Source organism: Pseudomonas sp. P9_31 (genome assembly GCF_034008235.1).
In the GTDB taxonomy this organism is placed as follows: domain Bacteria; phylum Pseudomonadota; class Gammaproteobacteria; order Pseudomonadales; family Pseudomonadaceae; genus Aquipseudomonas.
Window position 1 is genome coordinate 6,018,979 of the sequence record NZ_CP125375.1, and the last position, 56,200, is coordinate 6,075,178.

Annotated in this window: 53 protein-coding genes, 1 tRNA gene and 1 pseudogene (2 of these 55 running past the window's edge); 22 read left to right on the forward strand and 33 right to left on the reverse strand. The window is 60.1% G+C overall.

Translation table 11 applies throughout. The annotated features are described in order from the left end of the window. The 12 genes from tcyJ to QMK51_RS27210 all read left to right on the forward strand — a co-directional run. On the forward strand, positions 1–660 hold the 3' portion of the coding sequence (gene tcyJ / locus QMK51_RS27155) for a cystine ABC transporter substrate-binding protein (RefSeq protein ID WP_258698064.1). The gene continues 135 nt to the left of window position 1, outside the view; 660 of the gene's 795 nt are visible here — the last part of the coding sequence; the start codon falls outside the window, past its left edge; it ends in the stop codon at positions 658–660. Further along, positions 660–1,325, forward strand: coding sequence for a cystine ABC transporter permease (tcyL, locus tag QMK51_RS27160; protein ID WP_258698065.1), 666 nt, complete (start codon positions 660–662; stop codon positions 1,323–1,325). The genes tcyJ and tcyL overlap by 1 nt, the downstream gene beginning before the upstream one ends. Before the next feature lie 4 nt (positions 1,326–1,329). After that, complete coding sequence (gene tcyN / locus QMK51_RS27165) at positions 1,330–2,079, forward strand: L-cystine ABC transporter ATP-binding protein TcyN (protein ID WP_258698066.1); 750 nt, start codon at positions 1,330–1,332, stop codon at positions 2,077–2,079. A 494-nt stretch (positions 2,080–2,573) separates the two neighbouring features. Continuing rightward, a complete protein-coding gene (locus QMK51_RS27170) occupies positions 2,574–3,338 on the forward strand; it encodes a hypothetical protein (protein ID WP_320392582.1) in 765 nt (254 codons plus the stop codon). Positions 3,339–3,628: 290 nt separating this feature from the next. After that, positions 3,629–4,870 (forward strand): SfnB family sulfur acquisition oxidoreductase, encoded by a 1,242-nt coding sequence (locus QMK51_RS27175; protein WP_320392583.1) that lies wholly within the window; start codon positions 3,629–3,631, stop codon positions 4,868–4,870. A gap of 38 nt (positions 4,871–4,908) precedes the next feature. Next, positions 4,909–6,102 (forward strand): SfnB family sulfur acquisition oxidoreductase, encoded by a 1,194-nt coding sequence (locus QMK51_RS27180; RefSeq protein WP_320392584.1) that lies wholly within the window; start codon positions 4,909–4,911, stop codon positions 6,100–6,102. Next, a complete protein-coding gene (locus QMK51_RS27185; RefSeq protein ID WP_320392585.1) occupies positions 6,103–7,455 on the forward strand; it encodes an LLM class flavin-dependent oxidoreductase in 1,353 nt (450 codons plus the stop codon). It begins immediately after the preceding gene. 174 nt (positions 7,456–7,629) lie between these two features. Beyond that, positions 7,630–8,439, forward strand: coding sequence for a MetQ/NlpA family ABC transporter substrate-binding protein (locus QMK51_RS27190; RefSeq protein ID WP_320392586.1), 810 nt, complete (start codon positions 7,630–7,632; stop codon positions 8,437–8,439). A 2-nt stretch (positions 8,440–8,441) separates the two neighbouring features. Continuing rightward, positions 8,442–9,563, forward strand: coding sequence for a methionine ABC transporter ATP-binding protein (locus QMK51_RS27195; RefSeq protein WP_320392587.1), 1,122 nt, complete (start codon positions 8,442–8,444; stop codon positions 9,561–9,563). Beyond that, positions 9,553–10,197, forward strand: a complete 645-nt coding sequence (locus tag QMK51_RS27200; protein ID WP_320392588.1) for a methionine ABC transporter permease — start codon at positions 9,553–9,555, stop codon at positions 10,195–10,197. The genes QMK51_RS27195 and QMK51_RS27200 overlap by 11 nt, the downstream gene beginning before the upstream one ends. 547 nt (positions 10,198–10,744) lie before the next feature. After that, positions 10,745–11,095, forward strand: coding sequence for a DUF6124 family protein (locus QMK51_RS27205; RefSeq protein ID WP_320392589.1), 351 nt, complete (start codon positions 10,745–10,747; stop codon positions 11,093–11,095). A gap of 196 nt (positions 11,096–11,291) precedes the next feature. Beyond that, positions 11,292–11,921: a class I SAM-dependent methyltransferase gene (locus QMK51_RS27210; protein ID WP_320392590.1), complete on the forward strand. Its 630-nt coding sequence runs from the start codon at positions 11,292–11,294 to the stop codon at positions 11,919–11,921. 108 nt (positions 11,922–12,029) lie between these two features. On the opposite strand, the gene QMK51_RS27215 is transcribed toward QMK51_RS27210, so the two are convergent. Genes QMK51_RS27215 through QMK51_RS27225 form a run of 3 tightly spaced genes read right to left on the reverse strand, consistent with a single transcriptional unit; the run spans position 12,030 to position 17,241 of the window. Further along, positions 12,030–15,077, reverse strand: a complete 3,048-nt coding sequence (locus QMK51_RS27215; RefSeq protein ID WP_320392591.1) for an efflux RND transporter permease subunit — start codon at positions 15,075–15,077, stop codon at positions 12,030–12,032. Then, entirely contained in the window at positions 15,074–16,141 is a 1,068-nt protein-coding gene (locus QMK51_RS27220; protein WP_320392592.1) for an efflux RND transporter periplasmic adaptor subunit, read from the reverse strand. Before QMK51_RS27220 ends, QMK51_RS27215 begins: the two co-directional genes overlap by 4 nt. Beyond that, complete coding sequence (locus QMK51_RS27225) at positions 16,138–17,241, reverse strand: efflux RND transporter periplasmic adaptor subunit (protein WP_320392593.1); 1,104 nt, start codon at positions 17,239–17,241, stop codon at positions 16,138–16,140. The genes QMK51_RS27220 and QMK51_RS27225 overlap by 4 nt, the downstream gene beginning before the upstream one ends. 326 nt (positions 17,242–17,567) lie before the next feature. On the opposite strand from QMK51_RS27225, the pseudogene QMK51_RS27230 reads away from it, so the two are divergent. Beyond that, positions 17,568–18,185: pseudogene (locus QMK51_RS27230) on the forward strand (AAA family ATPase); the annotation flags it as partial. Positions 18,186–18,331: 146 nt separating this feature from the next. Here QMK51_RS27230 and QMK51_RS27235 read toward each other — a convergent pair. The 8 genes from QMK51_RS27235 to QMK51_RS27270 all read right to left on the reverse strand — a co-directional run bounded on the left by QMK51_RS27235 (position 18,332) and on the right by QMK51_RS27270 (position 25,876). Next, positions 18,332–19,213, reverse strand: coding sequence for a transporter substrate-binding domain-containing protein (locus QMK51_RS27235; protein WP_320392594.1), 882 nt, complete (start codon positions 19,211–19,213; stop codon positions 18,332–18,334). Continuing rightward, positions 19,210–19,992, reverse strand: a complete 783-nt coding sequence (locus tag QMK51_RS27240) for an amino acid ABC transporter ATP-binding protein (protein WP_320392595.1) — start codon at positions 19,990–19,992, stop codon at positions 19,210–19,212. The genes QMK51_RS27235 and QMK51_RS27240 overlap by 4 nt, the downstream gene beginning before the upstream one ends. Continuing rightward, a complete protein-coding gene (locus tag QMK51_RS27245; RefSeq protein ID WP_258698080.1) occupies positions 19,989–20,648 on the reverse strand; it encodes an amino acid ABC transporter permease in 660 nt (219 codons plus the stop codon). The genes QMK51_RS27240 and QMK51_RS27245 overlap by 4 nt, the downstream gene beginning before the upstream one ends. Then, positions 20,629–21,294 carry an amino acid ABC transporter permease gene (locus QMK51_RS27250; RefSeq protein ID WP_258698081.1) on the reverse strand — a complete coding sequence of 222 codons (666 nt, stop codon included), beginning with the start codon at positions 21,292–21,294 and terminating at the stop codon, positions 20,629–20,631. The genes QMK51_RS27245 and QMK51_RS27250 overlap by 20 nt, the downstream gene beginning before the upstream one ends. A gap of 458 nt (positions 21,295–21,752) precedes the next feature. Next, the gene (locus QMK51_RS27255; RefSeq protein ID WP_320392596.1) at positions 21,753–22,535 is read right to left on the reverse strand and encodes a MetQ/NlpA family ABC transporter substrate-binding protein; all 783 of its coding nucleotides are present in this window, start codon (positions 22,533–22,535) and stop codon (positions 21,753–21,755) included. A 185-nt stretch (positions 22,536–22,720) separates the two neighbouring features. After that, positions 22,721–23,653, reverse strand: a complete 933-nt coding sequence (locus QMK51_RS27260; protein ID WP_258698083.1) for a sigma 54-interacting transcriptional regulator — start codon at positions 23,651–23,653, stop codon at positions 22,721–22,723. A 66-nt stretch (positions 23,654–23,719) separates the two neighbouring features. Further along, a complete protein-coding gene (locus tag QMK51_RS27265) occupies positions 23,720–24,301 on the reverse strand; it encodes an alpha/beta hydrolase (protein WP_320392597.1) in 582 nt (193 codons plus the stop codon). A gap of 501 nt (positions 24,302–24,802) precedes the next feature. After that, positions 24,803–25,876, reverse strand: coding sequence for a fatty acid desaturase (locus tag QMK51_RS27270; protein WP_320392598.1), 1,074 nt, complete (start codon positions 25,874–25,876; stop codon positions 24,803–24,805). 100 nt (positions 25,877–25,976) lie between these two features. On the opposite strand from QMK51_RS27270, the gene QMK51_RS27275 reads away from it, so the two are divergent. Then, complete coding sequence (locus QMK51_RS27275; RefSeq protein ID WP_320392599.1) at positions 25,977–26,981, forward strand: AraC family transcriptional regulator; 1,005 nt, start codon at positions 25,977–25,979, stop codon at positions 26,979–26,981. Between the two features lie 154 nt (positions 26,982–27,135). On the opposite strand, the gene QMK51_RS27280 is transcribed toward QMK51_RS27275, so the two are convergent. Next, on the reverse strand, positions 27,136–27,501 hold the full coding sequence (locus tag QMK51_RS27280) for a response regulator (protein WP_320392600.1): 366 nt from the start codon (positions 27,499–27,501) through the stop codon (positions 27,136–27,138). A 77-nt stretch (positions 27,502–27,578) separates the two neighbouring features. After that, positions 27,579–28,265: a Crp/Fnr family transcriptional regulator gene (locus tag QMK51_RS27285; protein WP_320392601.1), complete on the reverse strand. Its 687-nt coding sequence runs from the start codon at positions 28,263–28,265 to the stop codon at positions 27,579–27,581. 84 nt (positions 28,266–28,349) lie between these two features. Between QMK51_RS27285 and QMK51_RS27290 the strand changes: the two genes are divergently transcribed. After that, positions 28,350–28,868 (forward strand): DUF962 domain-containing protein, encoded by a 519-nt coding sequence (locus QMK51_RS27290; RefSeq protein WP_320392602.1) that lies wholly within the window; start codon positions 28,350–28,352, stop codon positions 28,866–28,868. Positions 28,869–28,958: 90 nt separating this feature from the next. Here QMK51_RS27290 and QMK51_RS27295 read toward each other — a convergent pair whose 3' ends face one another. From QMK51_RS27295 to dibA, 6 genes are all read right to left on the reverse strand, one after another. Next, positions 28,959–29,948, reverse strand: coding sequence for a sulfate/molybdate ABC transporter ATP-binding protein (locus tag QMK51_RS27295; protein WP_050682815.1), 990 nt, complete (start codon positions 29,946–29,948; stop codon positions 28,959–28,961). A gap of 2 nt (positions 29,949–29,950) precedes the next feature. After that, entirely contained in the window at positions 29,951–30,820 is an 870-nt protein-coding gene (gene cysW / locus QMK51_RS27300; RefSeq protein ID WP_258698089.1) for a sulfate ABC transporter permease subunit CysW, read from the reverse strand. 13 nt (positions 30,821–30,833) lie between these two features. Next, on the reverse strand, positions 30,834–31,652 hold the full coding sequence (gene cysT, locus QMK51_RS27305; protein WP_258671906.1) for a sulfate ABC transporter permease subunit CysT: 819 nt from the start codon (positions 31,650–31,652) through the stop codon (positions 30,834–30,836). Positions 31,653–31,890: 238 nt separating this feature from the next. Beyond that, on the reverse strand, positions 31,891–32,904 hold the full coding sequence (locus QMK51_RS27310; RefSeq protein ID WP_320392603.1) for a sulfate ABC transporter substrate-binding protein: 1,014 nt from the start codon (positions 32,902–32,904) through the stop codon (positions 31,891–31,893). Positions 32,905–33,049: 145 nt separating this feature from the next. Next, positions 33,050–33,232 (reverse strand): sulfur starvation response protein OscA, encoded by a 183-nt coding sequence (gene oscA, locus QMK51_RS27315; RefSeq protein WP_007941032.1) that lies wholly within the window; start codon positions 33,230–33,232, stop codon positions 33,050–33,052. Between the two features lie 255 nt (positions 33,233–33,487). Continuing rightward, positions 33,488–35,407 carry a phosphodiesterase DibA gene (gene dibA, locus QMK51_RS27320; protein ID WP_320392604.1) on the reverse strand — a complete coding sequence of 640 codons (1,920 nt, stop codon included), beginning with the start codon at positions 35,405–35,407 and terminating at the stop codon, positions 33,488–33,490. 147 nt (positions 35,408–35,554) lie between these two features. Between dibA and desA the strand changes: the two genes are divergently transcribed. Next, positions 35,555–36,739, forward strand: a complete 1,185-nt coding sequence (gene desA / locus QMK51_RS27325) for a delta-9 fatty acid desaturase DesA (protein WP_258698092.1) — start codon at positions 35,555–35,557, stop codon at positions 36,737–36,739. A 254-nt stretch (positions 36,740–36,993) separates the two neighbouring features. Next, positions 36,994–37,983 (forward strand): sensor domain-containing diguanylate cyclase, encoded by a 990-nt coding sequence (locus QMK51_RS27330; protein WP_320392605.1) that lies wholly within the window; start codon positions 36,994–36,996, stop codon positions 37,981–37,983. A 126-nt stretch (positions 37,984–38,109) separates the two neighbouring features. Here the strand turns inward: QMK51_RS27330 and QMK51_RS27335 are convergent, their stop codons facing one another. The 3 genes from QMK51_RS27335 to gabD all read right to left on the reverse strand — a co-directional run bounded on the left by QMK51_RS27335 (position 38,110) and on the right by gabD (position 42,372). Then, positions 38,110–39,324, reverse strand: a complete 1,215-nt coding sequence (locus tag QMK51_RS27335; RefSeq protein WP_320392606.1) for a response regulator — start codon at positions 39,322–39,324, stop codon at positions 38,110–38,112. Positions 39,325–39,459: 135 nt separating this feature from the next. After that, positions 39,460–40,737 carry a 4-aminobutyrate--2-oxoglutarate transaminase gene (gene gabT / locus QMK51_RS27340; protein ID WP_223486366.1) on the reverse strand — a complete coding sequence of 426 codons (1,278 nt, stop codon included), beginning with the start codon at positions 40,735–40,737 and terminating at the stop codon, positions 39,460–39,462. 192 nt (positions 40,738–40,929) lie between these two features. After that, positions 40,930–42,372, reverse strand: coding sequence for an NADP-dependent succinate-semialdehyde dehydrogenase (gene gabD, locus QMK51_RS27345; RefSeq protein ID WP_320392607.1), 1,443 nt, complete (start codon positions 42,370–42,372; stop codon positions 40,930–40,932). Positions 42,373–42,720: 348 nt separating this feature from the next. Here gabD and QMK51_RS27350 point away from each other — a divergent pair. Both QMK51_RS27350 and QMK51_RS27355 read left to right on the forward strand, forming a co-directional pair. Further along, positions 42,721–42,797, forward strand: a tRNA-Arg gene (locus tag QMK51_RS27350). Positions 42,798–42,911: 114 nt separating this feature from the next. Then, positions 42,912–43,463 (forward strand): hypothetical protein, encoded by a 552-nt coding sequence (locus QMK51_RS27355; protein ID WP_320392608.1) that lies wholly within the window; start codon positions 42,912–42,914, stop codon positions 43,461–43,463. A 15-nt stretch (positions 43,464–43,478) separates the two neighbouring features. Here QMK51_RS27355 and QMK51_RS27360 read toward each other — a convergent pair whose 3' ends face one another. Next, a complete protein-coding gene (locus QMK51_RS27360) occupies positions 43,479–43,991 on the reverse strand; it encodes a MarR family transcriptional regulator (RefSeq protein ID WP_320392609.1) in 513 nt (170 codons plus the stop codon). Between the two features lie 80 nt (positions 43,992–44,071). Here QMK51_RS27360 and QMK51_RS27365 point away from each other — a divergent pair, with 80 nt between their 5' ends. Next, entirely contained in the window at positions 44,072–45,007 is a 936-nt protein-coding gene (locus tag QMK51_RS27365) for an EamA family transporter (protein WP_320392610.1), read from the forward strand. After that, positions 45,004–45,621, forward strand: a complete 618-nt coding sequence (locus tag QMK51_RS27370) for a nitroreductase family protein (protein WP_223486356.1) — start codon at positions 45,004–45,006, stop codon at positions 45,619–45,621. The genes QMK51_RS27365 and QMK51_RS27370 overlap by 4 nt, the downstream gene beginning before the upstream one ends. Positions 45,622–45,858: 237 nt before the next feature. Here QMK51_RS27370 and QMK51_RS27375 read toward each other — a convergent pair whose 3' ends face one another. The 6 genes from QMK51_RS27375 to QMK51_RS27400 all read right to left on the reverse strand — a co-directional run bounded on the left by QMK51_RS27375 (position 45,859) and on the right by QMK51_RS27400 (position 49,947). Continuing rightward, positions 45,859–46,077, reverse strand: coding sequence for a hypothetical protein (locus QMK51_RS27375; RefSeq protein ID WP_320392611.1), 219 nt, complete (start codon positions 46,075–46,077; stop codon positions 45,859–45,861). Further along, a complete protein-coding gene (locus QMK51_RS27380; RefSeq protein ID WP_258698101.1) occupies positions 46,074–46,343 on the reverse strand; it encodes a hypothetical protein in 270 nt (89 codons plus the stop codon). Before QMK51_RS27380 ends, QMK51_RS27375 begins: the two co-directional genes overlap by 4 nt. Before the next feature lie 21 nt (positions 46,344–46,364). Next, a complete protein-coding gene (locus QMK51_RS27385; protein ID WP_320392612.1) occupies positions 46,365–46,985 on the reverse strand; it encodes a hypothetical protein in 621 nt (206 codons plus the stop codon). Continuing rightward, positions 46,982–47,563, reverse strand: coding sequence for an RNA polymerase sigma factor (locus QMK51_RS27390; RefSeq protein WP_320392613.1), 582 nt, complete (start codon positions 47,561–47,563; stop codon positions 46,982–46,984). The genes QMK51_RS27385 and QMK51_RS27390 overlap by 4 nt, the downstream gene beginning before the upstream one ends. 17 nt (positions 47,564–47,580) lie before the next feature. Next, positions 47,581–49,299: a VWA domain-containing protein gene (locus tag QMK51_RS27395; RefSeq protein WP_320392614.1), complete on the reverse strand. Its 1,719-nt coding sequence runs from the start codon at positions 49,297–49,299 to the stop codon at positions 47,581–47,583. Positions 49,300–49,386: 87 nt separating this feature from the next. Continuing rightward, positions 49,387–49,947 (reverse strand): YbhB/YbcL family Raf kinase inhibitor-like protein, encoded by a 561-nt coding sequence (locus QMK51_RS27400; RefSeq protein ID WP_320392615.1) that lies wholly within the window; start codon positions 49,945–49,947, stop codon positions 49,387–49,389. A gap of 140 nt (positions 49,948–50,087) precedes the next feature. Between QMK51_RS27400 and QMK51_RS27405 the strand changes: the two genes are divergently transcribed. Then, positions 50,088–51,617, forward strand: coding sequence for an FAD-dependent oxidoreductase (locus QMK51_RS27405; RefSeq protein WP_320392616.1), 1,530 nt, complete (start codon positions 50,088–50,090; stop codon positions 51,615–51,617). A 186-nt stretch (positions 51,618–51,803) separates the two neighbouring features. Here the strand turns inward: QMK51_RS27405 and pgaD are convergent, their stop codons facing one another. The 4 genes in view from pgaD to pgaA are tightly spaced (at most 12 nt apart) and all read right to left on the reverse strand, a layout consistent with a single transcriptional unit that may run on beyond the window. After that, on the reverse strand, positions 51,804–52,331 hold the full coding sequence (gene pgaD / locus QMK51_RS27410; protein ID WP_320392617.1) for a poly-beta-1,6-N-acetyl-D-glucosamine biosynthesis protein PgaD: 528 nt from the start codon (positions 52,329–52,331) through the stop codon (positions 51,804–51,806). Next, positions 52,328–53,683: a poly-beta-1,6-N-acetyl-D-glucosamine synthase gene (pgaC, locus tag QMK51_RS27415; protein ID WP_258698108.1), complete on the reverse strand. Its 1,356-nt coding sequence runs from the start codon at positions 53,681–53,683 to the stop codon at positions 52,328–52,330. The genes pgaD and pgaC overlap by 4 nt, the downstream gene beginning before the upstream one ends. 1 nt (position 53,684) lies before the next feature. Next, complete coding sequence (pgaB, locus tag QMK51_RS27420; protein WP_320392618.1) at positions 53,685–55,676, reverse strand: poly-beta-1,6-N-acetyl-D-glucosamine N-deacetylase PgaB; 1,992 nt, start codon at positions 55,674–55,676, stop codon at positions 53,685–53,687. Positions 55,677–55,688: 12 nt separating this feature from the next. After that, on the reverse strand, positions 55,689–56,200 hold the 3' portion of the coding sequence (gene pgaA / locus QMK51_RS27425; protein WP_320392619.1) for a poly-beta-1,6 N-acetyl-D-glucosamine export porin PgaA. The gene runs 1,969 nt beyond the window's last position; only the last 512 of its 2,481 coding nucleotides appear in the window; the start codon falls outside the window, past its right edge; the stop codon is at positions 55,689–55,691.

A 56,200-nucleotide genomic window follows, 5' to 3' on the forward strand; every position in this document is an offset into this window, starting at 1 on the left:
CTGGAAGGCACTTATCCACCGTTCAGTTTCGTCGATGCCGACGGCAAACTGACCGGTTTCGAAGTGGAGCTGTCCGAGGCGCTGGCCAAAGAGCTGGGCGTGAAGGTCAAGCTGCAGCCGACCAAATGGGACGGCCTCCTCGCGGCCCTGGAATCCAAGCGTCTGGACGCGGTGGTCAACCAGGTCACCATCTCCGAAGAGCGCAAGAAGAAGTATGACTTCTCCGAGCCCTACACCATCTCCGGCATTCAGGCCCTGACGCTGAAAAAGAACGAAGGCACCATCAAGACCGTCGCCGATCTGGCTGGCAAAAAAGTCGGTGTGGGCCTGGGCACCAACTACGAACAATGGCTCAAGGACAACGTCCCGAAAGCCATCATCAAGACCTACGACGATGATCCGACCAAGTATCAGGACCTGCGCGTAGGCCGCATCGACGCGATTCTGGTGGATCGTCTGGCGGCCCTGGAACTGACCGCCAAAGCCAAGGACACCGCCGTTGCCGGCGAACCGTTCTCCCGTCAGGAATCCGGTATTGCCTTGCGCAAAGGCGAGCCTGAACTGCTGGCAGCGGTGAACAAAGCGCTCGAGAAACTGCGCGCCGACGGCACCCTGGCCAAGATCTCGCAGAAATACTTCAACGCTGACGTCACTAAATAATGGAAGCAGCTTTCCAACTCGTACTGGAGTCCGTGCCCTTCCTGCTGAAGGGCGTGTACTTTACGGTCATCCTCAGCCTGGGCGGCATGTTCTTCGGCTTGCTGCTGGGCTTCGGCCTGGCGTTGATGCGCCTGTCGCGCCTCAAACTGGTGAGCTGGCTGGCCCGCATCTACGTGTCGTTCTTTCGCGGCACGCCGTTGCTGGTGCAGCTGTTCATGATCTATTTCGGCTTGCCGCAATTAGGTCTCGAACTGGATCCGATACCGGCAGCCCTGATCGGCCTCTCGCTGAACATGGCCGCTTATGCCTGTGAAACCCTCCGTTCCGCGATCAGTTCGATTGAACGCGGCCAGTGGGAAGCCGCTGCCAGTATCGGCATGACCCGCGCGCAAACCTTGCGCCGGGCCATTCTGCCGCAAGCGATGCGCACGGCCCTGCCACCGTTGGGCAACAGCTTCATCTCGCTGGTCAAGGACACTGCGCTGGCGGCCACCATTCAGGTGCCGGAGCTGTTCCGCCAGGCGCAGCTGATCACCGCCCGTACCTTCGAAATTTTCACCATGTATCTTGCCGCCGCGGTGATCTACTGGATTCTGGCAACGGTGCTGTCGCACTTCCAGAACCAGTTGGAAGCGCGGGTCAATCGGCACGACCAGGAGTCCTGACCCAATGATTGTCGTGGAAAAACTGACAAAGCAGTTCAAGGGTCAAGTGGTGCTCAACGGCATTGATCTGCAGGTGAAGGAAGGCGAGGTGGTGGCGATCATCGGCCCCAGCGGCTCGGGCAAGACCACCTTCCTGCGGTGCCTGAATTTTCTGGAAGAACCCACCAGCGGCCGGATCAAGGTCGGCGACATCGAGATCGATGGCAGCCGCCCCCTGAACCAGCAGCAGAGCCTGGTACGGCGCTTGCGCCAGCACGTGGGTTTCGTGTTCCAGAACTTCAACCTGTTCCCCCATCGCACCGCCCTGGAAAACGTCATTGAAGGTCCGTTGGTGGTGAAAAAAATCCCGCGCGCCGAAGCCGTTGCCCTGGGTAAAAAGCTGTTGGCCAAGGTCGGCCTGGCCGGCAAGGAAGACGCTTACCCGCGACGCCTCTCCGGCGGTCAGCAACAGCGTGTGGCGATTGCCCGGGCGCTGGCGATGGAACCGGAAGTGATCCTGTTCGATGAACCGACCTCGGCCCTGGACCCGGAACTGGTGGGTGAAGTGCTGGCGACCATCCGCGGCCTGGCCGAGGAGAAACGCACCATGGTGATCGTTACTCACGAAATGGGCTTTGCCCGGGACGTGGCCAACCGGGTGGTGTTTTTCGACAAGGGTGTGATTGTCGAACAGGGCGAAGCCAAGGCGCTGTTTGCCCATCCGAAAGAAGAACGGACCCAGCAGTTTCTCAGCAAGTTTCTTAATAACGCTTAGTGCTGTCCCACTCTAGAGTTGTCAACTTCCATGGACGGAAGTGACATTGACTCCACTCTGAGAGCAGCCGCCAACGATTACTTGATTCGCCCCAATCATAGATAACTTCCCGCCATCCCATGCGGTACATATATATGTCCTGCAACAGATTCACATCGCCTAAAATTCATAAACCCCCTCGCTATCCATCGTCAACGGTTTGCTGCCTCTCAGGCGTAAAACCCATCAAAAACCATACTAAATTCGACGGAGCAATGTGGTTTATTAACTACACTGCGTAGGAGATTTCTGAATAACTCAAGAACCAACCTTTAACCAATCAACTCTCTTGACACCCATTCGAACGCACTCTTATCTAGTCTCCAACAGGCGTCAGCTATCGCCCGATCATTATTAAAACGCACAAATAGTGCATTGTTTTGTTGCCTGGTAATTCACGCCTTTCGAACTTTCAGAAACGGACTTCACGGCAAGGCTTCAAGGAGAGAAACCCCATGACAAGTACTTCGAACAAACCCGAACTTGCGACCCCGACCCTGGCGCAAAGCCACAAGGCCGGCATCAACATCACCTCGGCCGCTCATCTTATGATCGACGTGCCGCCCTACCCCGGCATGGACGAAGGCGACCTGATCGAGCTGTTCTGGAACGACTGCTACGTGGCCTCCAGCGTGCTGGGTGCCAACCATGACGGCAAAGCGGTGAGCCTGCGAGTGCCGGAGAGCTTCATTGCCAATGGTTCTGCGCGCATCCATTACAAGGTCATGCAGGTCGGGCAAGGGCCTGCGGTATCGCCGGCGGCGCGCGTCCAGATCAAACTGGATTGCCCGGGCGGCCTGCCCTCGCCCCGTTGCGAAGAGGAAAACCAGAGCCTGGCGCCCGTGTTCATCCCCGAAACCATTCGCCGTCAGGGGGTCAATCCAAACCAGGTCAAGCGTGGCGTGCCGTTGACCATCGAACCGTACCTGAACATGGCCACCGACGACGAAATCACCCTGCGCTGGGGCGATGTACGCATGGACCTGCCCAAACTCAAGGCGTGCGATGTGGGTCAGCCGATTCAGGTCTGGGTGCCGCCGGCGATCATTCTCGAAGCCGGCGAGGACCTTCGACTGGAAGTGACCTACTGCATCCTCGACCGGGTAGGTAACAACTCGCGCTGGGCACCGGCACGCACACTGAAGATCGGCTGTGCCAATCCCTACCTGAAAGTGCCGCCGAAAGAAGCGCTCAGAGCCGCTGAGCCCCGCAAGAAGTGAAAGAGTTTGCTGTAGACACCGACCTCTGTGGGAAAGGGCTTTTGTGGTGAGGGGGCTTACCCCCGTCGCCACAGGGTTCAGAGCAGACCTTCTATACATATTCCTAAAAGTTAGTTTATTAATTATTTACTAGTGTTTAGGGTATATACACCGGACCACCGGACATTCGTGTTTTTCGTTCGCCGCAACGTTTGCGGCGCTTCCATGAGATGTGAGGTAGGTATGGTCCGGAACACAATCACCCCAGTGCAAATCGCCAGGGCATTGCGTGCAGCCAAGGAGCGGCACTGATGTCCAGTCTGGCAGATGCAATCGTCCAGAGTGACCTGGACATCGCCCCCTTGTTGTTGCCCGCGCAGGTCTTGCGCAACGACGCACAAGCCATCAAGGCTGCCCATGAGCTGGCGCACATCGCCCGCCTGCAAGCCGCCAAACGTGACCAGCAGCGCAAGTTGCCCTGGTCGGAAATCGAACAGTTCACCCGCAGCGGCCTGGGCAGCATTGCCATTCCGCGTGAGTACGGTGGCCCGCAGGTTTCATTCATCACCTTAGCCTCAGTCTTCGCGATCATTTCCGCGGCCGACCCGGCCTTGGGGCAGATCCCGCAGAACCAGTTCGGGATTCTCAACCTGATACTCGGCAGCGCCACCGAGTCGCAGAAAAAACAGCTGTTCAAAAGTGTGCTCGAAGGCTGGCGAATTGGTAACGCGGGACCAGAACGCGGGACCAAAAACACCCTGGAGCTCAAGGCGCGGATCACCGCCGACGGCGATGGCTTCGTCATCAACGGGCAGAAGTTCTATTCCACCGGCGCCCTGTTCGCCCACTGGGTGGCCGTCAAGGCGCTGAACGACGACGGTAAGCAAGTATTGGCCTTTGTCCGCCGTGGCACCCCAGGCCTGCGCATCGTTGATGACTGGTCGGGTTTCGGCCAGCGCACCACCGCCAGCGGCACCCTTTTGCTCAATAACGTGCGGGTCGACGCCGAGCTGGTGGTGGACAACTGGAAGATCAACGACAGCCCGAATATCCAGGGCGCCGTGTCGCAACTGATTCAAGCGGCCATCGACGCTGGCATCGCCCGGGGCGCCATCGATGACGCTATCGAGTTCGTGCAAAAACGCGCCCGGCCATGGATCGACGCCAAGGTCGAACGGGCCAGCGACGACCTTTATGTAATCGCCGACATCGGCAAGTTGAAAATTGAACTGCACGCCGCCGAAGCGCTGCTGCGCAAGGCCGGGCAAGTGCTGGATCAGGTCAACGCCGCGCCGCTCACCGCCGAGTCCGCGGCACGCGCCTCGATTGCCGTGGCGGAAGCCAAAGTGCTGACCACCGAAATCTCGCTGCTGGCCAGCGAAAAACTCTTCGAACTGGCCGGCAGCCGCGCGACCCTCGCCGAATTCAATCTTGATCGCCACTGGCGCAACGCCCGGGTGCACACGCTGCACGACCCGGTGCGCTGGAAGTATCACGCCGTCGGCGCTTACCACCTCAACGGCACTCTGCCGGCTCGCCATTCCTGGATCTGACGACCAGAACCTTTTTGACCAGATCTCTGGAGAAACACATGACTCTTTCTCACCACGTCGCGGTCATCACCAGCGATGAGCAAGCCCTGATCGTCGCCAGTGACCTGGCCGACGATTTCAAACGCGACAGCGCCCTGCGCGACCGCGAACGCCGTTTGCCGCTCCCGGAACTGGAAGTGTTTTCCCGTTCGGGTCTTTGGGGCATCAGCGTGCCAAAAGAGTACGGCGGCGCCGGAGTTTCCAACGTCACCCTGGCCAAGGTGATCGCGTTGATCGCCCAGGCCGACGGCTCCCTCGGACAGATTCCACAGAACCATTTCTACGCCCTCGAAGTGCTGCGCGTTAACGGCACTGACGAGCAGAAAAAACGCCTCTATGCAGAAGTGTTAGCCGGTCAGCGCTTTGGCAATGCACTCGCGGAGCTGGGCACCAAAACCGCCCATGACCGCGTCACCAGCCTGACCCGCGATGGAGACGGCTACCGCATCAACGGCCGCAAGTTCTACGCCACTGGCGCGATTTACGCCCAGCGCATCCCCACGTCAGTGGTGGACGAAAACGGTGTGCAGCAACTGGCGTTCGTCCCGCGCAACAGCAAAGGCCTGACGGTCATCGACGACTGGAGCGGCTTCGGCCAGCGCACCACCGGCAGCGGTTCGGTGGTGTTCGAGGATGTCTACGTCGCCGCCCAGGACGTAATCCCGTTTCAAAGCGCGTTCGAGCGCCCGACCACCGTCGGCCCGTTGGCGCAGATTCTCCACGCCGCCATCGACACCGGCATCGCCCGCGCCGCTTATGAGGATGCGCTGCATTTCGTGCGGACCAAAACCCGGCCGTGGATCGACGCCACTCATGAAAAAGCCACCGAAGACCCGCTGACCATCAAGAGTTTCGGCCACCTGGCTATTCGCCTGCACGCCACCGAAGCCCTGCTGGAACGCTCTGGAGAAATCCTCGACCAGGCCCAGGCCGACACCACTGCCGAGACCGTCGCCGCCGCGTCGATCGCCGTCGCCGAAGCCCGGGCCATCAGCACCGAAATTTCCCTCGCCGCCGGCAGCACACTGTTCGAACTGGCCGGCAGCCAGGCGACCCTGGCCGAACACGGCCTGGATCGCCACTGGCGCAACGCCCGGGTGCACACCCTGCACGACCCGGTGCGCTGGAAGTATCACGCGGTGGGCAATTACTACCTCAATGATGAAAACCCGCCGCTGCGGGGGACGATCTAAATGCCCAAAAAGAAAATCCTGCTCAACGCGTTCAACATGAACTGCATCGGGCACATCAACCATGGCCTGTGGACCCATCCACGGGACACGTCGACCCAGTACAAGACCATCGAATACTGGACCGAACTGGCGCAGTTGCTCGAGCGCGGGCTGTTCGATGGCCTGTTCATCGCCGACATCGTCGGCGTGTACGACGTCTACCAGAACTCGGTGGAGGTGCCGCTCAAAGAGTCGATCCAGTTGCCGGTCAACGACCCGCTGCTGCTGGTCTCGGCCATGGCCGCCGTCACCAAAAACCTCGGCTTCGGCCTGACCGCCAACCTGACCTACGAACCGCCGTATCTGTTCGCCCGGCGCCTGTCGACGCTTGATCATTTGAGCCGTGGGCGGGTCGGCTGGAACATCGTCACCGGTTATCTGGACAGTGCCGCCAAAGCCATGGGCCTGAGCGCGCAAGTCGAGCACGACCGTCGTTACGACCAGGCCGATGAATACCTGCAAGTGCTCTACAAACTCTGGGAAGGCAGCTGGGAAAACGGCGCGGTGCTCAATGACCGCGAACAGCGGATCTACGCCTTGCCTGCGAAAGTGCATAAGGTCGAGCACAAGGGCGAGTTCTATCAGGTCGAGGGTTATCACCTCTGCGAGCCATCGCCGCAACGCACGCCGGTGCTGTTCCAGGCCGGCAGTTCCGATCGCGGTTTGCTGTTCGCCGGTCGGCATGCCGAGTGCGTGTTCATCAGCGGCCAGAACAAACCGGCGACCAAAGTTCAGGTGGACAAGGTTCGCGCCAGCGCCGTCGAGGCCGGGCGCAATCCCTGGGACATCAAGGTGTTCATGGGATTGAACGTGATCGTCGGTGAGACAGAAGAGCTGGCCTGGGCCAAGCACGCCGAGTACCTGAGCTACGCCAGCGCCGAGGCCGGTGTGGCGCACTTTTCGGCGTCGACCGGGATCGATTTTTCCGAGTACGAAGTCGACGAACCGATCCAGTACGTGAAGAACAACGCCATCCAGTCCGCCACCAAGAACCTGCAAAACAACGATTGGACCCGCCGCAAATTGCTGGAACAACACGCCCTCGGTGGCCGCTACATCACCGTGGTCGGCTCGCCGCAGCAGGTGGCCGACGAACTCGAATCCTGGATCGCCGAAACCGGTCTCGACGGCTTCAACCTGACACGGATCGTCACCCCGGAAAGCTATGTGGATTTCATCGAACTGGTGATTCCGGAGTTGCAGCGCAGAGGGTCGTACAAGACTGCTTACGACGATGGCAGCCTGCGGGAAAAGCTGTTTCACGAAGGGGCGCATTTGCCTGAGCAACATACCGGCTCTCACTACCGACACTGATCTGTGGCGAGGGAGCTTGCTCCCGCTCGACTGCGCAGCAGTCGCAAAACCTGCTGGCGAGTTTCAACTGACCGACCTCCTTGAATGGTTTTGGGGCCGCTTCGCAGCCAGCGGGAGCAAGCTCCCTCGCCACAAAGGTGTGCATAAATTTAATCATTGACTGGAAGACATCTCATGACCAAAAAACTGTTCAACCACCCAGTCAAAGCACTGGCCCTGGCCCTCGGCCTCTTCAGCTCCATCACCTTCGCCGCCGACGCACCACTGAAAATCGGCACCACCGCCGCCTTCGCCATTCCTCTGGAAGCAGCCGTAGAGGAGGCAAAAAAACAGGGCCTGAAAGTCGAACTGGTGGAGTTCAGCGACTGGATCGCCCCCAACGTCAGCCTCGCCGCCGGCGACATCGATGTGAACTATTTCCAGCACATCCCGTTCCTGGAAAACGCCAAGACCGCCGCCGGTTTTGACCTGGTGCCGTTCGCCCCGGGCATCATCAACAACGTCGGCCTCTACTCGAAAAAATACAAAAGCTTCGCCGAGTTGCCCGAGGGCGCCAGCGTGGCCATCGCCAACGACCCGATCAACAGCGGTCGTGGCCTGCAATTGCTGGCCAAGGCCGGGCTGATCACCCTCAAACCGGGCGTCGGTTACAAGGCCACCGAAGAAGACATCATCGCCAACCCGAAGAAAATCAAAATCCTTCAGGTCGAAGCCGTGCAACTGGTACGCGCCTACGACGACGCCGATCTGGTCCAGGGTTACCCGGCCTATATTCGTCTGGCGAAGACCTTCGATGCCGGCTCCGCCCTGTTGTTCGACGGTCTCGATCACAAGGAATACGTGATCCAGTTCGTGATCCAGCCAAAAAGCAAAACCGACCCGCGGCTGATCAAATTCATCGACATTTATCAGCACTCGCCTGCCGTTCGCGCGGCACTGGATAAGACCCACGGCAAGCTCTATCAAGCCGGTTGGGAAAGCTGAACATGACGGCCGCTACCCGACTGCGACTGGAGATTCCAGAGCCTCATAAAGCTGAACAGACCGAACTGCATCCGGAGTTCAACCGCGCTCATGTGCGCTTCATCGGCCTGGGCAAAACCTACAACGGCCAGCAAGGTCCGGTGGCGGCCTTGCACGGCATCGACCTGGCGATCCAGCGCGGCGAAGTGTTCGGCATCATCGGTCGCAGCGGTGCCGGCAAGTCGTCGCTGATCCGCACCATTAACCGCCTCGAACAACCGAGCAGCGGTCGGGTGCTGATCGATCAGGTGGACATCGGTGAGTTCGATGAAGACCGGTTGGTGGCGTTGCGCCGACGGATCGGCATGATCTTCCAGCACTTCAACCTGATGTCGGCCAAGACGGTTTGGCAGAACGTCGAATTGCCGCTGAAAGTCGCCGGTGTGCCCAAGGAGCAGCGCGAGCGCAAAGTCCGCGAACTGCTGGAACTGGTCGGCCTGAAAGAGAAACACAAAGCCTACCCGGCGCAGCTTTCCGGCGGGCAGAAACAGCGCGTCGGCATCGCCCGCGCACTGGTACATGACCCGCAGATTCTGCTGTGTGACGAAGCCACTTCGGCGCTGGACCCGGAGACCACCCAATCGATCCTCGGCCTGCTGCGCGAGATCAATCAGCGCCTGGGCCTGACCATCGTGCTGATCACTCACGAGATGGCGGTGATCCGCGATATCTGTGATCGGGTCGTGGTGCTGGAACACGGGCGAATCGTCGAGCAAGGGCCGGTCTGGGAAGTCTTCGGCAACCCGCAGCATGAAGTGAGCAAGACCTTGCTCGCACCGCTGCAACACGGCCTGCCGGAAGAACTGCAAAGCCGCTTGCGTCCACAGCCGCAGTCTTCGGACGCCGCCGTGGTGCTGCGATTGCAATTCAACGGCAGCGCCAACGACGAACCAGACCTGGCGGCGCTGTTCAGCGCCCTCGGGGGTCGCGTGCGTTTGCTGCAAGGGGGTGTGGAACGGATTCAGGGGCACGCCTTGGGGCAATTGCTGCTGGCGGTGACCGGGTCGTCCCTCGGTGCCGAGGAATTGCGTCAGCGCGCCGGCAACTGGGCGCAACAGGTAGAGGTGCTGGGTTATGTGGTTTGATCGGTTGCTACAAGGCTTCATCGACACCTTTCTGATGGTCGGCGTGTCGTCGTTAATTGCGCTGCTGGCGGGCATTCCGCTGGCGGTGATTCTGGTCACCAGCACCAAGGGCGGGATCTACGAAGCACCAGCGCTGAACCGCGCACTGGGCGTGTTCGTGAACCTGTTCCGCTCGATTCCGTTTCTGATTTTGATGGTGGCGTTGATTCCGTTCACCCGGCTGATCGTCGGCACCACGTATGGCGTTTGGGCAGCCGTGGTACCGCTGACCATTGCGGCCACGCCGTTCTTTGCGCGTATTGCCGAGGTCAGTTTGCGGGAAGTCGACCATGGGTTAATTGAAGCGGCGCAGGCGATGGGCTGCCGGCGCTGGCATATCGTCTGGCATGTGCTGCTGCCTGAAGCGCTGCCGGGGATTGTCGGTGGTTTCACGATTACGTTGGTGACGATGATCAACTCATCGGCCATGGCTGGAGCGATTGGGGCCGGTGGGTTGGGGGACATTGCTTACCGGTATGGGTATCAGCGGTTTGATAGCCAGATCATGTTGACGGTGATTGTGTTGCTGGTGGTGTTGGTGGCGGTGATTCAGTTGGGTGGGGATCGGTTGGCGCGGGGTCTCAACAAGCGCTGAGAGCGGTGCGGTTGAAGGGCCTTTGTGGCGAGGGAGCTTGCTCCCGCTCGATTGCGCAGCAATCGCAAAACCATTCGATGAGGTTTATCTGACACTCCTCGTTGAATGGTTTTTGGGTCTGCTGCGCAGCCCAGCGGGAGCAAGCTCCCTCGCCACAGAAAAGCTCTCTCACCAGAAGTATTGTCTCTAGCTTCCGGGGAACATTTCGCACAGGAAAATCAGAGTGCCAGCAGGCCCGATCCCTTTCATTTGCAGGACATTTCCTAGATCATTCCGCTCGCTTGCGCCTGCCAAATTCCGTGGCTAGTCTCGGTCCGTCACTGCTCATCAGTGATCGGGTTTAGTAGCCCGGATCAATAGGCGCATAGCAATTCCATGCTCATGTTTGGCAATGTTTGCCGCATGCAGAATATGGTGGCTGTGCGTGGGGCATCTTCGGGTGCACCGGTTTTCCTATTGACCGGCCTACTAACCTGCGTACAGCCACCACCCAATCGTTTAGTAGGCGATAAGTGATGGCTCCCATGTAGCAATAGGAGCAATACCCATGGAAAATTCTGTTCCCGACCCGCCCCCCGAAACATCCTCAAACAAAGCCGACGACCTGCTCAAGGACCGGTCCGCACTTTACCGTGCGATCGATTTCCACCTCACTGGCAAGCAGCCTTCGGCCCCCGACGAACTGCGCTTCTACAACGTCAGCAAAGACGTGAGCTTCGAAGACGCCCAGCTCTATGTAGCGGATCTGCTGCGCTGCGCCTCGGTCACGGCGTATCAGTGTGGCGATCAACTCAAGGGGGCTGACCGTGCCATGGTGTTCTCCGTCTGGCATTTGCTGGAGATTGCCAAGGCGATGGTGGATCGGTCCATTGAATGTCTGGGGATGAAGCAGGGTTGAGTCTGGATTTAGTCATTGGTTGTCAGTGATACCGCCATCGCGAGCAGGCTCGCTCCCACAATGGATCGTGTCGAACACAGGTTGTGTGTTCACAGCAGATCAACTGTGGGAGCGAGCCTGCTCGCGAATGGCTGCGCAGCAGCCCCCGGCGTCATGGCGTATATTCGGCGAATCCCAATTGCCTGTGCAGCCAACCATGAAACAGACTCCCGACGACCTGGAGCAGATCACCTCCACCACCCTGGGCCATTACAACTCAGTGGCCGAAGACTTCCGTGAAGGCACTCGCGCTCACGATGTCAGCCAGAACATCGATGCCCTGCTACGGCATATTCAGGGTGAGGCGCCCTTCAGCATTCTCGACTTTGGCTGTGGGCCGGGGCGTGATTTGCAAACGTTCACGCGCATGGGCCACATCGCCGTCGGGCTCGACGGTTCGGAAAAGCTTGCGCAGATGGCCCGGGAGGACAGCGGTTGCGAGGTCTGGCAGCAGGACTTCCTGAAGCTCGATCTGCCGGCCGAGCGGTTTGACGGAATATTTGCCAATGCGGTGCTGTTCCACATCCCGAGTCAGGAATTGCCTCGGGTGTTGAAGCAGCTGCGCGAGGCGTTGAAGCCGGGCGGTGTGTTGTTCAGTTCCAATCCCCGTGGTGAGAATCAGGAAGGCTGGAACGGACCGCGTTATGGGGCGTATTACGATCTTCAGGCGTGGCAGGAAATGCTGACCAAGGCGGGGTTTGTGGAGCTTGAGCATTATTACCGGCCGGCGGGGCTGCCGCGGGAGCAGCAGCCTTGGTTGGCCAGCGTTTGGCGTCGAGTCGACTGATCGTTCCCATGCTCTGCGTGGGAATGCCTCTCGGGACGCTCTGCGTCCCTGCGGCTGTGACGCAGAGCGTCACTGGCTGCATTCCCACGCGGAGCGTGGGAACGATCATTAGGCAGACTTCGGTTCGCGGATTTTGTACCAGGCCACATACAACGCCGGCAAAAACAGCAACGTCAGCAACGTCGCAATGATGATCCCGCCAATCATCGCGTAGGCCATCGGCCCCCAGAACACTTCCCGCGCAATCGGAATCATCCCCAGACTCGCTGCCGCTGCCGTCAGCAGAATCGGCCGACGCCGATGCTCCGTGGCTTGCAGCACTGCGTCCCACGGTGTGTGGCCGTCCTTTTCGAAGGCGTCGATCTGGGTCACCAGGATCACCGAGTTGCGGATGATGATGCCGATCAGCGCCAGAATCCCGAGGATCGCCACGAAGCCCATGGGCGTGCCCGACGGGATCAGCGCCAGCACCACGCCGATCAACCCGAGTGGCGCGACGCTGGCCACCAGAAACAGCTTCTGCACGCTGTGTAACTGGATCATCAGGAAGGTCGCCATCAAAAACAGCATCAACGGCACGACCTTGGCAATCGGCCCTTGGGCCTTGCCGCTTTCCTCTACCGTACCGCCGGTGGCGACTTTGTAGCCCACCGGCAAACTGGCGGCGAATTTGTCGATGTCCGGTTGCAGCTGTTTCACCAAGTCGGTCGGCTGAATCTCGTCGCGCACCGCGGCCTTGATGGTGATGGTCGGTTTGCGATCACGACGCCACACCAGCGGCTGCTCCAGTTCATAACCCACCGTGGCAAACGCCAGCAGCGGAATCGAGGCGCCGCCGGGGGTGACGATCTGCAAGTTCTGCAAGGTTTCCGGACTACCGCGCTCGGCATCTTCAGCGCGGCCGACCACGTCGATCAGGTAGATATCGTCATCGACCTGCGTCACTGGCGAGCCGACGACGATGCTGTTCATCAGGTTCGCCACGTCTTCCGACGACAACCCAAGTTGCCGCGCCTTGTCTTGCGCGATGTCGATGCGCAGCACTTTGCCCGGCTCGTTCCAGTCGTAAATGATCTCGCCGATGTGCGTGTTCTTATCCAGTTCGGTGGCCAGGGCGATGGCGTGTTTGCGCACCTGATCGATGTTTTTGCCGCTGACCCGGTACTGGATCGGCCGCCCCACTGGCGGGCCCATTTCCAGGGCCTGGACGTAACTGCCGACACCGACGAACTCTTCACGCAGGCGCTTTTGCAAACGTGCAGTCAGCGCCGTGCGTGATTCCAGGCCTTTGCTGACGATCACCAGTTGCGCGTAGTAGGGGTTCTGCAATTGCTGGTCGAGGGGCAGGTAGAAACGGATCGCCCCTTCGCCGATGTAGGTGCTCCAGCGCACGATATCCGGGTCGTCCTTGAGCGTCGCTTCAAGCTTATCCACCACCTTGCGGGTTTCGGCAATCGAGGCGTTTTGCGGCAGGTTCAGGTCGACGAGAATTTCCGGGCGGTCCGAAGACGGGAAGAACTGGTTCTGCACGAATTGCATGGAAAACACCGAGAGCACAAACAGCGCCACGGTGATGCCGATGGCCCACCAGCGATTGCGCATGGCCCAGAGCAGACCGCCATTGAACGCCCGACCGATGCGCCCTGGCTCTGCGTCGTGAGGTTTCACCTTGGCGCTCAGAATGTGCACACCAAGCACCGGGGCGAACAGTACGGCGACGATCCACGACACCAGCATGGCCACCGCGATCACCGCGAACAGCGTGAAGGTGTACTCACCGGCGGAACTGGCGTTCAAGCCGATCGGCACGAAACCGGCCACGGTGACCAGCGTGCCGGTAAGCATCGGGAATGCGGTCGAGGTGTAGGCGAAAGTCGCCGCCTGCTCTTTGGTTTCGCCCATTTCCAGGCGCGTGACCATCATCTCGACCGTGATCATCGCGTCGTCCACCAGCAGACCGAGGGCGATGATCAGCGCACCAAGGGAAATCCGCTGCATGGTGATGCCGCTGTATTCCATGAAGAGGAAGACCATCGCCAGCACCAACGGAATCGAACACGCCACCACCAGCCCGGCGCGCACACCGAGACTGACGAAGCTGACGATCAGCACGATCACCACCGCTTCGAACAACGCACTGGTGAAGCCGCCGACGGCTTCTTCCACCACTTCGGCCTGGTCGGAAACGTTGTGCACGCCAACGCCCACCGGCAGGTCGGCCGTCAGCTCGTTCATGCGCAGGTGCAGTGCCTTGCCGAACGCCTGAATGTTGCCGCCCTTCTTCATGGCGATCGCCAGGCCGATGGCCGGCTGGCCATTGAAGCGAAACTCCGGGGTGGCCGGGTCGACATAGCCACGGCTGATGTCGGCGATATCGGCCAGTCGGTAGAAGCGGTCGTTGAGCTTCAGGTTGACGTTGGCCAGGTCTTTCTCAGAGGCAAACTGCCCCGAGGTTCGCACCGAAATCCGCTCCGGACCGGCCTCGATCACTCCCGCCGGGGTCACGGCATTCTGCGATTGCAGGCTCTGCACCACCTGGCGCTGATCGATGCCGAGGGCGGCGAGTTTGCGGGTGGAGAAGTTCAGGTACAGCACTTCATCCTGCTCGCCAATCATTTCGACTTTGCCCAATCCCGGTACTTCGCGGATTTCGGCACGCACCTGTTCCACGTAATCGCGCAACTGGCGCATCGACAGGCCATCGGCGGTAAACGCATACACGGAACCGAAGACATCGCCGAACTCGTCGTTGAAGCCCGGCCCTTGCAGGCCTTGCGGGAAGTCGCCGCGAATGTCGTTGATCTTCTTGCGCACCTGGTACCAGATTTGCGGAATGTCCTCGGCGCTGGTGGTGTCGAGCAGGTTAACGAAAACCGTTGATTCGCCTGGACGGGTGTAGCTTTTCACGTAGTCGAGAGAGTCGAGTTCTTCGAGTTTTTTCTCGATTCGGTCAGTCACCTGCTTGAGGGTTTCTTCCTGGGTCGCGCCGGGCCAGCGAGTCTGGATCACCATGGTTTTGATGGTGAACGACGGGTCTTCTTCGCGCCCCAGGTTCAGGTACGAGAACACGCCCATCAGCAGCGCAACGAACATCAAATACCAGACAAACGACTGATGCTTGAGGGCCCATTCGGATAAGTTGAAACTCCCTTTCATTGCGGGCTGCCCTCGTCAATTTTCACTTTCTGCCCCGGTTTGAGGCTGTTCACACCCGCACTGACCACCCGCTCGCCAGACTTCACGCCGTTGGCCAGGACCACTGTGGCATCGGTCCGGCTGATCAGGCTGACCTCCCGTGGGGAAACAGTTTGTGCTTGCGGGTCGACGACCCAGATCCGCAGTTTGCCGTCGACTTCCTGCAACGCACTCACCGGTAGTTCGAGCCGTGGCTTGATCGCGGAGCTGAGGGTCACGCTGATCGCCGTGCCAAGGTAAAAGCCCGGCGGCGTATCGGTCAGGCTCAGGCGGGCGCGACGGGTACGGGTCGCGCTTTGGGCCTGGGGTTCGATTTCGCGCACGATGGCGGTGCTGGTGATGCTCGGGTCCAGTTGTGAGGCAACCTGGAACACCACGTCGGCCGGCAACTGATCGACCAGGGTGTCGGGCAAGTCGATCACCGCTTCCTTGATGTCCGGCTGCGCCAGGGTCACCACCTGTTGACCGGCCGTCACCACTTGCCCGGCTTCGGCGTTCCACGCGGTGACAATGGCTTTGTGATCGGTGCGCAGCTCAACGTAGTTGAGTTGGTCCTTCGCCTGACTGACTGTGGCCCTGGCTTGATCGAGGGACGCCTGGGTGGTTTTCAGGTCTGTCTGGGCGATGTCCAGTTGTGCCTGGGCACCGACCCCGCGATTGAACAGTTCCTGCTGACGCCGGGCGTTGGCCTGAGCATTGATGAGCTGCGCCTGAACACGCGCCAGATCACCCTGAGCCGAGCGCAACTGGTTTTGCTGAACGGTGGGGTCGAGGGTGGCGAGCAAGGCGCCCTTCTGAACTTCGGCGCCGACATCGACGTTACGGCTGGCGATACGCCCCGGCACCCGGAAACCGACGTTGCTTTCGTAACGGGCCTGAATGCTGCCGGCAAACCGGCCGAGGTCTTCTTGATTGAGCGCTTTCACCTCCACGGACAACACCGGCCGTACCGGCTCGGGTGGCGCTTCCTCCTTGGAGCAGGCGACCAGCAGCACAGCGGTGGACAACAGCAACAGGCGCTTCATGGCTGGGCTCCTATCGCTGGGGTCTGGTAGGTGTTTTCGACGATATCCACCCGCACACCCGGATGCAGTAGTTGGCCGCCCGCGGTGACGACTTTTTCGCCACCGGTGAGGCCGGCGCTGACAATGACTTTGCCGGTCAGGTAACGGCCGACAGTGACCGTGTGCAGCTGCGCCTTGCCCTCGGCATCCACCAGCCACACGGCCGGGTCGCTGAGGTTTTTGGTCAGGGCCGACCAAGGCAGTTCCACTGCGGTTTTGCCCACGGGCTTGGCGGTGGCGCTCACTACCGACCCCAGTTGCATGCCCTCAGGGAGACTGTCGAGGCTGACTTTGACTTGCACCGTGCCGGTCTGCGCGGACACCGCCGGCGTGACTTCGCGAACGGTGCCCGTGGTCTTGATCGTCGGGTTGTCGAGCAGGCTGACCACTATCGATCTGTCCGATGGCGGCTCGGCCAACAGCGATTCATAAACGTTGAACACCGCGTCACGCTCGCCATCCCGGGCCAGGCTGAAAATCGGCACCGTGGCTTGCACCACCTGGCCGACTTCGGCCTGACGTGCGGTAATCACCCCTGGCGCATCGGCAATCAGCGCTGTGTAGCTCAGTTGATCACGGGCGTTGGCCAATTGCGCTTGAGCAGCGCTCAGCGCGCTCTGACTGCTGCGCAAGGCGGCTTGGGCAGAGTCGTATTCGCTCTGGCTGGTGTAGCCCTTGGGCAGGAGTTTCTGCTGGCGAACGAAGGCGGCGGCGGTTTGTTTGACCCGGGCCTGTTCGGCCACGACCTGGGCCTGGGCCGAGTCGACATTGATTTGCAGGTCTTTGGGGTCGAGCCTGGCCAGCACTTGTTTGGCCGAAACCCGGTCACCGACGTCGACCATGCGCTGGATGATCTTGCCCCCCACGCGGAACGACAACTCGGTTTGTACTCGCGCCTGGACATCGCCGGTGAGTGTCACCGAAGCGGCGTAATCGGTTGGCTTGACCTCTTGCACGAAGACTCGCGGACGGTCCTTTTCGACCTGTGCTTTTTCACCGCAGGCGGTCAGCAAGGCGACGAGGCTCAGGCCAACCATTAATTTCAATCCGGGACCCACCATGCAGACTCCTTTGCGTTGTACGGGCGTGCCAGTGTCGATACGACTGTGAGCTTAGAACAGGGTTCAACAGGTGCACGGGTTTGCTGCATTCCCTGTGGCTGAGGGGCTTGCCTGTGGCGAGGGGGCTTGCCCCTGTTCGACTGCGCAGCAGTCGTAAGCCGGCTAACGCCGTGCTCCTGAAAGAAACGCGGTGACTGGTTTTAGGGCTGCTTCGCAACCCAACGGGGGCAAGCCCCCTCGCCACAGGCCGACAATAAAGCAGAATGACGAACCCTGCAGCAGGAAGCTACCCATGCTCAAAACCCTCGCGGTGGCCAATTACCGCTTCGCCGGAAGTCATGTAGCTGCGTGAGTTCATCCGCCGCTGGTGTTTCTACGATCACTTTCGCAGCGATGCCGATGCCCCGGCACGCCAACCGCAACTGGGCACCCGCACACCGGCGCTGCACCACGACGGTCGCGACCTCGCGGCGGCGTTACAGACCATCCACGAAACAGGCGATCCCGAAGCCTTGCAGGCGGCGATCAGCGATGCGTTCCCCGGCGCGACATTGAACATCGAACCGCTGCAGGGCGGACGGTTTGCGATCGAGTTTTATCAGGAAGGGTTGTTGCGGCCGTTATCCGCCGCCGAGTTGTCGGACGGGACATCGCGTTATCTGCTGCTGGTCGCGGCATTGCTGACACCCCGGCCGCCGACGCTGATGGTGCTGAACGAGCCGGAAACCAGTTTGCATCCGGATTTGTTGCCGGCATTGGCGCGGTTGATTATTCGAGCGTCCGAACAGTGTCAGGTATGGGTGGTGTCCCACGCGCGACGGTTGATTTCGGCGTTGCAGCAAGACCCGGAATGCAATTGCATAGTGCTGGAGAAAAATTTCGGCCAGACCGGGATGGTCGGACAGCGGATGCTGGATGAACCGGCGTGGTATTGGCCGGATTGATCGGCGCTTGAACAACCGAATCGCGAGCAGGCTCGCTCCCACTCTGGATCGGCGACTGACACTAAAGTTGTGTTCATCGAAGATCCCCCTGTGGGAGCGAGCCTGCTCGCGATGGCGATCGGAAAGTCACCGCATAGCTCAGAGACTCACCCCTGCCACTTCCCACCCTCGACAATCACGCTCTCAGGCTTGGTGTCATCGCTCAATTCTTTACGCACATACTGGTCGTACAGCTTGAGCAAAAACTTCTCCTCGCCCAACTTGGCCAACTCCGCATTCACCCAATCACGCAGTTCGATATTGCCCTTCTTCACCGCCGGCGCAATCGGTGCTTCGGCACCCAGTTTTTCCTCCAGTACGCGGTAGCCCGGGTTCTGCTTGGCCCAGCTGAACAGCACCAGATTGTCCTGTGCATAAGCATCGCCGCGACCATTGGCCAGGGCTTGCAGGGACTCGGAGTTTTTCTCGAACTTCAGCAGTTTCCAGTCCGGGTGGTTCTTGGTCAGCCAGATATCCGCCGTGGTGCCCGTGGTGACGATGGTGGTGCGGGTCGCCAGGTCATCGAGGCTCTTCACCGAGCTTGCCTGAGGCACCAACGCCTGAACCGCGACTTTCAAATTCGGATTGGTGAAGTCCACTGCTTCCTTGCGTTCCGGAGTAACGGTCATGTTGGCCAGGATCAGGTCGACCTTGTCGCTTTGCAGGAACGGTATCCGGCTCGCCGGCTCCACCGCCACGAACTCGACCTTGTTCTCATCGCCCAACAGATCCTTGGCGAATTGGCGGCCGATGTCGGTATCGAACCCCACGTAGCGCCCGGCTTCATCGACAAAACCGAACGGCGGTTTGTCGGTGAACACGCCGACAATCAGCTTGTCCCGGGCTTTGATTTTTTCCAGGTAACCGGCCGGTGCGGTGCTGACGCTGGCGACTTTCGGCTTCACCGGTTCTTCGGTTTTGTTGCAGCCGGCCAGCAGCGCCAGGCTGAACAGCGGGAGTAGCAGCAGAGAAGACTTGGCAGTTTTCATGGCAGTTCCAATTCCTTTGTTTGAGTCGTTTTAGGTAGTGCGGCGACGTAGGAGAACTTCTCCAGGAACTGCTGCGCTCGTGCGGTTTGCGGGTTCGTAAAGAAAATCTCGGGGGGGTGTTGCTCAAGAATGCGCCCGGCATCCATGAACACGATGCGATCAGCCACGGCGCGGGCGAAGGCCATTTCGTGGGTGACAATCAGCAGCGTCATGCCCTCGCGGGCCAGGCCCTGAATCACTTCGAGCACCTCCTTGACCATCTCCGGGTCGAGGGCGGCGGTGACTTCGTCAAAGAGCATGACCTTGGGGTTCATGCACAGCGAACGGACGACGGCGATGCGTTGCTGTTGGCCGCCGGAGAGCTGGCGCGGGAAGGCATCGCGCTTGTCCAGCAGGCCTACGCGTTCCAGCAAGGCTTCGGCCTGGGCACGGGCTTCACGGCGATCGCGTTTCTGCACCTTGAGCGGGCCGAGCAACAAGTTGTCGAGCACACTCATGTGCGGGAACAGGTGATAACTCTGGAACACCATGCCGATCTGCTGACGCACTTCGCGCCAGTCAGTGCCCTTGTCCAGCAACTCGCGCCCGGCAAAATTCAAGCTGCCGCCGTGGGCGACTTCCAGGCCGTTGAGGCAACGCAGCAAGGTGCTTTTGCCACAGCCGCTGGGGCCGAGGATGACGATCACTTCGCCCGGTTTCACCTTCAGGTCGATGCCATTGAGCACCTGCTGCTCGCCGAAAAACTTGTTGAAACCCTTGAACTCGATCAATGCACTCATGCTTGCGTCCAGCGCCGCTCCAGCACGCGCGAGGCGGCCGAGAGCGGGTAGCAGATGAAAAAGAAAAACAGGAAAAGCGTGCCGTATATCAGCACTGATTCGTAGGTGCGTTCGATGATCTGTTGGCCGACTTTGATCACGTCCACCACGCCGATCAGCACCGCCAGGGAGCTGGTCTTGATGATGCGCGTGTAGACGTTGATGGTCGGCGGCGTCATGCGCTTCAGGGCTTGCGGCAGCAGCACGTAGCCATAGAGTTGCGGGCCATCCAGCCCAATCGACAACCCCGCCTCACGCTGCCCGCGAGGCAACGAATGCAACGCACCGCGCACCACTTCCCCGACTTCGCTGGCGCCCCACAGCGACAACACCAGCACCGCGCACCAGAAGCTCGGAATGCTCAACCCAAAAAAGATCGGCAAGCCGAAGAACAGCAAATATAGCCAGACCAGCACCGGGATCGCCCGGAACAGTTCCAGATAGACCCGCAGAAGCGCGTTCAGCCATTTCGAATTCAGCGTGCACAACACGCCGTAGAGCACGCCGCCGATGGTGCTGATGGCGATGCTCAGGAAAGAGATCGACAGGGTTTGCGCAGCGCCCTTGCCCAATTGCGGCAACGACACCCAGAGCAATTCAAGACCCGAACTGGCCATGCTGGAGCCTCCTTTCCAGACGGCTGAGCAGCAGCGACAACGGCAAAAACAGCAGCACGCAGATCAGCGTCAGCACGGCGAGCATTTCGTAGGTTTTGTAATAGAGCGCGATGTAGCTCTTGGTGGTGTAGAGAATCTCCGGCACCGCCACCGCCGAGACCACGGTGGTTTCCTTGAGCAGAAAAATGAAATTGGCGAACAGCGACGGCAGGCTGAGGATGCCGGCTTGCGGCAGGATCACGTAGCGCAGCAATTGCCCGTGGGACAAGCCGATGGAGCGGCCGGACTCGAGTTGCGCCTGGGGCACCGCATCCACGCCGGCGCGCAATACTTCCGTGAGGTAGGCACCGCCGAGAAAAGTCATGGTGATGATCGCCGCCGCGAAGCCCGAGACTTTGATGCCCAGGGCCGGCAAGGCAAAGTAAACGAAGAACAGCTGGATCAGCAGTGGGGTGTTGCGCGCCAGCTCCACGTACAACCCGACCAGGCGCTGCAGGTAAGGCGTGCGGAACACCAGAATCGTCGCGTTGATCAGCGCCACCAGCAACGAAGTGCCGATGGCGATCAAGCCGACCTGCAGCGTCACGCCCACGGCTTTGAGAAATGCCGGCAGAGTGCTGAGGATAAAAGCGTAATCGAAAGTCATTGAACATCCCTGTACGCCGCTCGGTAAGCGACGATGGCGCAGTCCATGGGCAGTGGATAACCACCCGGCAGGCACCGACTCTAAAGGTATAAAAAGAAGAATTTAAATACCGTTAAAGCATATTGATATCACGCAAAAACCTATCCCGTGGATTTGCGGCAGTCGTGGAAGACGACTATTTTTCTTTGCGCTGTAGGAAGGATCTTTTTTTCAAAATGCCCCTCCAAGGACGGACAGCTTTTGGCCAGACTTCCCCGGCCGAACCATCACAAGGAAGAGAAAATGGCTAACGTAAAAGTGTCACAGCGGCTGGATCCGCAGGACATCGTGAAATTGCTGGTGGCGTTGCGCAAGGCATTGAAGGCGCGGGTGGCCTGAAATCTTAAAGCAATAAAAAACGCCGACGCTGTATCAGCCGTCGACGTTTGAAACCTTGAAGGGTTTGATGCAGCGATCAATCAGAACGCCGGCAGGACCGCGCCGCTGTATTTCTTCTCGATGAACGCCTTCACTTCCGGGCTGGTCAGGGCCTTGGCCAGTTTCTGGATGGCGACACTGTCCTTGTTGTCTGGACGAGCCACCAGGAAGTTCACGTAAGGCGAATCGGCACCTTCGATCACCAGCGCGTCTTTAGCCGGGTTCAGACCTGCGTCCAGCGCGTAGTTGGTGTTGATCATGTCCAGGTCGACCTGATCCAGAACACGCGGCAGCATGGCCGATTCCAGTTCCTTGAACTTGAAGTTATGCGGGTTCTTGGCGATGTCTTTCGGTGTGGCCACGGCGTTTTTCGGGTCTTTCAACTCGATCAGGCCAGCCTTCTGCAGCAGGATCAGGGCACGGCCACTGTTGCTGCCTTCGTTCGGGATGGCGATGGTTGCGCCGTCTTTCAGCTCAGCCAGGCTTTTGACTTTCCTCGAGTAACCGCCGAACGGTTCGACGTGTACACCGATCACGGTCACCAGATTAGTGCCTTTGCCTTCATTGAAGTTTTTCAGGTACGGCAGGGTCTGGAAGTAGTTGGCGTCCAGATGCTTCTGGTCGACCTGCACGTTCGGCTGAACGTAGTCGGTGAAGACTTTGATCTCCAGGTCCACGCCTTCTTTGGCGAGGGTCGGCTTGATCAGTTCCAGAATCTCGGCATGTGGAACCGGGGTCGCCGCCACCACCAGTTTCTCGCCAGCCTGGGCCAGGCCCGCAGTCAGGGCAGCCGCCAATGCGGTGAACAACAGAACCTTTTTCATGCAGTGTCCTTATCGAAAATCACGGTCGTCATCGACGACGGCTAAATAGTTAGGTGCCATTGAAGTGCTATCGCTGGCGTGACGCGGACAATACCGGGATTTTTTATTCCCGAACAATATCTTTTATTCACTTTCATATTCCATTTTGTTCATACAACCGCTCCCACATGGATTGCGCTTCGCGCCTACAACAGTCCGGCGTCTTTGAGCAGTTGTTTCAAGGCCTCTCTCTCGGCGGCAGTGCCGTTGCCGAGAATGTGTTTGAGTTGCTGCTCGATCGTCACCAGCGACGCCGGCGCCTCAGGCAGATTCAAATGCTCCGGCAAAATCTCGTCGCCGGTACTCACCAGCAACGCAAAGTGAATGACGTTCTCCAGTTCCCGGGTATTGCCCGGCCAACTGTGCTGCTCCAACACCTGCTGCGCGGCTTCGCTGATCAATGGCACCGGCAGGTCGAGGCGTTGGCTGTAGATGCCGAGGAAGTATTCGGCCAGCGACAAAATATCGCCCACCCGCTCACGCAAGGCCGGCAGTTCGAGCTGGCCTTCGCTGAGGTAGTGATAGAGCCGCTCATGGAATTTCCCGGCAGCCACCGCCTGGGCCAGATCGATGCTGGTGGCCGCCACCAGACGTACGTCCACCGGGCTCGGCTGGTGAGCACCGACGCGGGTGACTTCGTGGTTTTCCAGGGCCGCAAGCAACTTGATCTGGATCGGCAACGGCAGGTCGCCGATCTCATCCAGGTACAAGGTGCCGCCGTTGGCCGAACCGAACCACCCGGCACGACTGCTGGCCGAACCGCTGTAACTGCCAGCGGCATAGCCGAACAGTTCAGCGTCGGCGTAGGTCGGGCTGATCGCCCCGCAATTGACTGACACGAACAACCCGCCGCGATCACTGGCGCGATGGATGTGCCGGGCCAACAGTTCTTTACCGCTGCCGGTTTCACCGCGAATCAACACCGAGATCGAACGTGGCGCCAATTGTTCCAGTTCCTGGCGCAACTGCCGGGAACGCGGATCAACGAACACCAACGCTTTGGCGCGAATGCTCAGCGGGCTTTTTTCCGCGTCGGGAAAGGTCAGCAGCGGCTGACCGAAGGCTTCATGCAAACTCATGGCAGACTCCCGCCCAAACCGCCGGGAGGCGGGGGCCGATTCTAAAAAAAGGAAAAAAGAAAAGGTTCAAGCCCGACGCAGGGCGTGCTGTTCCATGCGGTTTTGCAGACGATAGAGGTACGCAAAACCCTGCTCCCAGCGCCGGTGACCGGACTTCACATTGATGTGCCCGGCCCCCGATAAAATCCCCGCCTCGGCGCCCCACTGGCGCGCCAGTTCAAGCGCTCGTGGCGCGCTCACGGCGGCGTCGTTGTCAGAGCTGACGACCTGGCTCGGGAACGGCAATAAATGCGTCGGGATCGGCGCGAAGTTGCGCAAGGCCGGCGAGCAGGCCGGGCGCTCGACGTCCGCTGGCGCGACCAGCAAGGCACCGCGCACCTGACGCAAAAATTGCAACGGCGCAGTGGCCGCCCAATGGGCGACGGTGATGCAACCCAGGCTATGGGCGATCAGAATCACTGGCGTGCTGTCGGCGGCAATCGCCTCGGCCAACGCCGCGACCCAGTCTTCGCGACGAGGCGTCAGCCAATCGGCCTGCTCCACCCGTGCACTGTTGGGCAGGCTGTTCTGCCAATGGGTTTGCCAATGATCTTCTGGCGATCCTTGCCAGCCCGGCACAATCAGGTAGCGAATTGATTCGTTGTGCATGGGGGAGCTCTCCTGCTGCGTGTCTGTTCCTGACTGAGTATAGGGAGGTGAGTTATATTCGTTAAGGAATAAGAAGATATTTATTAAGATCAATATAGAATATAAAGCTGATCACCTGTGGGAACGGGCTTGCCCGCGATAGCGATGTATCAGTCACTGATGATATTGACTGGTCTGACGCCATCGCGGGCAAGCCCGCTCCCACAGTTGCTCCCACAGGGATTTCGTGTCCACTTACCAAATCCCGGGCAAAAAAAGGGGCCGCACCCTGCCAAGGAGACGGCCCCGGAAACTCAAAATCGGTTAGCGCGAACCACATCGCTGGGATGTGAATGATTGGCTGAAACGGTTATCCGATAAAGGAATATTTAATTACTTTATTAGATCAAAAACACATATGCCAATCATTACGATGCATCCAAGCCATCGCTGCTTGCGTCACAACGTAACGTTCCTTTGGGTCAAATTGATGACCAGCGTTTGAGTTTCCGGGCACATCGATCAAACCCGAGCGGCACGCACCTCCTGCGACCCTATGGCTTCCTTGCGAACAAACCGGTTCGCCCGCCCGAACGTCCCGAAATCATTGAACCGCACCCCCATCTCACGCATCACCTCATGCGCAACCGGCACGGTCATCTGGCGGATGTAAAACGGCTCTTTCACCACAAAATGATGGATCCCGTGGCTGCTGCCGAAGTTGAAGCAGAACGCTTGCAATGGCCACATCCACCAAGGGTTCAGCACCTGGGTCTGCTGGAGCACATTGCCCGGCTCCACATCACCGTAGTAGTGCATGTTCGAGCTGACAAAGTGCAGGCAGAACGTGCGCAACACGTTCGGGCCGATGATCACCACCACAGCGATGTCGATCACTTGCATCACCGCCAACGTAGTCGCCGACCATTCGATGGGCGTTCCCAACAGATGTGCGATGCCGTTGGCGGCGTGAAAACCGAGAAACACGTACCACGCCCCCCAATGCACCAGCGCCAGCGGTGCGTAAACCTTCAGAGAACGCTTGAGGATGCTGAGCTTGTGCGCCCGGGTCTTGGCCCGCAGCATGCGGACGAATGCCGACATCACGTTGTCGCCGACCATCAACAGGCGTGCGACTCCCCAAGGCTCACCGTTGGTGATCGCCCGCTCTTCCATGTCGGCTTCGGTGCCGGACACCTTGTGGTGGTTGAGGTGCAAATGGCGGCGGATCCACGGGTTGATCGTGCTCGGCCGCGCCAGCCAGACCAGGCCCATCATCAAGTTGTGCGGCACGCGTTGCTTGCGAAAGTACATGCTGTGGATCAGATCATGCTCCAGCTCGTGGGTCAGCGAGGCGAAAAACGCGTTGAGCAACAGGCATGCCCACCAGGCCATGTACCCGGTGATGTACAGCGCTGCCGAACCGATCATCCCGGCCAGGGCAAAGGCCAGAATGCCCGCGCCCAAGGCGTCCTGATGGTTGAGAATCGGGTAGCGCTGACGCAATTCGACGCCCTTGGCCAGCACCACTTGGCGAATATGCGCTGATCGTTGTGCTGCATTCAGTCGCTGGGGACTTGCAGAAGTACCGTCCATGCTTCCATCCTCTGGTTATTGATGTTCGCATCCTGCCCTGTGATGCTTTACAGAGTGGTAGCCGTGAACGCCAACCTGTTGACCGGACGCGCCAATCAACATGACTGAACCGACCTCCCTCGCCAGCTGGACCCGCGCCCTGCGCAAGCAGCTCGACGCGCTGGGCCTCGACAGCACCGCCCTGTGCCAACAGGCGGGGCTCGACCCGCAGTTGATGGACGACCCGAACGCCCGTTACCCGTTGTCCGGCACCACGCGCCTGTGGGAAATCGCGGTGCAGGTCAGTGGCGACCCCGCGATTGGCTTGCGGGTGTCGCGTTTCGTCAGCCCCACCACCTTTCATGCGCTGGGTTATGCGTTGGTGGCCAGCGGCAGCCTGCGGGAAGTGTTCGAGCGCATCGTGCGTTATCACCAGGTGGTCAGCGATGCGCTGGACCTGGAGTTGACCCGAACCGAGGATCGCTATCGTTTCCGCCTGAAAATCCCCCAAGGCAACCCCGCGCCTGCCTTCGAAGCCATCGATGCCTTCGCGGCGATTTACGTGCGCACCTGCCGCAATCGCCTGGGCCGTGACTACGCGCCACTGGCGGTGTACCTGCGCCGCCCGGAACCTGCCGACCCGCATCAATGGCACAAGGTGTTCCGCTCGCCGGTGTATTTCAACGCCGATGAAGACCGACTGGAATTCGCTCTGGTGGATTTCGACAGCCACCTGGACGACGCCAACCCGGAACTCGCCGAACACAACGAAACCGTGCTCAAACGCACCCTCGCGCAACTCAAGCCCCTGACCTGGGAGCGCAAGGTTCGCGACGCCATTGAAGAGCAATTGCCCGAAGGCGAACCGTCGGCCGATTGCATCGCCCAAGCGCTGCACTTGAGTCTACGCAGCCTGCAACGGCACCTGGCGGATGAAGGTTGTCGGTTCGATACGCTGCTCAATGAAAGCCGGGAGAACCTGGCGCTGCTGCACCTGCGCGACCCACAGTGTTCGTTGAGCGAGGTCAGTTACCTGCTGGGGTTCGCCGATACCAGCAGCTTCAGTCGTGCGTTCAAACGCTGGACCGGAATGACGCCGGGGCAGTTTCGGGATGGGTTGCGGTGATAGATCAGCAAGGTGTGCTGGGTTTTCCGGCCTCTTCGCGAGCAGGCTCGCTCCCACACTGGATCTTCATTGTTTATCAATATTGTGTTCACCAAGGATCAAATGTGGGAGCGAGCCTGCTCGCGATGGCGATTGCTCAGACACCGCATAACCTTCAGCGCCCGCGATCGCGCCGCAACAGCTTGCGCACCCGCTTCACCAGCTCACTGACGGCAAACGGCTTAAGCAGGTAATCATCCTCATGCAGCTCCAGCCCGCGCAGGCGATCCTCGATGCCGTCCGTGGTGGTGAGGAACAGCACCGGCGTATCGCCAAGCTTGCGGATCTGCTGCTGCAACTGCCAGCCGTTGAGCCCCGGCAGCATCACGTCGAGGATGATCAGCTCGTATTCGCCAGATTCGATAAAACGCCGGCCGTCCATGCCATTGAGCGCCACATCCACCGCGTAACTCGCTTCGCTCAGGCCTTTGGCCAGGAGCCTGGCGGTCTCGGGTTCGTCTTCCACTAACAGCACACGCATGGCACACCTCGATTATCGTCGTCACAGGCTAGGCGCGTTCGCGGACAAAGCCCACCAATACCGTGGCGATCTTTTTTTCAAACCAACGCCAACGCCCGCAATCGCTGCGCATCCAGAATCTCGATCTCGCCATATTTCAGATTCAGAATACCTTGCCCCTGCAAATCCTTGAGTATCTGGTTGGTGGTCTGGCGCGACAGTGACAGCATCGACGCCAGTTGCTCCTGGGGCAGTTGCAGAACACGGCGTGGCGGGTCGATTTCGCCATAGCCCTCGGCGATCATCAGCAAGCGATGGGCCAGGCGCGCCGGGGCCGGCATCAGACTCAGTTGCTCAAGGTTGATGAAGGTCAGGCGCAGTTTGTGGCTCATCAGCAACGCCAGTTGCCGCCAGTACACCGGGTGTTTGTCGAGCAAGGCCAGCAGCGCCGTTTGCGGGATGTGCAACAGGCTGCACTGGCCAACGGCGTAGGCATCATGGGTTCGCGGCTGACCGTCGAACAGGCAGATTTCACCGAACCAGTGCGGCGGTTCCACCAGGCTCAGCAACGCTTCCTTGCCCTGCTCGCTCACCGCGCCGATGCGCACCGAACCTTCGAGCACCGCGTACAACCCGCACGGGGGATCGCCGCGCTTGAACAACCGCTGCCCCGGCGACAGCCGCCGCACTCGGGCGGCGGCCAGCAGACTATCCTGCAAGGGAACAGGTAAATGACTGAACCACTGCCCCGTCATCAGACGCGAACGCCAAACCTGCATGTCCATGAAAACTCCTGGAGATTGTCGCCTGGTTGACAGAGTGAGAGATGAACCCGGGGCATCATCAATCACCCTACAGGAGGAATAACAATGAAAAGCCTCGTTGACCATCTCAGTCAATACGCCGCCTACCACCGTGACCCACGCAATATCGCCAGCCATTTCGTGGGTATTCCGCTGATCGTCGTGGCGGTCGCGGTGTTGCTGTCACGGCCTCAATGGGGCGGAGGCTGGGTTTCGCCGGCGGTGCTGGTCGCAATGGCATCGGCGTGGTTTTACCTGCGCCTGGAGGTGCGTCTTGGGGCGTTGATGACCGCGCTGCTCGGTCTGTGCATTTGGGCGGGCCTGGTTCTCGCGCAGCAAAGTATGCTGGTCTGGCTGGCCAGCGGGATCGGGATGTTTGTGGTGGGCTGGGCGATTCAGTTTGTCGGCCATCATTACGAGGGACGCAAACCGGCGTTTGTCGATGATGTGACGGGGTTGATTGTCGGGCCGTTGTTTGTGGTGGTTGAGTTGGCGTTTTTACTGGGGTTGCGGCATGAGCTGAAAGAGCAGATCGAGGCGCGGGTGGGCGGTGTGCGTTTGCGTCAGAAAAACGCAGCAACGTAAGACGCCATCGCGAGCAGGCTCGCTCCCACAGGGGATTTGTGAACGACACAAATCACTGTGGGAGCGAGCCTGCTCGCGAAGCTTTTGCTTTTAAAGGTTGGCGACTTTCTGCCAGACCTTCGGCTTGAAGAACAACGTCTCACCCTTCGCCAATCCAACCAGGCTGTCGTGATCCTTCACCACTTCGGCTTCAATCAACTCGCTCTGGCCTTCGACCTTCAGCGTCACCCGCGTGGTGGCGCCCAACGGACGAATATCCCGCACTTCAGCGGCGTGGTGGTCTTCCAGTTCATGACGCGACAGCGACACTTCGTGTGGACGGAACAGAACGTGCCGATCTTCACCCAAATGCAGACGGTTCGAATCGCCGAGGAAGTGATAGACGAAATCGCTGGCCGGGTTTTCGTAGACGTCGCCCGGTGAGCCGATCTGCTCGATCACGCCCTTGTTCATCACCACGATACGGTCGGCGACTTCCATCGCCTCTTCCTGGTCATGGGTCACGAACACCGAGGTCAGGTTGATGTCTTCGTGCAGCCGCGCGAGCCAGCGACGCAGTTCTTTACGGACCTTGGCGTCGAGTGCGCCGAAAGGTTCGTCGAGCAGCAAAACCTTTGGCTCCACCGCCAAGGCGCGGGCCAACGCGATGCGCTGACGCTGGCCGCCGGAGAGTTGTTCCGGGTAGCGATCCGCCAACCAGTCCAGCTGCACCATGTTCAGCAGTTCGTGGACTTTCACCGCGATCTGGCTCTCGTTCGGACGCTGGTTTTTCGGCTTCATGCGCAGGCCGAACGCGACGTTGTCGAACACCGTCATGTGGCGGAACAGGGCGTAGTGCTGGAACACGAAACCGACGTTGCGATCACGCACGTCGTGGCCGGAGACGTCTTCGCCATGGAACACGATGCTGCCCTGATCCGGGGTTTCGAGGCCGGCGATGATTCGCAGCAACGTGGTCTTGCCGCAGCCGGACGGCCCCAGCAGCGCCACCAGCTCGCCGCTTTGAATGTCCAGGCTGATGTTGTCCAGCGCCTTGAACGCGTGGAAGTTCTTGCTGACGTTACGCACTTCGATCGACATGACTATTCCTCCGCGGCGCTGGCGCGCAGGCGGTTAATACGGTTTTCGCTCCACTGCTTGAGCAGCAGGATGAAGAGCGCCAGGATCAGCAACAGGCTCGCCACGGCGAACGCGGCCACGTGGTTGTATTCGTTGTAGAGAATCTCGACGTGCAACGGCAAGGTGTTGGTCACCCCGCGAATGTGCCCGGAAACCACCGACACCGCACCGAACTCACCCATCGCCCGGGCCGTGCACAGCACCACGCCATAAATCAGGCCCCATTTGATATTGGGGACGGTAACGTGCCAGAACATCTGCCAGCCATTGGCCCCGAGCAGGCGCGCGGCCTCTTCTTCCTGGGTGCCTTGTTCCTGCATCAGCGGGATCAGCTCACGGGCCACGAACGGCACGGTGACGAAAATCGTCGCCAGCACGATACCCGGCAAGGCGAAGACGATCTGGATGTCGTGATCCTGCAACCACGGGCCGAACAGGCCCTGGGCGCCGAACATCAACACGTAGACCAGACCCGCGATCACCGGCGATACCGAGAACGGCAGGTCGATCAGGGTCACCAGCATGCTCTTGCCACGGAACGAGTATTTGCTCACGCACCACGCCGCGCTGACACCGAACACCAGGTTCAGCGGCACCGAGATCAGCACCGCAATCACAGTGAGTTTCAACGCCGACAAAGCGTCCGGCTCAAAAATCGCCGTGAAGAACGCCCCCAGGCCCAGTTTCAGACCCTGGGATACCACGATGAACAGCGGCAACAGCAAAAACAGCGCAAAAATCAGCCAGCCGAGGCCGATCAGGATTCGCCGCGACGAGGCACTGCCACGGCGGGCGGCGTTCGAGGAGGCCGCTGCAATAGACGATTGGGACATTTTTCGCGCCTCCTTATGGGGTTTCGATGCGCCGCTGCAACAAGTTGATCAGCAGTAACAGGACAAAGGAAACCACCAGCATCAGTACACCAATGGAGGTGGCGCCGGTGTAATCGTACTGGTCGAGTTTGACCATGATCAGCAGCGGCAGAATTTCGGTTTTCATTGGCATATTGCCGGCGATGAAAATCACCGAACCGTACTCGCCGACCCCGCGGGCAAAGGCCAAAGCGAAACCGGTGAGCCAGGCTGGCAGCAGCGCCGGCACCAGAATATGGCGAAAAACCTGTAACGGTTTCGCCCCCAGGCAAGCCGCCGCCTCCTCCACTTCACGCGGGATATCAGCCAGTACAGGCTGTACCGTACGTACCACGAATGGAAGCGTCACAAAAGTCAGCGCCAGGGTGATGCCGAGGGGGGTATACGCGATCTTGAAACCCAAGTCCGCCGCGAACTGCCCCACCAGCCCGGTGGGGGTGTACAGCGCGGTCAGCGCGATACCGGCCACCGCAGTGGGCAAAGCAAAGGGCAGGTCGATCATCGCGTCGATGACTTTGCGCCCCGGGAAGGTGTAGCGCACCAGCACCCAGGCCAGCAGCGTGCCGATCACGCCGTTGATGATCGCGGCGTACAGCGCGGTGCCGAAGCTCAGCTTCAACGCCGCCAGCACCCGTGGCGCCGAGATGATCGCCCAGAACTGGTCCCAGGTCAGTTGAGCGGCATGCACGAACATCGCCGCCAGTGGAATGAGCACAATCAGGCTGAGGTACACCAAGGTGTAGCCCAGCGTCAGCCCGAAGCCGGGTATGACGGGGGAGATACGACGCGACATAAAAGTCCTTGGTTGAGAACGCGCTAAGCCCCGACAGTGAAATCGGGGCCTGTTGGCTAATGCCAGCCAGTTAAGGATTTGGACACCGCAGCCCCTGTGGGAGCGAGCCTGCTCGCGATAGCGGCGGGCCAACCAACATTTATGCTGAATGTACCGCCGTCATCGCGAGCAGGCTCGCTCCCACAGGTTCAGCACCTTAACTGACTGGAATCAGGTCCATTGACTAATCCATTTCAGGTTACTGCGCCTGATAAATCTGGTCGAACACGCCACCGTCATTGAAGAATTTCGGTTGCGCGGTTTTCCAGCCGCCGAAGTCCTTGTCGATGGTCACCAGCTCCAGTGTCGGGAACCGCCTGGCGTATTTGGCGGCTACGTCCTTGTCACGTGGACGATAGAAGTTTTTCGCCGCAATTTCCTGGCCGGCCGGGCTGTACAGGTGCTTGAGGTACGCTTCGGCGAGCTCGCTGTTGCCCTTTTTCTCAGCGTTTTTATCGACCACGGCCACCGGTGGTTCGGCAAGAATCGACAGCGACGGTACAACGATGTCGAACTTGTCGGCGCCACCGTCTTCTTTCAAGGCCAGGAAGGCTTCGTTTTCCCAGGCCAGCAGCACGTCGCCCTGACCGTTGTTGACGAAGGTGATGGTCGAACCGCGAGCACCGGTGTCCAGCACAGGCACGTGTTTGAACAGGGTCTGTACGTACTCTTTGGCCTTGGCTTCGTTACCGCCGTTGGCTTTCAGGCCATAGGCCCAGGCCGCGAGGAAGTTCCAGCGCGCGCCGCCGGATGTTTTCGGGTTCGGAGTGATGACTTCCACGCCATTCTTGGTCAGGTCACCCCAGTCCTTGATACCTTTCGGGTTGCCCTTGCGCACCAGGAACACAATGGTCGAGGTGTAAGGTGTGCTCGCCTCCGGCAGACGCTTCTGCCAGTCAGCCGGCAGGCTCTTGCCGAGCTTGGCGATTTCGTCGATATCCCCGGCCAGGGCCAGGGTCACCACGTCGGCCCGCAGACCGTCGATTACGGCGCGAGCCTGTTTACCCGAACCACCGTGGGACTGTTGGATCTTCACGTTGTCGCCAGCGTGGTCTTTCTTCCAGAAGTTAATGAACTCGGCGTTGTAGTCCTGATACAGCTCACGGGTCGGGTCATACGACACGTTGAGCAATTCGTAATCCTTGGCAACCGCGGAACCCGCAAAAAGGGCACTGGCCAGGGCGGCCAAGGCAAAATGGCGAATCGACGACATGGTGAAAGCTCCTGGAATTCTTGGTGTGTTGGCTTTTCTTATGGATTTCTGGAATCGGGTTGCCTGTTTGAAAAGATCGCAGCCTGCGGCGGCGCCCACAGGCGCGTAGGAGCTGCCGAAGGCTGCGATCTTTTGATCTTTCGCTTCAGCTCGGTTTGTTGCCCGGATTCTGCAAACGGAATTTCTCTTTGCGTTCGATCTGAACCACCTGGGCGTTGTGCACGGTGATTTCCACTGCGCCAAAGCGCAGATCGCGCAAGGCGCTCTGGATCTCACGCAAAATGGTGGCTTCGTCCTGCCCGTCAACACTACGTAGGGATGCGCTCATGGTGCTGCTCCTTTAATGAGATATGCCTGGCAGTGGCGGGCACTGCGTACGGCGTGAGGGCAATAGTAGATAGGTGCAGATATTCTTAAAAAGACTATTTAAGAATGTTTATATAACCAGAAGACATTATTTGATGAAGCAAGGATTTGCTGAGCATGAGTGGCTTGAAGATCAAAAGATCGCAGCCTTCGGCAGCTCCTACAGGTGTACGCCGATCCCTTGCAGGAGCCGCCGAAGGCTGCGATCTTTTCGCTTTCAGGAAATCACTGGCGCCCGAGCCCAATCCAACGCGGCCTCCGGTACTGGCCGCCCAAACCAATACCCCTGCCCCAGATCGCAGTCGTGCTCGAGCAGGAAACCCGCCTGCTCGATCTGCTCGATCCCCTCGGCATGCACTTGCATCCCCATGCTCTGCGCCAGGGCAATGATCACCCGCACGATCGCCGCGTCATCCTCATCACCCGGCAAGCCTGCGACAAATCCCTGATCGATCTTGAGCTTTTGCACCGGCAACCGCTTGAGTCGCAGCAACGACGAATAACCCGTGCCGAAGTCATCGATGGCCAGCCGCACGCCCAACTCACGCAAGCGATGCATCTGCTCCAGCGCCACTTCCGGGTCCTCCATCACCGCGCTTTCGGTGACTTCCAGCTCCAGATACGCCGGATCCAGCCCGGTGTCGTGCAGCACCTGAGCCACCTGCTGATACAACTCGCGGCGGGCGAACAGGCGAGAAGAAACGTTCACCGCGACAAACGAAAGCAGCACGCCTGTCGCCTGCCACTGGCACATTTGCTGACAGGCCTGGCGCATGACCCAGGCATCGATCTCGGCAATCAGCCCGGTGCGTTCGGCAATGGGGATGAATTCAGCCGGCGACACCAGCCCGCGCTGCGGATGCTCCCAGCGCACCAGCGCCTCGACGCCGATCAGGCGACTGGTTTTGAGGTCATGCACGGGCTGGTAATAGACACGCAACTCCTGCTGCTCCAGCGCCCGGCGCAATTCGAACGCAATCTCGACGCGCTGCTGGGCATGCGTGGTCAATTCTTCGGTATAGAGGGCATAGCCGTCGCGACCGGCGCTCTTGGCCTTGAACAGCGCCGAGTCGGCGTTGCGCAACAGTTGCTCGGCGCTCAAGGCATCGCTGGGGAACAGACCGATGCCGATGCTGGCATTGATGAACAACGGATGCCCGTCGATCTGAAACGGCTCCTTGAGGCCATCGATGACCCGCTGAGCCAGCGCCGCGGCAGGCCCCGGTTGCGGGCAATCTTCAGCCAACACCGCAAATTCGTCGCCACTGAGCCGCGCCAGGGTGATGCCCGGGTCGAATGTGCCTTGCAGACGCTGGGCCACGGCTTTGAGCAGTTGGTCACCGACGTTGTGACCGAGGCTGTCGTTGATCAACTTGAAGTGATCCAGATCGATCATCAGCAACGCACAACCGCGCTTATGGGCCTGCGCCGAGGCCACGGCCTGCTCGGCACGGTCGGTAAACAGCAGGCGATTGGGCAGATCGGTCAGCGGATCGTGGTGGGCCAGGTGCGTCAGTTCATGCTCGGAGTTCTTGATCGCGCTGATGTCGGAAAATACTGCAACGTACTGACTGAGCCGCCCCTGATCGTCGGGAATGAGGCGAATCGTCTGCCATTGCGGGTAAATCTCGCCGCTTTTGCGACGATTCCAGATTTCCCCGCTCCACTCGCCGAGGCTGTCGAGTGTCGCGAACATCGCCTGGTAGAAACCCGGTGGGTGATGGCCCGACTTGAACATGCTCGGTTGCTGCCCCAGCACTTCCTCACACTGGTAGCCGGTGATCTCCATGAACGCCCGGTTCACATGGACGATCAGCCCTTTGCTATTGGTGACCAGCACCCCTTCGCGGGTGCAATCGAACACCGCGGCCGCCTGACGCAAACGTTCCCGATCTGCTTTGCGCTCGCGCAATCTGGCGCCGACACCCAGGCAGCGAAACAATCGTGCCCGCGCCATAAAGATCAACCCGGCACTGAAGGCCACCCAGGCATAACCGTTGATCAGTTGCCAGCGCAGCAGGTCGGTGGAGTTATCGAAGAAACTGTTCAATAAATAACCACTAAACTGGAACCAGGCTACGGAAAGCACCAGATAGAGCAGCGCTGCACGCAAGGCATCGCGATATGTGGCTGGCATTAGAACGTCCATGTCCCTACAAAACTGGTTGGAATTATAGATTAAAGAAACACCCGGCCACTCTTATCTGAAAGGGCGACTGGTTTTATCTGTGGGCTTAGTGATAATGCAAAGGCTGTTTTTTCTTTTTCGAGGGCCCTATAGCCTATGTGGTACGAAGGTTTTCTTGGCTTATCGCCCTGGTCACTGGTGGCAGTCACCCTGCTGATGACCCACGTGACGATCGTCGGCGTCACGGTCTATCTGCATCGTTATTCAGCCCATCGTTCCCTCGAGCTCAATGCCGGCCTGAAACATTTCTTCCGTTTCTGGCTGTGGCTGACCACGGCGCAGAACACCCGCGAGTGGACCGCTATCCACCGCAAGCATCACGCCAAATGCGAAACCGTCGATGACCCGCACAGCCCGGTCATCAAGGGGCTGTCCACGGTTCTGCGCAAAGGCGCCGAGCTGTACCGCGCCGAAGCGGAAAACCCCGAGACCCTGCGCATCTACGGCAAGAACTGCCCCGAAGACTGGATCGAACGCAACCTCTACAGCCGCTTCCCGCTGCTGGGCGTGGCGATCATGGGCGTCATCGACCTGCTGCTGTTCGGCACCATCGGCATCACCATCTGGGCCATCCAGATGATGTGGATCCCGGTGTGGGCCGCCGGCGTGGTCAATGGCCTGGGCCATGCCATCGGCTACCGCAATTTCGAATGCCGCGATGCGGCGACCAATCTGGTGCCCTGGGGCATCCTGATCGGCGGCGAAGAACTGCATAACAACCATCACACCTACCCTAACTCGGCCAAACTGTCGGTGAAGAAGTGGGAATTCGACCTCGGCTGGGCGTGGATCCAGGTCTTCAGCTTCCTGCGCCTGGCCAAGGTCCAGCGGGTTGCGCCGATCGCCCACCGTGTCGAAGGCAAAGGCAGCCTGGACATGGACACCGCCATGGCGATCCTCAACAACCGCTTCCAGATCATGGCCCAGTACCGCAAATTGGTCATCGCACCACTGGTCAAGCAAGAACTGGAAAAGGTCGATCACTCGGTCCGTCACCAGTTCCACCGGGCCAAGCGCCTGCTCTCGCGGGAAACCAGCCTACTGGATGACAAGCACCATGTGCGCATCCAGACCATGCTCGAACACAGCCAGGCGCTGAAGGTAATTTACGAGAAACGCCTGGCCTTGCAGCAGATCTGGGTCAAGACCAGTTCAAATGGTCACGACATGCTGGCCGCCATCAAGGATTGGGTACACGAAGCCGAGGCCAGCGGGATTCAATCCCTGCGCGACTTCGCCGACCAGCTGAAAACCTACTCCCTGCGCCCTGCCGCTGCCTGACCTTGAATCAAGGGCCGCTCCTGTGGCGGGGGAGCTTGCTCCCGTTCGGCTGCGCAGCAGCCGCAATATCTGACGACGCGTTTTAACGGAAAAAACGCGTCGCCAGGACCGCCCAGCGGGAGCAAGCGTGCCCTCGCCACAAAAAAAGCGGGAACTTCGCTCCAAATCCCCTATCTCAAAGACACTTCGCCATCCAGGCGGGCTTTGTGCTGGCCGCTGTCGAAATAGCGGCACGCCCTTTGAGATTTGTGCCGATGGTCAATAAAAACCTACAAGACTCATCCCTTCCACAGTGGCCCGAGGCCGCGCAAACCCTGATGGCGCTGATGCATGCGCAAGGCGAAGTGGCGCGCCTGAGCGAACGCGAACAGCTGTTCAGCTCGCTGCTGGTCAGCGTCAACGCGGTGCTTTGGGCATTCAACTGGGAAACCCGACAGGTGCTCTACGTCAGCCCGGCCTATGACCGGATCTTCGGCCGCCCCGCCGGCCTGTTGCTGTCCGACTACAACCACTGGCGCGACAGTGTTTATCCCGACGACCTGGATTACGCCGAGCGCAGCCTGGCGCAAGTGCTGGTCAACGGCGCCGTTGAAGACCGCGAGTACCGCATCATCACCGCCGACGGCCAGGTGCGCTGGCTCAGCGACAAGTGCTTCATCAACCGTCAGGCCGAGCCGGGCCAACCGGTGATTATCGTCGGCATTGCCGAAGACATCACCGAAAAGAAGCAGATGGAAACCGAGCTACACCGCTTGGCCACCACCGACGTGCTGACCCAAAGCAGCAACCGCCGACACTTCTTCGAATGCGCCCATCGCGAATTCGACCAGGCACGACTACACGGTGCGCCGATGGCCTTCCTGCTGCTGGACATCGATAACTTCAAAGTGATCAACGACACCTACGGCCATCCGGAAGGCGACATGGTGCTGCAACGGATCGCCGAGAGCGGCCGCGCAGCCCTGCGGCGTGGTGATCTGTTCGGGCGGATTGGCGGTGAGGAATTCGCTGCGGTGTTCCCCGGCTGCGCACCGGACATGGCCATGCAAGTGGCCGAGCGCCTGCAACGGGAGATTCAGCGGTTGAGTTTCAGCCATGACGACCAGACGTTCGGCATCACCGTCAGCCAGGGCCTGACCAGCCTCACGCCCGAGGATGAAAACCTCGACAGCCTGTTCGCCCGCGCCGATGCAGCGATGTACGAAGCCAAGCGCCAGGGCAAGAACCGGATTATCTCTGGCTGACAGACCTGACACGGACCTAATGTGGGAGCGGGCTTGCTCGCGAAGAGGGAGTGTCAGCCACCATTGATGTTGACTGACACACCGCTTTCGCGAGCAAGCCCGCTCCCACAAGGGTTGCCGTTGAGCTTATTTTTTGCGCAAACGCATCAACTCCGGCAATCCGATCTTGAGCAACCGCGCCGTGCGGCTCTTGGACAACGCCTCGATCCCCTCATGCTCGGTCAGGCGCGCCAGTTGTGCGGCCATGTTCATCACCAGCGCCTCGCGGGAGTAAACCCCGCCACCGAGCTGGTAAACCGCCGCAATCAGCTCTCGCAGCTCCAGGGGCAGGCGCCAGCGGGTCCGTAGCGCCGAACCATAGGCCGCGCCAAATTCGGCCAGTGCGTCGCCGACTTCTTCCAGCTCATCCAAATCACCGCCGGCTTGCTTCCACTCCTGCAAACACCGCAGCAACGCCAGGTCGCCGAGACGATGCAGCATGCCCGCGCTATAACAGCGCTCCTGATCCAGATCCAGCAAACGCGCCAACGTTCGCGCGTATTCGGCGGTGTGCAGGGACAACTCCCAATAACGCTCGGCATAATCGGCCAGGAACGGATCGCTGAGCCGGGCACTGCGCTTGAGGGCCAGCCCCAGAATCAGGTTCATGCTTTGCCCGGTGCCCAAGCGATGCAACGCCTGGGCCAGGGTTTGCACGGCGGCGCCATGATGCTGGGCCGCGCTGTTGGCGGCAGCGATCAAGACAGCGGTGATTTGCGGATCGGTGCGGATCTCGTCTTCCAGCCGCGTCAGATCGAGGCCATTGGGATTGAGACTACGGTTGATCGCCACCTGCACATCGGTCATCAACGGCGCACCGTCCGCCAGTTCGCGCCGCCGCTCCAGATACACCGACAAGGTCATGCCCGGCGCCAATGACGGCACCTCGCAGGACACCTCTTCACCAGCGTTCAGCAATAAATCCTGCAGGCGCTGGGTCAGGCTTTCCATGTTCAAGGGTTTGGTCAGGTACGCCGTGGGCGCCAGAGGCAAGGCTTCGCGCACGCTGGCGCTGTCGTTGCGGCTGCTCATCAGAATGAAGGGCAGCGGCGGATTACGTTTGCGCTGACGAACACTGCGCAAGACATTCAGGCCATCGACGCCGGGCAACTCCCAGTCGACGATCACCAGGTCATAAGGATTTTCCGCCAACAGCTGCAGGGCCTCCTGGCCGTCAGCACACAGGTCCAGCCGCGCGTCGCAGCGCACATTCAACAACACCTGCTTGAGCAGGTCACGGGGCCAAGGGTCGGCCTCGGCAATCAGCACACGCGGTACAGCGGGTAACACTACAGCAGTCATCTGCACACTCCAACGGCAATGCTTGCACCTTAGTCAATGCTGGCCATTCGATACAGCTCAATTGCCCTGATGTGTTCCAAGGGGCATAAAAAAACCCGCCGAAGCGGGTTTTTTGTCGATCAGTTCACAAATGAATCAGAGCTCGGCGAAGCACTCTTCCATGATCGCCAGGCCTTTATCCAGTTGCTCGTCCGGCGCGGTCAGCGGTACCAGCACGCGCAGAACGTTGCCATAGGTGCCGCACGACAGCAGGATCAGGCCCTTGTCGCGCGCCTTGGCCACAACCGATGCCACGGCAGCAGCGTTCGGCTTGTGGCTGTCGCCGTCGACGAACAGCTCGACCGCGATCATTGCGCCCAAGGCACGCACTTCGCCGATCACCGGATACTTGGCCTGGATAGCCTTCAGGCCAGTCACCAGACGCTCGCCAACCGCTTTGCAACGGTCTAGCAGATGCTCTTCTTCAAACACTTCCATCACCGCCAGAGCCGCGGCGCAAGCGATCGGACTACCGGCATAAGTGCCGCCCAGGCCGCCTGGAGCGATGGCGTCCATGTATTCGGCCTTGCCGCACACACCGGCCAGCGGGAAGCCGCCAGCGATGGATTTGGCGAAAGTGGTCAGGTCGGCGGCAACGCCCATCTGTTCCATGGCAAAGAAAGTGCCGGTACGGCCAGCGCCAGTCTGTACTTCGTCAGCGATCAACAGAATGCCGTGCTGGTCGCACAGGGCACGCAGGCGCTTCATGAACTCTTTAGGCGCGACGTAGAAACCGCCTTCGCCCTGCACCGGCTCGATGATGATGGCGGCGATGTCACGCGGCTCGGCGTCGTTCTTGAAGATGCGCTCGATGCTGGCGATCGAATCGTCGATGCTCACACCGTGCAGCTCGTTCGGGTACAGCGCGCGGAAGATGCCGCCTGGCATCAGGCCCATGCCGGCCGAGTAAGGCACGACTTTTCCGGTCAGGCCCAGGGTCATCATGGTGCGACCGTGGTAAGCGCCGGTGAACGCGATCACGCCGGCACGGCCAGTGGCGGCGCGGGCGATTTTCACGGCGTTTTCCACGGCTTCGGAACCCGTGGTCACCAACAGGGTTTTCTTGGCGAAATCACCTGGCACCTTGGCGTTGATTTTTTCGCACAGTTCCACGTACGGCTCGTAGGCCAGGACCTGGAAGCAGGTGTGGGTCAGCTTGTTCAGTTGAGCAGTCACGGCCGCAATGACTTTCGGGTGCAGGTGACCGGTGTTCAACACGGCGATACCGCCGGCGAAGTCGATGAACTCGCGACCTTCAACGTCGGTCACGGTGGCGTTCTTCGCGTGGTCGGCGAAGATCGGGTGAATCTGGCCAACACCGCGCGGTACAGCGGCTTCGCGGCGTTTCATCAGGGATGCGTTAGTCTTGCTCATAGTGTCCTCATTCACCGCTCATCGGGCGGCGTGGTTCAAGGATTAAGCGGCGGGGAGGCAACTACGGCAGCATGCGATGATCGACTGCCACAGCTTTCCCGGCCACAGAGAAAATTCCGTTTGAAGCGGCGCAAAGGGCAGCGCTCTCGTGCCCTTTACGCTTGAAGCAATGCCTGCTTATGTTTTCCGAGCTTAGATACCCAGACAGAGGTATTTGATTTCCAGGTAATCCTCGATGCCGTACTTGGAGCCTTCACGGCCCAGGCCCGATGCCTTGATGCCGCCGAACGGCGCGACTTCATTGGAGATCAACCCGGTGTTGACGCCAACCATGCCGTATTCCAGGGCTTCAGCCACACGGAACACACGGCCCAGATCGCGAGCATAGAAGTACGAGGCCAGACCGAACTCAGTGTCGTTGGACATCGCGATCACATCGGCTTCATCTTTGAAGCGGAACAGTGGCGCCAATGGGCCGAAGGTTTCTTCCTTGGCCACGGCAGCGTTATTCGGCACGTTGGTCAGGATGGTCGGCTCGAAGAAGTTGCCTTCCATCACCTTGCCACCGGACAGCACGGTTGCGCCTTTGCCAACAGCGTCAGCAATGTGCTCTTGAACCTTGGCCACGGCTTTTTCGTCGATCAGCGGGCCCGTGGTGGTGCCATCTTCCAGACCGTTGCCGATCTTGAGTTTGGCCACGGCCACTTTCAGTTTTTCGGCGAACGCGTCGTACACCGAATCCTGAATGTACAGGCGGTTGGCGCAGACGCAGGTCTGGCCGTTGTTGCGGTACTTGGAAATGATCGCGCCTTCGACGGCCTTATCCAGGTCTGCGTCGTCGAACACGATGAACGGCGCGTTGCCGCCCAGTTCCAGCGAGACTTTCTTGATGTCCTTGGCGCACTCGGTCATCAACTGACGACCGATTTCGGTCGAGCCGGTGAACGACAGTTTGCGCACGATCGGGTTGCCGGTCAGCTCGCTGCCAATGTCGCCGGCGCTGCCGGTCACCACACTGAACACACCGTTCGGAATACCGGCACGCTGGGCCAGTTCAGCCAGGGCGAATGCAGAGAACGGAGTTTGCGAAGCAGGCTTGAGCACCATGGTGCAACCGGCGGCCAGGGCCGGGCCGGCTTTACGGGTGATCATCGCGGCCGGGAAGTTCCACGGAGTAATCGCGGCGGTCACGCCGATCGGCTGCTTGATCACGATCAGGCGCTTGTCTGGCTGGTGGCCCGGAATCACGTCACCGTAGACGCGTTTGGCTTCTTCAGCGAACCACTCGATAAAGGAAGCGGCGTAAACGATCTCGCCCTTGGCTTCAGCCAATGGCTTGCCCTGCTCCAGAGTCATCAGGCGAGCCAGGTCGTCCTGGTTCTCGATGATCAGCTCGAACCAGCGACGCAGTTTGTTCGCACGATCCTTGGCGGTCAGTGCACGCCAGGCCGGCAGCGCTTTGTCAGCGGCTTCGATCGCACGGCGGGTTTCGGCAGCGCCCATTTTCGGCACAGTGCCCAGAATTTCGCCCGTTGCCGGGTTATTGACCTTGATCGTCTGACCGTTGTCCGCATCGACCCAAGCGCCATCGATAAAGGCTTGCTGGCGGAACAACTGGGTGTCTTTAAGCTGCATGTCGGCTTTCCTTAACAGCACCGCGCAGGCGCGGAGCGAATTATGATTGTAGAAAGGCGCCTTATAGGCTGCCGTCAGGGAAATCATTCACCGGGCTGAAGCACATAAATAGCGCACAAATCGAACTCGTGCGGTTCAGCACCCAGACAAGAGCGTTTGAAATCTCAAACGAATCCTAGGATCAAAGGGGGTAAAGGACAATAGGCTGTTCGAAAAAAAGAACGAAAACGCCGCATTGGCTTATTTTTTCTGATCAACGTAGCAAACGCAGGTTACGCTTGGGAAAAACGCAGGCGATTCAGCAGCATGGACGCCCGCAGCGCATATGAGTATCATGGCGCCCGCATTGCACCAGTAGCTCAGCTGGATAGAGTACTGCCCTCCGAAGGCAGGGGTCGTGGGTTCGAATCCCGCCTGGTGCACCATCTTCTTTCCCTTGTATTACAAGGGGATAGCGCTCCTGACAGAAACCTGTCCTAGTCCTGAAAGTCGTTTTTGCCACAAATTTGCCACACTTGAACGTGGCAGGAATGGTCGAAATGGCAACAATCAGGAATCGCGGCGAGTATCAGTGGGAAGCGCAAATCCGCCTCAAAGGCTATCCAGCCCAAAGAAAAACCTTCGAAACCAAGTCCGATGCCCAAGCCTGGGCACGCATGATCGAAAGCGAAATCGACCGAGGCATTTTTGTCTCTCGCGTCGAGGCTGAACACACCGCCTTTCATCAACTCATTGATCGCTATATCTCCGAGACCGCTCCGAAGCACAAGGGCGCGTATTCGGAAATCAAGCGCCTGGAAGCGCTCAAGCGTCATCCGCTGGCGACACGCATCGTTGCCACCCTCTCCTCTTCAGATTTTGCCCGCTACCGTGACGAGCGCTTGAAAATCCGCAAGGGCAATACGGTGAAGCGTGAACTCGCATTGCTCCAATGCGTCTGTCGGCTGCGTCACCGCGCCAAGAATCTGTTTATGATCTCGCGAGCTAGAGGAGACAAGGTAAAGCAGCCGAAGAAGCGCATTTTACGGGCTGTAAATGAGCATTCTGAGGCTGTTTTTAACACGGTATCGCCGACGCGCAGCAGGTCATAAACAGGTTTTTAGAAATCACTCGGCCGCCGGTTCCAAGACCGCCAACAGCTCCGATAGCCGCTCATCCAACTGCGCCAGCTGTGCCGCCGCTATAGGTGCCAGAATCCGCGCCTCGTTGGCGACATGGGCGGTCACCGCGCGGTCGATCAGCGCCAGCCCGGCCGGGGTCAATTGCACTAGCAGGCTGCGCGCGTCGCTGGGGTTGGGCGTGCGGCTGACCCAGCCGGCGGCCTCCAGCTGCTGCAGCTGCCGGGTCATGGTGCCGGAGGTGATCATCAAGGACGAAAACAGCGCGGTCGGCGCCAGGCAGTGGGGCGCGCCGGCGCGACGCAGGGTGGCCAGCACATCGAACTCCCAGGCGTTCAGGCCGAAAGCGCTGAAGACCTTAGCCAGTTCACGCTGCAGCAGCACCGAGCAGCGCTTGACCCGGCCAATGGTGCCCATGGGGCTGACGTCCAGATCCGGACGCTCGCGGCGCCACTGCCGAAGAATCATGTCGACCGCATCGGCCTGTCGTTCGGTTGTCATGCTTTACTCCTCAAAATTTATCTTGAACTCAAGACAAAATACTACTAACTTCCATTTTATCTTGAATGCGAGGTAAATACATGCGCAAGTTAAGCACCCGCAGTTCCTGGCTGGACGTCCTGAGCACGGCGCTGGCCCCGGCCATCTGGGGCTCGACCTATATAGTCACCACCGAACTCTTGCCAGTGAATCGGCCCTTTACCGCCGCCTTGCTGCGCGCGTTGCCGGCCGGTCTATTGCTGGTGCTGTACAGCCGGCATCTGCCCAAACGCGCCGAATGGCTGCGCCTGATGATACTGGCGGCGCTGAATATCGGCTTCTTCCAAGCCCTGCTGTTTGTCGCCGCCTACCGCTTGCCCGGAGGCCTGGCTGCCGTGGTCGGGGCCATCCAGCCGCTGCTGGTGATGGGCCTGGTATGGACACTGGACCGCCAATGCCCGTCTTATCTGGCGGCCGGCGCCAGCGTGCTGGGGATAGTCGGGATGGCCGCGCTGCTGCTGGCGCCGGGCGCCTCTTGGGACCCGATCGGCATAACCGCGGCCTTTATCGGCACCGCCTGCATGGCGGTCGGCACCTACCTGACACGGCGCTGGCAGCTGGCGATACCGCTGCTGGCCTTTACCGGCTGGCAGTTGCTGGTGGGCGGCCTGTTGCTGCTGCCGCTTGCCTGGCTGGTCGATCCGCCGCTGCCGAGCCTAAGCCTCAGCCAGTGGTTGGGTTACGCCTACCTGTCGCTGTTCGGCGCACTGCTGGCCTATGTGCTGTGGTTTCGCGGGATTGCCCGGTTGGCGCCGGTGGCGGTGTCATCATTGGGCTTGCTCAGCCCGCTGGTGGCCGTACTACTGGGTTGGGCGCTGCTGGAACAGAGCATCACCGGCCTGGCGCTGCTGGGGCTGATCACAGTGTTGGGCAGCATCCTGGCGGTGCAATGGGCATCGACCTCAGGCTCGCCGGCCAACCAAAAGCACACTGATTTATCCACTCTAGAAAACCCTGTGCAGCGGAGAATGCTATGAACACTGCCATCAAGGACCTTATCGAGTCGCGAGTTTCCACCACCCGCTATCAGGCCGGTCGCGATCTGCCCGAGTCGGTCATCCGCGAGCTGGTGCAGCTGGCCACCCGCGCGCCCTCGGCCTACAACCTGCAGAACTGGAAATTTGTCGCGGTGCGCTCGGACGCAGCCAAGGCCCGCTTGCATGCCGTGGCCTACCAGCAGCGCCAAGTGCTGGACGCCCCCGTGACCTTTATCATCTGTGGCACCCTGGCGGCCCACGAGACGCTGCCGCAGATGCTGCAGCCCTCGGTCGACGCCGGCATTCTGCCGCCCGCCACCCTCCAGGGCTGGGCGGCCATGGCCAGCGAATCCCACGCGGGCAATCCGCAGCTGCAACGCGACGAGGCGCTGCGTTCGGCCTCCCTCACCGCCATGACGCTGATGTTGGCGGCTCAAGGCATGGGCCTGGCCAGCGGGGCCATGAGCGGCTTCGATGCCGAGGGCGTGACGCGAGAGTTCGACCTAGGGGCCAATGAACTGCCGGTCATGCTGGTCACCGCCGGCTACCCGGCCGCCGGCAACTGGCCGCAAAAAGTGCGTCGGCCTTTGCATGAGGTGCTGGCATTCGCCTAAGAGCCTGTTTGCGATCTTTTGAGCAGTAGAACGAGAAAGGCCAAATGGATGAACTGCAAACAGGTGTTGAGTCAGGGTAGTGGAATGGCGTGGGACGGGCACGGTGGTTGATGATGTGGTGAAAGTTTTGACGCGACCACCGCAGTCGACGACGCAACAAGCCGCAGAATAGCGGCAACTCACCCAAAAATTGCAGGCCCCGATTTTTCGGGGCCTGCAATTTTTGAGTGAGTATTTTCAAGGGCGGCTACGCTCTGCTTCAAACTCATCAATGAGCGCATCAAGCTCGGCAAATAGTGTTTCGGCAGGAATAGCCGGACGTGGGTTATTAAGGCTGGAGCCAATAGACTCACGTATTTCTGCGGCTCGTTGCTGATAGGCCGTGTGCGGCAAGGGTTGAGCAGCAGGGTGGCTATGGTCGAGAGCGGCAACGGGCCGCCGAAGCGGTTTTTTCATTCTGTCGTCCAGTCAAACTCGTCGTACTCATCATCGTCTTCTTCATCCTCGATCAACTCATCATCAAGGACATCTTCCTCAAGCGCTTCCTCTTCCTGCTTCGCCAGCAGAAACTCCTTACGACTCTCAGTCACTGCTCGCCGTAATTCCTCACCCTTCACCGGGCAGTTGAGCATTTGGGCGATGCGGTCGATTTTTTGGGCCACGGCATCCTCCAACGCATCGGCTATAGGCCGATAGTGCGCGCTTTCGGGTGTCGATGCCAAATTTGCCGACCGCTGTTTACCTCATTTTTTCTGCAACTCCTTGAGTCGGGCCGCAAGGTTTTCCTTGGGAAAGCGCTTGTGCAATGTCGTCATCAGCGCCTCGGCGGCTTGGGTCTGACCGGCGTCTTGCAGGCGTATCACTTCACGTAATTGATCATCCAGTGACTTAACCGGCGCGGCGGCGCGTTTGCTGAGTTTGGCTTCGTCGGCCATTTCGCTGTTGATCGACTCACGCTGCATCGGTGCAGAAAATTCAGCCATGGGTGCAGCCGGTGCGGGCGCGGACATAACGCCGGCCGGTTCATCCTGGGAGCGCGCAGCGGCTTCCGGTTTGGCGAGCGGTGCGGACGCTTTCGGCGCAGGTGCGAAGTCGTAACTCGGCAGTTGTTCCGGTGTGCGTTGCACCAGTGCCAGCATCAGCGCGACGCCGACGAGGCTGGCGAATGCCACTTGCCAGCGGGGTTGCTGGCAGGCGTGGAGCCAGCGTTGCCACAGGTTTGGCTTCGGCTTGGGGGCTTCCCGGTGTGCGGTGGCGAGGATGAAGGCGTCGAGATGGGCCGGTGGTTCGCCGTTGCTGTGATCGCGAAAATGCTTGATCACTTCATCGTCGGGCGATGACGGTGTTTGTTTGGCGTCAGTCATGTCAGTACCTCCTCGGCCAGCAGCCGACGCAGTTTTTGCTGGGCGTAGCGCAAGCGACTTTTGACGGTTTCCAGCGGTGTTTCGGTGAGGGTGGCGATCTGCGGCAGGTCGAGGTCGCCGTGGGAGCGCAGCAGGAACACTTCGCGCTGGTCGGCGGGCAGGGTTTGCAGGGCGGCTTCGAGGCGTTGACCGTCGCGGCTCAGGCTCAGCAGTTGTTCGGGGTCGGCTGCGTCATCGACCAGGGCGTGGGTTTGTTCGTCATAGCGGTCGTGCAAGGGGTTGTGGATGCCGTGTTTGCGCCAGTGATCGATCAGTCGGTTGCGGGCAATCTGGTAGAGCCAGGTACGAAAGTTCGCCCGGCCTTGTGGCTGACTGGTGCTGCGGATCAGGCTCAGCCAGGTTTCCTGGTACACCTCTTCGGCCAGTTCGGGTTTACCGCTGAGGCTGAGGAGGAATCGATAAAGGCCTTGGCGATGACGGGCGTACAAAACCTCGAACGCCGTCCCGTCGCCGGAGCGGTAGCGCGCCAGCAGCGATTCATCGCTGCTGGTGGCTGAGCTGATTTCAGGATCGGACATGTCAGCGCTGGCCTCTTTCACTCTATCCGGTTGTCGTTGGGCTGTTGATTCGAGGCGGTCGGGGTTCGCAGGCTCTGCGCCAACTCCACCAATTGCACGAATTCACCGCGCAGACCGAATTGATCATCGCCCCGTGCGCCACGGGCCAGGGCTTCGGTGTCCTTCAGGCTGAAATTACCGGTGTAACGCCCGTCCTTGAGCTGCTGGGAAAAGGCAGCGACGGCGGCGGCAAAGCGCAGGTCATCGCTGGCTGTCGAGAGTTTGCCGGCCTCACCCTTCAGGATTGGCCGCTCGATCAAGCGACTATTCCCACCTTCCGGCAACTGATAACGCACTCGCAGCATCGCTAATTCCCCGGTTTTTGCGGAAACATCGGCCGCAGGATTGCCATAGCGCAGCGGTTCCAGCCAGCCCTTCTCACCCTTGGGCACAATTTCATACAACGCCGTCACCGTATGCCCTGCACCGATTTCTCCGGCGTCGACTTTGTCGTTGCTGAAATCCTCACGCTTCAAGGCGCGATTTTCATAACCCAACAGCCGATATTCGCTGACCTGCGCCGGGTTGAACTCCACTTGCAGCTTCACGTTCTTCGCCACCACCGCCAGGGTCGAGCCGAGCTGGTCCACCAGCACCTTGCGCGCCTCGCGCAGGTTGTCGATGTAGGCGTAGTTACCGTCGCCAGCGTCGGCCAGTTGTTCCATCAGGTGTTCATTGTAGTTATCCACACCAAAACCCAGGGTGGTCAGGGACACGCCGGTTTTGCGTTTATCCACAGCCATTTGTTTGAGGCTGTCGAAGTCGCTGATGCCGACGTTGAAGTCACCATCGGTGGCCAGCAGGATGCGGTTGATGCCTTTGGGGATAAACGCCTGTTGCGCCATTTGGTAAGCCAGTTCGATACCCGACGCGCCGGCGGTCGAGCCGCCCGCCGTCAATTGATCGATAGCGGTACGAATTTTCGCTTTTTCCCGTCCGGAAGTCGGCTCCAGCACCACACGGGATTCTCCGGCGTAGACCACCAGTGAAACCCGGTCCTGCTCGCGCAGTTGATCGACCAGCAATTTCAGGGTGCTTTTGACCAGGGGCAAGCCTTCGCGACGGTCCATGGAGCCGGACACGTCCACCAGAAACACCAGGTTTGCCGGGGCCAGCTCCGCCACCGCGCGGTCGGAGGCCTTGATGCCGATGCGCAGCAACCGGGCATGCGGGTTCCAGGGCGACGGCGCCAGCTCGGTGGTCACGCCGAACGGCGAACCATCGGTGGGCAAGGCGTAATCGTAGGGGAAGTAATTGACCATTTCTTCCAGGCGCACCGCCCCTTCGGGAGGCAAACGCCCCTGATTGAGCAAGCGCCGGACATTGGCGTAAGCGCCGGTATCGACGTCGGCACTGAAGGTCGAGACCGGCGCCTCGGCCACGCTGTGAATCGGGTTATCGGCCAGCGCCTGATACTGCTCCCGCTGTTCATCCCGATAGCCCTGTGGATAAGCCTCACCGGCCGGCATTGGCGCGAAAGCGACCAACGGTGCAGGTCGCGCACTGTGCTTGGCCAGCGCGGTGTCCGCCATGGCCGCCTCACGCACCAACGCCTCAGTTTTCAGCTCACGTTGAGCCGGGGGCGCAACCGTTACGGAGTCAGGTGTGGATGAAGCACCGCAACCGGCAATGGCCAGCAACAATCCGGCGGCGAAACCCTGGGCGGCCGGGCGGAGGAACTGCAGAGGGAGGGACATGGGGGCTGACCTCAGGAGGAAATTGACTCATTCATCCTCTGAGACGGACAGCCCGCCGGGTTCGGGTTAATTCACCGGAAAAAATCTTCAGCGGTGATAACGCCGCACCACGCTGCTGTTTTTCAGCACATGGCCTTTGATCTGCTCCATCAGCTGCGCGCGGGTCAGGCCGGCAGGCAGGGCCTCTGGCGCCAGGTCCAGAGCGTAGAGCTGGATGATGTAGTGATGGGAGCTGTCGCCGACAGGCGGGCAAGGGCCAATGTAGGTGGTGGTGCCTTTGATGTTGGTGCCGCCCACGCCTTCGAGGGTGGATTTGGTGCCGACGCCGGCCGGGATCTGACGGGTCGAGGCCTTGATGCCGTAACGAATCCAGTGATCGACGCCCAGGCCTTTCTGGCCGTCCGGGTCGTGCATGACGATGGCGTAGCTGAGGGTGCCTGGAGGGCCGGCGTTCCAGCTCAGGGCCGGAGACTGGTTCTTGCCGCCGCAACCGCTGGCATCGCTGGCCTCCGCCACCGTGAACAGCCGATTGTCCGAAACACCGGGAATACTGAGGGTGAAACGCTCCTGGGCCTGCGCTGGCAACTGCACGCAAAGGGCGACTGCAACGGCCGCCAGCCAAGGGTTCAAAGAGGTCAATCGGGTCATACCGGAGCACCTTGTGCGGGGTGGGGCCGTCGTCGGCTCGCAAACTATAGCCGGACCGTTCGTGCGGTGGCAGTGGGAATTGGCTGAACCTGGGAATAAGCGCCAAACTTCTAATTGAAACACCTGCCTGGAGATCGATCATGGCACTGCACCGCGTCGCCCGTTTCGCCGATGTGCCCCTTGACCGTGGCCTTGAGGTCCGAATCGACAAGATGAAAATCGTCTTGCTACGGGTCGGCGATCAATTGCGCGCCTATCAGGGCAAATGCCCCCACGCCGGGGCTCCCTTGGCCAAAGGTGCGCTGTGCGAGGGACGGCTGATCTGCCCGTGGCACAAGGCGGCTTATCGGCTCGAAGACGGCGCGCTGTTCGAACCACCGTCTCTGGACAGTCTGCGGCGTTACCCGCTTGAAGTTCGCGATGATGAGGTCTGGGTCGATGACCAGCCGATGCCCAGCCCCAGCACACCGCCGGTGGACGATAAGCGGACCTTTGCGATCATCGGTGCCGGTGCCGCCGGTACGGCCTGCGCTGCGGCGCTGCGGGAGAAAGGCTTCGGCGGCCGGGTGCTGCTGATCGACCGTGAACCCGAGGCCGGTTACGACCGGACGGTATTGAGCAAGTTCGTGATTGCCGGGGAGATGCCGCCGGACGAAGTTCCGCCTCTGCGGGATGAAGATTTTTATCGTGAACAGCGCATTGAACGGATAAACAGCGATGTTTTGGGCCTGGATACACCGAACCGGACTCTGCGACTGGCCGACGGTCAATCGTTGAGCTACGACGCCGCCGTGATTGCCACCGGAGGCATACCAAAATCCCTGTCGCTGCCGGGCACCGATCTACCGCAGGTATTCGTGCTGCGCTCGAAGGCGCAAGCGCAGCAGATTCTGAAGACGGCAAAACCTGGCCAACGGGCAGTGATTGTCGGCGACAGCTTCATTGGCCTGGAATCCGCTTCGTCCCTGCGTCAGTACGGCCTGGACGTCACCGTCCTGGCCCGCCATGCCATCCCCTTCAAGGCGCAATTCGGCGACGCCGTCGGCAAGGCGATTCGTGCCCTGCACGAGGCTAACGGCGTGGTGTTTCATACCGATGGTGAAGCCGCGAAGATCGAAGGCACAGGCAAGGTCGAAGCGGTGCTGCTGGACAACGGTCAACGCATTGCGGCGGACCTGGTGTTGGTCGGGATTGGTGTCACCCCGGCAACGGCCCCGTTTGCCGATCTGCCAAAAGAAAAAGACCAGTCATTGAAGGTCGACGGCGGAATGCGCGTGACCGACGGGCTCTGGGCCGTCGGCGACATCGCGACCTTCCCGCTCAACGGCCAGCCTCAACGGATCGAGCACTGGCGCCTGGCCCAACAACAGGCGCGGATTGCAGCGGCGAATATGCTCGGCGGCGACGAACGCTACCTCGACGTGCCGTATTTCTGGACCTGGCACTTTGGCAAAAACTACGACTACCTCGGACACGCCGAGGCCTGGGACGAGGTTGAATTCAAAGGCGACCCAGAACATCCGCCGTTTATTGGCCTGTTCGGCAAGAACGGCGTGGTAGCGGCCGCCGTTGCCTGCGATCAGGAACGGGCGATGGCGATGCTCGCCGAACGAATGAAACAGCCGCTGTCGGTGGATGAGGCGTGGCGCCTGGTTCGTGACCTGAGCTGACGGCGACTTTGTGGCGAGGGAGCTTGTCGGATCGCCGCACCGTCCCGTTCGTCTGCGAAGCAGACGCAAAATCGGCGACTGCGCTCTATCAGATACAGCGCGGTTAATGGCATCGGGAGTCCTTCGGCCTGGGGCGCCAGCCCGGTCCAGCGGGAGCAAGCTCCCTCGCCACAGATGAGCGAACGCCTAGAAATGGCTCATTGGCTCGCGGTTGTCGTCATCTTCGGCTGGCAGGCGGATCACCAGCGGATGCTCGAGCGGCGCCAAAGGCGGCGGTAGCTCGGCCGGGTCGACGCGGAAGACGTGCGTAATGACATGGCTGACATCGCCTTCCTGATCGTTGTGAATGGTCATCGAGCCCGGTGTGCGCAGCTTCTCCAGGCGGTCACCGGTGAGCTTGAAGCTTTGTCTCAGCCCCTGATCGTCCGCCACCGGTGCCGGCAAACGGCGTTGGGCGAAGCTCTTGCTTTTGCGCTGTTGATAACGCGCCCACGCGATCAGGATCACCGCGTTAAACGACGCCACCCACAGGTAAATCTGCAACGTGCCGAGGGCGTCGAAAAATGACGCATCGATACGCGGGCCGTCATGGGTATCGATCAATGGCCACAAACCTCGCGCCAGCAAATACAGCAGCCCGATCCACGCCAGTACGGTGAAGAAAACATCGATCACGACCAGAAAGGGTCGCTGCCGGGTTCTGATGATTTTCATTTGATGACCTCCTCTTCATCATCATTCAGCGGCTTGATGCCCCGGTCCGGACTGACCCAGCGCGCGCGCTTCTGATGTTGACCGAACAGCACTTTGGGGAAGCTGACCAGGGTGGTGAGCAGGCTGATGAGCCAGAACACCAGCGGATACCAGACCACCCAGAACATGGTCTTCCCGAGGCCCTTTTCGTAACGGCGGTCGATCAGGATGCTGACGGCGAATTGCACCAGGCAGACCACCGCCAACACCAGCCCGGTAAAGGCCGGTGGCATCAGGTGATCGACGGCAATGGCGGATGGCATGTCGACGAATTTGCCGACGCCCCAAAAGATCACCGACAGCAGAAAGGTGAAGGCCCAACCGGTGGACAGGCAGTATTCGAACAGCAGCGGCCACAGGTAACGATGGCGGTATTGCCAGATGCCGCGAATGTTCTTGAACAGCACCTCGGCGCCGCCCTGAGCCCAGCGCAGACGCTGTTTCCACAGGCCGCCGAGGGTTTCCGGCATCAGGATCCAGCACAGGGCGCGGGGCTCGTAGAAAATGCTCCAGTGATCCAGTTGCAGTTTCCAACTGATGTCGATGTCTTCGGTGATCATGTCCGGGCTCCAGTAGCCGACCCGATTCAGGGCCGTGCGACGGAAAGCGACGATCACCCCGGAGACGGTAAAGATCCGCCCGAATACCCGTTGGGTGCGTTTGATCAGGCCGATGATCGACGAGAACTCGCCGACCTGTACGCGGCCGACCAGGGTCGAACGGGTGCGGATTCGCGGGTTGCCGGTCACGGCGCCCAGTCGCGCATTGTCGAGCATCGGTGCTACCAGATACGCCGCGGTGTTCGGCGCCAGCAGCGCATCGCCGTCGATGCACACCAGATATTCGCTGCGCGCCGCGATGGCGCCCATGCGCAGGGCCACGGCCTTGCCCTGGTTTTCCGCCAGGTGCAGCACCCGCAGACGCGGATCCTGCGCCGCCAGTGCATCGAGCACCGCGGCGGTGTTGTCCTTGGAGCCGTCGTTGATCGCGATCACTTCGATGTTCGGGTAATGCTGGGCCAGCGCCGCGTGAATGGTATCGGCGGCGTTGTCGCCTTCGTTGTAGCAAGGGATCAGGATCGAGATCAGTGGTTCGCCGGCCAGCGGGGGCGGCAAGGTATCGTCCTGCCACGGCCAGTGCCGCTCCCAGTGCAGCCAGAAATACAGGCCGCCGGCGATCCACAGTCCCGACATGAACAGTGGATAGAAGAACACGAAGTCCATCAGGAATTGCCCGGTGAGCAGAAAGATCAGCCCGAGGGGAACCCCAAGGACGATCGCCAGAACCAGCAGGGCCAGAAGTCTATCCAGCATGTTATGGATTCCACTTGTTGGAGAGCGCGGGCCGCACGGTTTTCAGGTCCGGCTGGTTCTCGAGGAAGTTGTCCGGATAGTAGCCAAAACTGGTGGCGCCCTGACGCTTGAGGAGGCCCATCCAGCCGGCCAACTGCCCGCTGTCGATGTCGGTGTGTTTCGTCCAGTCGCGGGCCTGCAATTCGAACACTGTGCGGTTGAGTGCGCCGGGGCGCGATTTGACCGTCGCCACCAGCTTTTCGAGCCAGGGGCCGGATTGCTGTTGGCTCTGTTTTTCCATAAGCGGCATGGCCATCGGCGCCGTCCAGTCGTAGGCACGCAGGAAGTCGTCGAGGTTCTGCGCGAACCAGGCTTCGCTCTCGGGATTGAGCATTGGCTCGGCGAAAATATTGCGCGCTGTTTTGACTTGCGGACCGCGAATGGCACGAACCTTGGCGGTCAGTTCGCGAGTGAAATCGATCAGGTAGCGGCTCTTGAACCGCGTCCAGCGTTGCAAGGTCGCCGGATCGGCGCGCAGGGCGGCAATCGAACCGGGCAGACCGTTGGCGGCATACACTTTCAGGGCTTTAGGCCCGGCGTCTTCGAAGTCCGACAGCACCGCGTCATCGTGATAGAGGATGCCGTCGACCGAGGTCAGGCGTGCCACGTCTTCGTAGATTTCACCAATGATGCGCCGCACGTTCGGATCGAATGGCGACAAGCGCTTGTACTGATCCGGATCGATCGACGTGGTAGCGGTTTTCGGGTTCCAGCGAGTGACCCGTGGCAATTTCGAGTCCAGGGCAAAACTCAGCACCGGCATCCACGCGAAGACCTTGACGTTAGCCCGAGTACGCAACTGCCAGGCCACGCGGTCGAAGAGGTCGGCGCGCACCGGCAGGTGACGGTTGGGGAAGTACAGCGAATGCACCAGGCCATCGCCCGCAGGGTCAGCAAAGGCTTGCAGGAATACGGTGTTGGCACCCATGTCGGCCATGCGCTGGATCAGTTTGCCGAGGTTGATTTCCTGTTGGGCCGGGTCCGCGTCGTAGACGTTGTCCAGGTCCACATGCACCACGCGCATCGGCGATTCGGTCTGCACCGAGACCAAACTGTTGGCGAAGTGCTGGCCATCCGGGTCCGAGGCCACCAAATAGCGCGGGCTGTTCATCAGGTCGTCGAGGGCATCGAGGCCGTCTTCCAGGGTCAGGGCCATCTGATACCCCTGTTCGTTGACCACTTGCAACGAGGTGCCGTCCGCCGCGCCGTATGGCCAAACCCAGACACGCGGTTTGTAACCGGTGACCTTGCGGATTTTCTCCGAGATGGCCGCCACGTCGGCGCGCATCCGGGCCTGGAATTGGGCTTCGGTTTCATAGCGCCCGGTAGCGGCGTCATAGCGCCGGGTCGCGGCCGCCGGTTGCAGGTTGCCTTGCGGGTTGGCCAGCACGCCTTTGTGGCTGGCGTCGGTGTGGGCGGCGATTTCCACCAGGCCGGATCGGGAGACCTCGCGGATCTGTTCCCAGCTCAGGAAGTCCGAACGCTTGCGCGGCGTACCGGCGAAATCCACCGGCTGGTTCAGCGGCGTATCGATCCACACCCCGACCGGCGCCAGCAAGGCATGCCAGTTATAGGCGCGCAGCACTGGCAACACGCGGGTGTAGAAGCTCGAATAGCCATCGTCGAAACTCAGCATGATCGCCCGGGGCGGTAGTTCAGGGCCGCCGTTGCGAGCCGCCATGACTTGGTCGACGGTAACCGGCTTGTAGTTGTTCTCCCGCAGCCATGCCAGTTGCTCGATCAGGCGCTCGGTGCGCACGGCCACCACCGCCTGATCGGGGTCACGGTCTTCGACGTCGTGGTACACAATCCCCAGCACATGGTTTTTCGGCCATGGTTTTTCATTGGCCGCCACCGGGCGTTCGGACGGCGGTGCGAAGGCCGGGGCTTGCTGGGCGCAGGCGCTGATCAACAGCGCTCCCAGCAGAAGGATGAAACGCGAAATAAAAGGCATCTTCAAACTCTTCTAGAAGCGGTAAGTAAGGTCGACGAGCAGGCGCAGATCGGTTTCGCGGTCGCCGTCAAAAGGCCGGTTGATCATGCTCAGCAGACCGCCCACCTCAAGCACGTCGTTCCAGCTGTAGCGCTGGCCGTAGCCCAGCAGGGCGATACCGCCGGTGCCATGATCGCGCTGGCTATAGGTACCCGCACCGGCCTGGAACTGTTGGCTCCAGGAGGTTTCGTAGCGGTGATAGAGCACATGATTGACGTTCACCGTCGGCAACACGCTGAAGTCGGATTTGGGGTTGAAGTACGGCACATCGTCGGACTTGGAGTTATGGCTGGTGCCGACTTCCAGGCCGAGGTCGACTTGCAGCCCCGGCGCACGGTAAACGCCCTCGCGACCGGTGAGCACGGCTTCGACACGGTTATTGCCGTCGCTGAAGTGCGAGGGGCTGACCGCCAGTTTCCACTCACGGCTTTCATTGGCGCGCCAACGGATGAAACCGCTGCCGCCATTGGCGGTGATGTCGCTGT

What these genes read in the sequence shown, in the direction of transcription:
- tcyL (WP_258698065.1), top strand. Translation starts at nt 660, where the DNA reads ATGGAAGCAGCTTTCCAACTCGTACTGGAGTCCGTGCCCTTCCTGCTG.
- tcyN (WP_258698066.1), top strand. Translation starts at nt 1,330, where the DNA reads ATGATTGTCGTGGAAAAACTGACAAAGCAGTTCAAGGGTCAAGTGGTG.
- QMK51_RS27170 (WP_320392582.1), top strand. Translation starts at nt 2,574, where the DNA reads ATGACAAGTACTTCGAACAAACCCGAACTTGCGACCCCGACCCTGGCG.
- QMK51_RS27175 (WP_320392583.1), top strand. Translation starts at nt 3,629, where the DNA reads ATGTCCAGTCTGGCAGATGCAATCGTCCAGAGTGACCTGGACATCGCC.
- QMK51_RS27180 (WP_320392584.1), top strand. Translation starts at nt 4,909, where the DNA reads ATGACTCTTTCTCACCACGTCGCGGTCATCACCAGCGATGAGCAAGCC.
- QMK51_RS27185 (WP_320392585.1), top strand. Translation starts at nt 6,103, where the DNA reads ATGCCCAAAAAGAAAATCCTGCTCAACGCGTTCAACATGAACTGCATC.
- QMK51_RS27190 (WP_320392586.1), top strand. Translation starts at nt 7,630, where the DNA reads ATGACCAAAAAACTGTTCAACCACCCAGTCAAAGCACTGGCCCTGGCC.
- QMK51_RS27195 (WP_320392587.1), top strand. Translation starts at nt 8,442, where the DNA reads ATGACGGCCGCTACCCGACTGCGACTGGAGATTCCAGAGCCTCATAAA.
- QMK51_RS27200 (WP_320392588.1), top strand. Translation starts at nt 9,553, where the DNA reads ATGTGGTTTGATCGGTTGCTACAAGGCTTCATCGACACCTTTCTGATG.
- QMK51_RS27205 (WP_320392589.1), top strand. Translation starts at nt 10,745, where the DNA reads ATGGAAAATTCTGTTCCCGACCCGCCCCCCGAAACATCCTCAAACAAA.
- QMK51_RS27210 (WP_320392590.1), top strand. Translation starts at nt 11,292, where the DNA reads ATGAAACAGACTCCCGACGACCTGGAGCAGATCACCTCCACCACCCTG.
- QMK51_RS27215 (WP_320392591.1), bottom strand. Translation starts at nt 15,077, where the DNA reads ATGAAAGGGAGTTTCAACTTATCCGAATGGGCCCTCAAGCATCAGTCG.
- QMK51_RS27220 (WP_320392592.1), bottom strand. Translation starts at nt 16,141, where the DNA reads ATGAAGCGCCTGTTGCTGTTGTCCACCGCTGTGCTGCTGGTCGCCTGC.
- QMK51_RS27225 (WP_320392593.1), bottom strand. Translation starts at nt 17,241, where the DNA reads ATGGTGGGTCCCGGATTGAAATTAATGGTTGGCCTGAGCCTCGTCGCC.
- QMK51_RS27235 (WP_320392594.1), bottom strand. Translation starts at nt 19,213, where the DNA reads ATGAAAACTGCCAAGTCTTCTCTGCTGCTACTCCCGCTGTTCAGCCTG.
- QMK51_RS27240 (WP_320392595.1), bottom strand. Translation starts at nt 19,992, where the DNA reads ATGAGTGCATTGATCGAGTTCAAGGGTTTCAACAAGTTTTTCGGCGAG.
- QMK51_RS27245 (WP_258698080.1), bottom strand. Translation starts at nt 20,648, where the DNA reads ATGGCCAGTTCGGGTCTTGAATTGCTCTGGGTGTCGTTGCCGCAATTG.
- QMK51_RS27250 (WP_258698081.1), bottom strand. Translation starts at nt 21,294, where the DNA reads ATGACTTTCGATTACGCTTTTATCCTCAGCACTCTGCCGGCATTTCTC.
- QMK51_RS27255 (WP_320392596.1), bottom strand. Translation starts at nt 22,535, where the DNA reads ATGAAAAAGGTTCTGTTGTTCACCGCATTGGCGGCTGCCCTGACTGCG.
- QMK51_RS27260 (WP_258698083.1), bottom strand. Translation starts at nt 23,653, where the DNA reads ATGAGTTTGCATGAAGCCTTCGGTCAGCCGCTGCTGACCTTTCCCGAC.
- QMK51_RS27265 (WP_320392597.1), bottom strand. Translation starts at nt 24,301, where the DNA reads ATGCACAACGAATCAATTCGCTACCTGATTGTGCCGGGCTGGCAAGGA.
- QMK51_RS27270 (WP_320392598.1), bottom strand. Translation starts at nt 25,876, where the DNA reads ATGGACGGTACTTCTGCAAGTCCCCAGCGACTGAATGCAGCACAACGA.
- QMK51_RS27275 (WP_320392599.1), top strand. Translation starts at nt 25,977, where the DNA reads ATGACTGAACCGACCTCCCTCGCCAGCTGGACCCGCGCCCTGCGCAAG.
- QMK51_RS27280 (WP_320392600.1), bottom strand. Translation starts at nt 27,501, where the DNA reads ATGCGTGTGCTGTTAGTGGAAGACGAACCCGAGACCGCCAGGCTCCTG.
- QMK51_RS27285 (WP_320392601.1), bottom strand. Translation starts at nt 28,265, where the DNA reads ATGGACATGCAGGTTTGGCGTTCGCGTCTGATGACGGGGCAGTGGTTC.
- QMK51_RS27290 (WP_320392602.1), top strand. Translation starts at nt 28,350, where the DNA reads ATGAAAAGCCTCGTTGACCATCTCAGTCAATACGCCGCCTACCACCGT.
- QMK51_RS27295 (WP_050682815.1), bottom strand. Translation starts at nt 29,948, where the DNA reads ATGTCGATCGAAGTGCGTAACGTCAGCAAGAACTTCCACGCGTTCAAG.
- cysW (WP_258698089.1), bottom strand. Translation starts at nt 30,820, where the DNA reads ATGTCCCAATCGTCTATTGCAGCGGCCTCCTCGAACGCCGCCCGCCGT.
- cysT (WP_258671906.1), bottom strand. Translation starts at nt 31,652, where the DNA reads ATGTCGCGTCGTATCTCCCCCGTCATACCCGGCTTCGGGCTGACGCTG.
- QMK51_RS27310 (WP_320392603.1), bottom strand. Translation starts at nt 32,904, where the DNA reads ATGTCGTCGATTCGCCATTTTGCCTTGGCCGCCCTGGCCAGTGCCCTT.
- oscA (WP_007941032.1), bottom strand. Translation starts at nt 33,232, where the DNA reads ATGAGCGCATCCCTACGTAGTGTTGACGGGCAGGACGAAGCCACCATT.
- dibA (WP_320392604.1), bottom strand. Translation starts at nt 35,407, where the DNA reads ATGCCAGCCACATATCGCGATGCCTTGCGTGCAGCGCTGCTCTATCTG.
- desA (WP_258698092.1), top strand. Translation starts at nt 35,555, where the DNA reads ATGTGGTACGAAGGTTTTCTTGGCTTATCGCCCTGGTCACTGGTGGCA.
- QMK51_RS27330 (WP_320392605.1), top strand. Translation starts at nt 36,994, where the DNA reads ATGGTCAATAAAAACCTACAAGACTCATCCCTTCCACAGTGGCCCGAG.
- QMK51_RS27335 (WP_320392606.1), bottom strand. Translation starts at nt 39,324, where the DNA reads ATGACTGCTGTAGTGTTACCCGCTGTACCGCGTGTGCTGATTGCCGAG.
- gabT (WP_223486366.1), bottom strand. Translation starts at nt 40,737, where the DNA reads ATGAGCAAGACTAACGCATCCCTGATGAAACGCCGCGAAGCCGCTGTA.
- gabD (WP_320392607.1), bottom strand. Translation starts at nt 42,372, where the DNA reads ATGCAGCTTAAAGACACCCAGTTGTTCCGCCAGCAAGCCTTTATCGAT.
- QMK51_RS27355 (WP_320392608.1), top strand. Translation starts at nt 42,912, where the DNA reads ATGGCAACAATCAGGAATCGCGGCGAGTATCAGTGGGAAGCGCAAATC.
- QMK51_RS27360 (WP_320392609.1), bottom strand. Translation starts at nt 43,991, where the DNA reads ATGACAACCGAACGACAGGCCGATGCGGTCGACATGATTCTTCGGCAG.
- QMK51_RS27365 (WP_320392610.1), top strand. Translation starts at nt 44,072, where the DNA reads ATGCGCAAGTTAAGCACCCGCAGTTCCTGGCTGGACGTCCTGAGCACG.
- QMK51_RS27370 (WP_223486356.1), top strand. Translation starts at nt 45,004, where the DNA reads ATGAACACTGCCATCAAGGACCTTATCGAGTCGCGAGTTTCCACCACC.
- QMK51_RS27375 (WP_320392611.1), bottom strand. Translation starts at nt 46,077, where the DNA reads ATGAAAAAACCGCTTCGGCGGCCCGTTGCCGCTCTCGACCATAGCCAC.
- QMK51_RS27385 (WP_320392612.1), bottom strand. Translation starts at nt 46,985, where the DNA reads ATGACTGACGCCAAACAAACACCGTCATCGCCCGACGATGAAGTGATC.
- QMK51_RS27390 (WP_320392613.1), bottom strand. Translation starts at nt 47,563, where the DNA reads ATGTCCGATCCTGAAATCAGCTCAGCCACCAGCAGCGATGAATCGCTG.
- QMK51_RS27395 (WP_320392614.1), bottom strand. Translation starts at nt 49,299, where the DNA reads ATGTCCCTCCCTCTGCAGTTCCTCCGCCCGGCCGCCCAGGGTTTCGCC.
- QMK51_RS27400 (WP_320392615.1), bottom strand. Translation starts at nt 49,947, where the DNA reads ATGACCCGATTGACCTCTTTGAACCCTTGGCTGGCGGCCGTTGCAGTC.
- QMK51_RS27405 (WP_320392616.1), top strand. Translation starts at nt 50,088, where the DNA reads ATGGCACTGCACCGCGTCGCCCGTTTCGCCGATGTGCCCCTTGACCGT.
- pgaD (WP_320392617.1), bottom strand. Translation starts at nt 52,331, where the DNA reads ATGAAAATCATCAGAACCCGGCAGCGACCCTTTCTGGTCGTGATCGAT.
- pgaC (WP_258698108.1), bottom strand. Translation starts at nt 53,683, where the DNA reads ATGCTGGATAGACTTCTGGCCCTGCTGGTTCTGGCGATCGTCCTTGGG.
- pgaB (WP_320392618.1), bottom strand. Translation starts at nt 55,676, where the DNA reads ATGCCTTTTATTTCGCGTTTCATCCTTCTGCTGGGAGCGCTGTTGATC.